The 55350-nt window shown below is 66.8% G+C and carries 58 protein-coding genes and 1 pseudogene (1 of these 59 only partly in view); 37 read left to right on the top strand and 22 right to left on the bottom strand.

Annotation, left to right across the window (positions count from 1 at the left end; translation table 11 throughout):
• The 5 genes from ABN034_RS29140 to ABN034_RS29120 form a co-directional block, all read left to right on the top strand.
• Positions 1-117, top strand: the 3' end of a protein-coding gene (locus ABN034_RS29140) for a nucleotide exchange factor GrpE (protein WP_349694189.1). It extends 447 nt beyond the left edge of the window; only the last 117 of its 564 coding nucleotides appear in the window; its start codon lies off the left edge, out of view; it ends in the stop codon at positions 115-117.
• Positions 118-130: 13 nt separating this feature from the next.
• Positions 131-1168 (top strand): DnaJ C-terminal domain-containing protein, encoded by a 1038-nt coding sequence (locus ABN034_RS29135; protein WP_349694188.1) that lies wholly within the window; start codon positions 131-133, stop codon positions 1166-1168.
• Positions 1165-1533 (top strand): chaperone modulator CbpM, encoded by a 369-nt coding sequence (locus tag ABN034_RS29130; RefSeq protein ID WP_349694187.1) that lies wholly within the window; start codon positions 1165-1167, stop codon positions 1531-1533. Before ABN034_RS29135 ends, ABN034_RS29130 begins: the two co-directional genes overlap by 4 nt.
• The gene (clpB, locus tag ABN034_RS29125; RefSeq protein ID WP_349694186.1) at positions 1515-4154 is read left to right on the top strand and encodes an ATP-dependent chaperone ClpB; all 2640 of its coding nucleotides are present in this window, start codon (positions 1515-1517) and stop codon (positions 4152-4154) included. The genes ABN034_RS29130 and clpB overlap by 19 nt, the downstream gene beginning before the upstream one ends.
• A gap of 271 nt (positions 4155-4425) precedes the next feature.
• Positions 4426-5247 (top strand): class I SAM-dependent methyltransferase, encoded by an 822-nt coding sequence (locus tag ABN034_RS29120; RefSeq protein ID WP_349694185.1) that lies wholly within the window; start codon positions 4426-4428, stop codon positions 5245-5247.
• A 130-nt stretch (positions 5248-5377) separates the two neighbouring features.
• Here the strand turns inward: ABN034_RS29120 and ABN034_RS29115 are convergent, their stop codons facing one another.
• On the bottom strand, positions 5378-6019 hold the full coding sequence (locus ABN034_RS29115) for a M23 family metallopeptidase (RefSeq protein ID WP_349694184.1): 642 nt from the start codon (positions 6017-6019) through the stop codon (positions 5378-5380).
• Between the two features lie 767 nt (positions 6020-6786).
• Between ABN034_RS29115 and ABN034_RS29110 the strand changes: the two genes are divergently transcribed.
• The 3 genes from ABN034_RS29110 (at position 6787) to ABN034_RS29100 (ending at position 9027) form a co-directional block, all read left to right on the top strand.
• Positions 6787-7398, top strand: a complete 612-nt coding sequence (locus ABN034_RS29110; protein WP_349694183.1) for a TetR/AcrR family transcriptional regulator — start codon at positions 6787-6789, stop codon at positions 7396-7398.
• Between the two features lie 12 nt (positions 7399-7410).
• Positions 7411-7986 (top strand): SRPBCC family protein, encoded by a 576-nt coding sequence (locus ABN034_RS29105; RefSeq protein ID WP_349694182.1) that lies wholly within the window; start codon positions 7411-7413, stop codon positions 7984-7986.
• A gap of 156 nt (positions 7987-8142) precedes the next feature.
• Complete coding sequence (locus tag ABN034_RS29100) at positions 8143-9027, top strand: S41 family peptidase (protein ID WP_349694181.1); 885 nt, start codon at positions 8143-8145, stop codon at positions 9025-9027.
• A 15-nt stretch (positions 9028-9042) separates the two neighbouring features.
• Here the strand turns inward: ABN034_RS29100 and ABN034_RS29095 are convergent, their stop codons facing one another.
• The 9 genes from ABN034_RS29095 to ABN034_RS29060 form a co-directional block, all read right to left on the bottom strand.
• Positions 9043-10191, bottom strand: coding sequence for an alpha/beta hydrolase (locus ABN034_RS29095; RefSeq protein ID WP_349694180.1), 1149 nt, complete (start codon positions 10189-10191; stop codon positions 9043-9045).
• Positions 10192-10201: 10 nt separating this feature from the next.
• The gene (gene tsaA, locus ABN034_RS29090) at positions 10202-10612 is read right to left on the bottom strand and encodes a tRNA (N6-threonylcarbamoyladenosine(37)-N6)-methyltransferase TrmO (protein ID WP_349694179.1); all 411 of its coding nucleotides are present in this window, start codon (positions 10610-10612) and stop codon (positions 10202-10204) included.
• Positions 10613-10691: 79 nt separating this feature from the next.
• Positions 10692-12674, bottom strand: coding sequence for an ABC transporter substrate-binding protein (locus ABN034_RS29085; RefSeq protein WP_349694178.1), 1983 nt, complete (start codon positions 12672-12674; stop codon positions 10692-10694).
• Between the two features lie 163 nt (positions 12675-12837).
• Positions 12838-13410 (bottom strand): hypothetical protein, encoded by a 573-nt coding sequence (locus tag ABN034_RS29080; protein WP_349694177.1) that lies wholly within the window; start codon positions 13408-13410, stop codon positions 12838-12840.
• A 1-nt stretch (position 13411) separates the two neighbouring features.
• Positions 13412-13693 (bottom strand): PadR family transcriptional regulator, encoded by a 282-nt coding sequence (locus ABN034_RS34650; RefSeq protein WP_502879115.1) that lies wholly within the window; start codon positions 13691-13693, stop codon positions 13412-13414.
• Positions 13694-13723: 30 nt separating this feature from the next.
• Positions 13724-15514, bottom strand: coding sequence for an ABC transporter ATP-binding protein (locus tag ABN034_RS29075; protein WP_349694176.1), 1791 nt, complete (start codon positions 15512-15514; stop codon positions 13724-13726).
• Positions 15511-17340 (bottom strand): ATP-binding cassette domain-containing protein, encoded by a 1830-nt coding sequence (locus tag ABN034_RS29070; protein WP_349694175.1) that lies wholly within the window; start codon positions 17338-17340, stop codon positions 15511-15513. Before ABN034_RS29070 ends, ABN034_RS29075 begins: the two co-directional genes overlap by 4 nt.
• Positions 17341-17721: 381 nt before the next feature.
• The gene (locus ABN034_RS29065) at positions 17722-17880 is read right to left on the bottom strand and encodes a hypothetical protein (protein ID WP_349694174.1); all 159 of its coding nucleotides are present in this window, start codon (positions 17878-17880) and stop codon (positions 17722-17724) included.
• Between the two features lie 43 nt (positions 17881-17923).
• On the bottom strand, positions 17924-18304 hold the full coding sequence (locus ABN034_RS29060; protein ID WP_349694173.1) for a DoxX family protein: 381 nt from the start codon (positions 18302-18304) through the stop codon (positions 17924-17926).
• 194 nt (positions 18305-18498) lie between these two features.
• On the opposite strand from ABN034_RS29060, the gene sigJ reads away from it, so the two are divergent.
• Positions 18499-19434: an RNA polymerase sigma factor SigJ gene (gene sigJ / locus ABN034_RS29055; protein WP_349694172.1), complete on the top strand. Its 936-nt coding sequence runs from the start codon at positions 18499-18501 to the stop codon at positions 19432-19434.
• A gap of 11 nt (positions 19435-19445) precedes the next feature.
• Here the strand turns inward: sigJ and ABN034_RS34645 are convergent, their stop codons facing one another.
• Positions 19446-19709 (bottom strand): hypothetical protein, encoded by a 264-nt coding sequence (locus ABN034_RS34645; RefSeq protein WP_502879110.1) that lies wholly within the window; start codon positions 19707-19709, stop codon positions 19446-19448.
• A 4-nt stretch (positions 19710-19713) separates the two neighbouring features.
• A complete protein-coding gene (locus ABN034_RS29050) occupies positions 19714-19989 on the bottom strand; it encodes a hypothetical protein (protein ID WP_349694171.1) in 276 nt (91 codons plus the stop codon).
• Between the two features lie 274 nt (positions 19990-20263).
• Between ABN034_RS29050 and ABN034_RS29045 the strand changes: the two genes are divergently transcribed.
• The 7 genes from ABN034_RS29045 to ABN034_RS29015 all read left to right on the top strand — a co-directional run bounded on the left by ABN034_RS29045 (position 20264) and on the right by ABN034_RS29015 (position 26381).
• Positions 20264-21232 carry a hypothetical protein gene (locus ABN034_RS29045; RefSeq protein ID WP_349694170.1) on the top strand — a complete coding sequence of 323 codons (969 nt, stop codon included), beginning with the start codon at positions 20264-20266 and terminating at the stop codon, positions 21230-21232.
• Positions 21233-21315: 83 nt separating this feature from the next.
• The gene (locus ABN034_RS34640) at positions 21316-21753 is read left to right on the top strand and encodes a pyrophosphohydrolase domain-containing protein (RefSeq protein WP_502879114.1); all 438 of its coding nucleotides are present in this window, start codon (positions 21316-21318) and stop codon (positions 21751-21753) included.
• Between the two features lie 145 nt (positions 21754-21898).
• Positions 21899-22468: a GNAT family N-acetyltransferase gene (locus ABN034_RS29035; RefSeq protein ID WP_349694168.1), complete on the top strand. Its 570-nt coding sequence runs from the start codon at positions 21899-21901 to the stop codon at positions 22466-22468.
• A gap of 185 nt (positions 22469-22653) precedes the next feature.
• On the top strand, positions 22654-23496 hold the full coding sequence (locus ABN034_RS29030) for a DUF6597 domain-containing transcriptional factor (protein WP_349694167.1): 843 nt from the start codon (positions 22654-22656) through the stop codon (positions 23494-23496).
• A 74-nt stretch (positions 23497-23570) separates the two neighbouring features.
• A complete protein-coding gene (locus ABN034_RS29025; protein WP_349694166.1) occupies positions 23571-24182 on the top strand; it encodes a dihydrofolate reductase family protein in 612 nt (203 codons plus the stop codon).
• A gap of 916 nt (positions 24183-25098) precedes the next feature.
• A complete protein-coding gene (locus tag ABN034_RS29020) occupies positions 25099-25857 on the top strand; it encodes a DinB family protein (protein WP_349694165.1) in 759 nt (252 codons plus the stop codon).
• A gap of 53 nt (positions 25858-25910) precedes the next feature.
• Positions 25911-26381 (top strand): DinB family protein, encoded by a 471-nt coding sequence (locus ABN034_RS29015; protein WP_349694164.1) that lies wholly within the window; start codon positions 25911-25913, stop codon positions 26379-26381.
• Positions 26382-26536: 155 nt separating this feature from the next.
• Here the strand turns inward: ABN034_RS29015 and ABN034_RS29010 are convergent, their stop codons facing one another.
• The gene (locus tag ABN034_RS29010) at positions 26537-27073 is read right to left on the bottom strand and encodes a hypothetical protein (RefSeq protein ID WP_349694163.1); all 537 of its coding nucleotides are present in this window, start codon (positions 27071-27073) and stop codon (positions 26537-26539) included.
• Between the two features lie 127 nt (positions 27074-27200).
• Here ABN034_RS29010 and ABN034_RS29005 point away from each other — a divergent pair, with 127 nt between their 5' ends.
• From ABN034_RS29005 to ABN034_RS28960, 10 genes are all read left to right on the top strand, one after another.
• Entirely contained in the window at positions 27201-28757 is a 1557-nt protein-coding gene (locus ABN034_RS29005; protein ID WP_349694162.1) for an amidase family protein, read from the top strand.
• A 162-nt stretch (positions 28758-28919) separates the two neighbouring features.
• A complete protein-coding gene (locus tag ABN034_RS29000) occupies positions 28920-29765 on the top strand; it encodes a GntR family transcriptional regulator (protein WP_349694161.1) in 846 nt (281 codons plus the stop codon).
• 103 nt (positions 29766-29868) lie between these two features.
• The gene (locus ABN034_RS28995) at positions 29869-30900 is read left to right on the top strand and encodes an ABC transporter ATP-binding protein (protein ID WP_349694160.1); all 1032 of its coding nucleotides are present in this window, start codon (positions 29869-29871) and stop codon (positions 30898-30900) included.
• A 125-nt stretch (positions 30901-31025) separates the two neighbouring features.
• A complete protein-coding gene (locus ABN034_RS28990; protein ID WP_349694159.1) occupies positions 31026-32627 on the top strand; it encodes an ABC transporter substrate-binding protein in 1602 nt (533 codons plus the stop codon).
• A 2-nt stretch (positions 32628-32629) separates the two neighbouring features.
• Positions 32630-33574 carry an ABC transporter permease gene (locus ABN034_RS28985; protein ID WP_349694158.1) on the top strand — a complete coding sequence of 315 codons (945 nt, stop codon included), beginning with the start codon at positions 32630-32632 and terminating at the stop codon, positions 33572-33574.
• Positions 33575-33669: 95 nt separating this feature from the next.
• The gene (locus ABN034_RS28980; RefSeq protein ID WP_349694157.1) at positions 33670-34590 is read left to right on the top strand and encodes an ABC transporter permease; all 921 of its coding nucleotides are present in this window, start codon (positions 33670-33672) and stop codon (positions 34588-34590) included.
• Positions 34591-34600: 10 nt separating this feature from the next.
• Positions 34601-35599 carry an ABC transporter ATP-binding protein gene (locus tag ABN034_RS28975; RefSeq protein ID WP_349694156.1) on the top strand — a complete coding sequence of 333 codons (999 nt, stop codon included), beginning with the start codon at positions 34601-34603 and terminating at the stop codon, positions 35597-35599.
• A complete protein-coding gene (locus ABN034_RS28970; RefSeq protein WP_349694155.1) occupies positions 35600-35794 on the top strand; it encodes a hypothetical protein in 195 nt (64 codons plus the stop codon).
• Positions 35795-35870: 76 nt separating this feature from the next.
• Positions 35871-37283, top strand: coding sequence for an amidase (locus tag ABN034_RS28965; protein WP_349694154.1), 1413 nt, complete (start codon positions 35871-35873; stop codon positions 37281-37283).
• An 83-nt stretch (positions 37284-37366) separates the two neighbouring features.
• On the top strand, positions 37367-38632 hold the full coding sequence (locus tag ABN034_RS28960; RefSeq protein ID WP_349694153.1) for an MFS transporter: 1266 nt from the start codon (positions 37367-37369) through the stop codon (positions 38630-38632).
• A gap of 91 nt (positions 38633-38723) precedes the next feature.
• On the opposite strand, the gene ABN034_RS28955 is transcribed toward ABN034_RS28960, so the two are convergent.
• The 4 genes from ABN034_RS28955 to ABN034_RS28940 form a co-directional block, all read right to left on the bottom strand.
• Positions 38724-39095 carry a CBS domain-containing protein gene (locus tag ABN034_RS28955; RefSeq protein WP_349694152.1) on the bottom strand — a complete coding sequence of 124 codons (372 nt, stop codon included), beginning with the start codon at positions 39093-39095 and terminating at the stop codon, positions 38724-38726.
• Between the two features lie 154 nt (positions 39096-39249).
• Positions 39250-39489 carry a hypothetical protein gene (locus ABN034_RS28950; protein WP_349694151.1) on the bottom strand — a complete coding sequence of 80 codons (240 nt, stop codon included), beginning with the start codon at positions 39487-39489 and terminating at the stop codon, positions 39250-39252.
• A gap of 103 nt (positions 39490-39592) precedes the next feature.
• A complete protein-coding gene (locus tag ABN034_RS28945) occupies positions 39593-39730 on the bottom strand; it encodes a hypothetical protein (RefSeq protein WP_349694150.1) in 138 nt (45 codons plus the stop codon).
• 30 nt (positions 39731-39760) lie between these two features.
• The gene (locus ABN034_RS28940; protein ID WP_349694149.1) at positions 39761-40696 is read right to left on the bottom strand and encodes a ribose-phosphate diphosphokinase; all 936 of its coding nucleotides are present in this window, start codon (positions 40694-40696) and stop codon (positions 39761-39763) included.
• Positions 40697-40977: 281 nt separating this feature from the next.
• Between ABN034_RS28940 and ABN034_RS28935 the strand changes: the two genes are divergently transcribed.
• From ABN034_RS28935 to ABN034_RS28905, 8 genes and pseudogenes are all read left to right on the top strand, one after another.
• Entirely contained in the window at positions 40978-42336 is a 1359-nt protein-coding gene (locus ABN034_RS28935; RefSeq protein ID WP_349694148.1) for a phosphoribosyltransferase family protein, read from the top strand.
• Between the two features lie 723 nt (positions 42337-43059).
• Complete coding sequence (locus ABN034_RS28930) at positions 43060-43644, top strand: sigma 54 modulation/S30EA ribosomal C-terminal domain-containing protein (RefSeq protein WP_349694147.1); 585 nt, start codon at positions 43060-43062, stop codon at positions 43642-43644.
• Positions 43645-43678: 34 nt separating this feature from the next.
• Positions 43679-44248, top strand: coding sequence for a thiamine pyrophosphate-dependent enzyme (locus tag ABN034_RS28925; protein WP_349694146.1), 570 nt, complete (start codon positions 43679-43681; stop codon positions 44246-44248).
• Positions 44245-44613 (top strand): hypothetical protein, encoded by a 369-nt coding sequence (locus tag ABN034_RS28920; RefSeq protein ID WP_349694145.1) that lies wholly within the window; start codon positions 44245-44247, stop codon positions 44611-44613. The genes ABN034_RS28925 and ABN034_RS28920 overlap by 4 nt, the downstream gene beginning before the upstream one ends.
• Positions 44508-44795 (top strand): transketolase C-terminal domain-containing protein, encoded by a 288-nt coding sequence (locus ABN034_RS34635; RefSeq protein WP_502879113.1) that lies wholly within the window; start codon positions 44508-44510, stop codon positions 44793-44795. Before ABN034_RS28920 ends, ABN034_RS34635 begins: the two co-directional genes overlap by 106 nt.
• Positions 44796-45049: 254 nt before the next feature.
• Positions 45050-45280 carry a hypothetical protein gene (locus ABN034_RS28915; protein WP_349694144.1) on the top strand — a complete coding sequence of 77 codons (231 nt, stop codon included), beginning with the start codon at positions 45050-45052 and terminating at the stop codon, positions 45278-45280.
• A pseudogene (locus ABN034_RS28910) lies at positions 45247-45652 on the top strand (2-oxo acid dehydrogenase subunit E2). Before ABN034_RS28915 ends, ABN034_RS28910 begins: the two are co-directional and overlap by 34 nt.
• Before the next feature lie 92 nt (positions 45653-45744).
• Positions 45745-47064 carry a universal stress protein gene (locus ABN034_RS28905; RefSeq protein WP_349694142.1) on the top strand — a complete coding sequence of 440 codons (1320 nt, stop codon included), beginning with the start codon at positions 45745-45747 and terminating at the stop codon, positions 47062-47064.
• Here ABN034_RS28905 and ABN034_RS28900 read toward each other — a convergent pair.
• On the bottom strand, positions 47055-47693 hold the full coding sequence (locus tag ABN034_RS28900; protein WP_349694141.1) for a protein-L-isoaspartate O-methyltransferase family protein: 639 nt from the start codon (positions 47691-47693) through the stop codon (positions 47055-47057). The genes ABN034_RS28905 and ABN034_RS28900 overlap by 10 nt on opposite strands.
• Positions 47694-47779: 86 nt before the next feature.
• On the opposite strand from ABN034_RS28900, the gene ABN034_RS28895 reads away from it, so the two are divergent.
• Positions 47780-48745 carry a sigma-70 family RNA polymerase sigma factor gene (locus tag ABN034_RS28895; RefSeq protein WP_349694140.1) on the top strand — a complete coding sequence of 322 codons (966 nt, stop codon included), beginning with the start codon at positions 47780-47782 and terminating at the stop codon, positions 48743-48745.
• Here the strand turns inward: ABN034_RS28895 and ABN034_RS28890 are convergent.
• Entirely contained in the window at positions 48722-49723 is a 1002-nt protein-coding gene (locus ABN034_RS28890; RefSeq protein ID WP_349694139.1) for an Acg family FMN-binding oxidoreductase, read from the bottom strand. The genes ABN034_RS28895 and ABN034_RS28890 overlap by 24 nt on opposite strands.
• A gap of 757 nt (positions 49724-50480) precedes the next feature.
• On the opposite strand from ABN034_RS28890, the gene ABN034_RS28885 reads away from it, so the two are divergent.
• Positions 50481-51224 carry a DinB family protein gene (locus ABN034_RS28885; protein WP_349694273.1) on the top strand — a complete coding sequence of 248 codons (744 nt, stop codon included), beginning with the start codon at positions 50481-50483 and terminating at the stop codon, positions 51222-51224.
• A gap of 702 nt (positions 51225-51926) precedes the next feature.
• On the opposite strand, the gene ABN034_RS28880 is transcribed toward ABN034_RS28885, so the two are convergent.
• From ABN034_RS28880 to ABN034_RS28870, 3 genes are all read right to left on the bottom strand, one after another.
• Entirely contained in the window at positions 51927-52694 is a 768-nt protein-coding gene (locus ABN034_RS28880) for a hypothetical protein (protein WP_349694138.1), read from the bottom strand.
• 90 nt (positions 52695-52784) lie between these two features.
• Positions 52785-53057 carry a tyrosine-protein phosphatase gene (locus ABN034_RS28875; protein ID WP_349694137.1) on the bottom strand — a complete coding sequence of 91 codons (273 nt, stop codon included), beginning with the start codon at positions 53055-53057 and terminating at the stop codon, positions 52785-52787.
• Complete coding sequence (locus ABN034_RS28870; protein WP_349694136.1) at positions 53054-53485, bottom strand: tyrosine-protein phosphatase; 432 nt, start codon at positions 53483-53485, stop codon at positions 53054-53056. Before ABN034_RS28870 ends, ABN034_RS28875 begins: the two co-directional genes overlap by 4 nt.
• An 848-nt stretch (positions 53486-54333) precedes the next feature.
• Here ABN034_RS28870 and ABN034_RS28865 point away from each other — a divergent pair.
• Positions 54334-55212, top strand: a complete 879-nt coding sequence (locus ABN034_RS28865) for a nucleotidyltransferase domain-containing protein (protein ID WP_349694135.1) — start codon at positions 54334-54336, stop codon at positions 55210-55212.
• Positions 55213-55350: the final 138 nt, after the last annotated feature.

The raw sequence follows: 55350 nt of genomic DNA, 5'->3' as shown, positions 1-55350 counted from the left end.
GTCGCCACCGACGACCTGCCCGACCGCGCCGTCGTCGATGTCGTACGACCGGGTTACGGCGAACCTGAGCGCCAGCTGCGTCCCAGCGCGGTCGTCGTGGCCGCGAAGTCCGAGTAGGTGACGGGGGACGATGGCGGACCGGGACTTCTACGAGATTCTCGGAGTACCCAGGACGGCGAGCCTGGAGGAGGTCCAGCGCGCCTATCGCAAGCTCGCCCGTGCGCACCACCCGGACATCAACAAGGACCCGGCGGCCGAGGAGCGCTTCAAGGACATCTCGGAGGCGTATGACGTCCTGTCCGATCCTGACACCCGGCGGCGTTACGACGCCTTCGGACCCGACTTCCGCCAGGTGCCGGAGGGCATCGACCCGGAAACCTGGTCCAGGGCCCGTGCGGCCGGACGCGCGCGGGCGGGCGCGGGTGCGGGGGCCGGCGCAGGCGCCCGGCGCGGCGGCCGACGTCGCGGCATGGGCCCGGAGGTCGGCCGCGACTTCGGCGGTGGCGTCGGTGGCGGTGTCGGTGAGGACATCGACCTGGAGGAGTTGTTCGGCGGTCTCTTCACCGGTGCGGCCGGGCGCGGGTGGGGCCCGGTTCCTGGCGCGGACCAGGAGGCCGAACTCGAGGTGAGCGTGGCCGAGGCTTATCACGGCGGGCGGCGTTCGATCTCTCTGGCCGGACCGCACGGGACCAGGACGTTCGAGGTGTGGATCCCGGCAGGCGTCACGGATGGCCAACGGATCCGGTTGGCGGGCCAGGGCGGCCGCGGCAGTGCGGGCGCGGACGCCGGCGACCTGTATCTCGTCGTCCGCGTGGCACCTGACCGGCGCTACCGGGTGGACGGGCGTGACCTGTACGTCGACCTGCCGCTGGCGCCATGGGAGGCGGCCCTGGGTGCGACGGTCACCCTCGACACACCCGGTGGTGTCGCGAAGGTGACGGTCCCGCCGGGAACGTCGGGTGGACGCAAGCTCCGGTTGCGCGGCCGTGGTCTACCCCGCCAGCATGGCCGCCCGGGAGACCTGTTCGCCGAAGCCCGGGTCGTGGTGCCGGAGCGGCTCAGCGCCGAGGAGCGCCGGCTGTGGGAGGAACTGGCGGAGGTGTCGCCCTTCGACGCGCGAGAAGGAGCCCGGTCGCGGGACGGTGCCGGCCGGAGGACGACATCATGACGTTCGCAGTCGTTCGCGTACAAAGCCGCCGGGGTTCTGACCTGATGGACCTCGAGACGTTCGCCCGGCGGGCCGGAGTCCATCCCGAACTCGTCCGCCGGCTGGTCCGGCTCGGACTCCTCGAACCGACGCGGGACACCCGCGGCCAGCTCGTCTTCGCACCGAACCAACTCGTCGCGCTCGCCCGGATCGAGCGGCTCCGCGCGGGCGCCTGCCTCAACTATGCCGCGATCGGCCTGGTGGTCGACCTGCTCGACCGCATCGCCGAGCTCGAAGCGACCCTACGGCGGTCGCACCAGGAGATGCCTGCCCGACCGAGCGAAACCAGACCGACCGGAGGCCGACCATGGACCCGAACCGGCTGACCCAGAAGTCGTCGGAAGCCCTGCACGACGCCCAGACCGCGGCCGTACGCCTGGGCCACACCGAGGTCGACGGCGAACACCTGCTGGCAGCCTTGTTGGACCAGGCGGACGGCCTTGTGCCGCGTCTGCTCGCCCAGGCGGGCGCCGACTCCGACCAGCTCAGGGCCGAACTCGAAGCTGAGCTTGCCCGGCGTCCCCGAACGTCGGGACCGGGCGCATCTCCTGGCCAGGTCTTCCTCACCCAACGGTTGAGCCGGCTACTCGACGCGGCCGACCGGGAGGCGCGCCGGCTGGGGGACGAGTACGTGTCGGTGGAGCATCTCGTGATCGCCCTTCTCGACGAGGGTACGGAGACGGCGGCCGGCCGGCTCCTGCGCGGCCAGGGCCTCACCCGGGAACGCTTCCTGCACGCCCTGGCGACGGTCCGCGGAAGCCAGCGGGTGACCTCGGCCAGCCCGGAAGGTGCGTACGAAGCGCTGAAGAAGTACGGCCGCGACCTCGTGGCCGACGCCGCCGCGGCGCGGCTCGACCCAGTGATCGGGCGCGACACCGAGATCCGTCGGGTCGTCCAGATCCTGTCCCGCAAGACCAAGAACAACCCTGTGCTGGTAGGGGATCCGGGCGTCGGCAAGACCGCGATCGTCGAAGGGCTGGCACAACGGATCAACCACGGCGACGTTCCGGAGGGTCTGCGTGGCAAGACGATCTTCGCCCTCGACATGGGTGCGCTGGTGGCCGGCGCGAAGTACCGCGGAGAGTTCGAGGAGCGGCTGAAGGCGGTGCTCGGCGAGGTCAGGGCAGCCGAGGGCCGGATCCTGCTGTTCATCGACGAGCTGCACACGGTCGTGGGCGCCGGTGCCGCCGAGGGCGCGATGGACGCCGGCAACATGTTGAAGCCGATGCTCGCCCGCGGTGAGCTGCACATGATCGGCGCCACGACGATGGACGAGTACCGCAAGCGGATCGAGAAGGACGCCGCGCTGGAGCGTCGCTTCCAGCCGGTGCTGGTCGACGAGCCGTCGGTGGAGGACACCATCTCGATCCTGCGCGGGCTGCGCGAACGACTCGAGGTCTTCCACGGCGTCAAGATCCAGGACAACGCGGTCGTCGCCGCGGCGGTGCTGAGCCACCGCTACATCTCCGACCGGTTCCTGCCGGACAAAGCGATCGACCTCGTAGACGAGGCCTGCGCGATGCTGCGTACGGAGATCGACTCGATGCCGGCCGAACTCGACGAGCTCACCCGTCGGGTAACCAGGCTGGAGATCGAGGAGGCGGCACTGTCGAAGGAGAGCGACGCGGCGAGTCAGGAGCGCCTCGAGGAGCTGCGACGGGAGCTCGCGGACCTGCACGCCGAGGCCGACGCGATGCGCGCTCAGTGGGAGGCCGAACGCCATACCCTGCATCGCGTCCAGGCGTTGCGCGAGGAGATCGAGCAGGTGCGTGTCGAGGCGGACCAGGCCGAGCGTGACTACGACCTGAACCGGGCGGCGGAGCTACGGCACGGAAAGCTTCCCGAACTCCAGCGCAGGCTCGGGGCCGAGGAGGCACAACTCTCCGCCCGGCAGAACGGGCACCGGTTGCTGCGCGAGGTCGTCACCGAGGACGAGATCGCGACCATCGTGGCACGGTGGACCGGCATCCCGGTGAGCCGGTTGCAGGAAGGCGAACGGGAGAAGCTCCTACGGCTGGACGAGATCCTGCACGAGCGAGTGGTCGGCCAGAACGAAGCGGTCGACCTGGTGGCCGATGCGGTGATCCGGGCGCGTTCGGGCATCAAGGACCCGCGGCGGCCGATCGGTTCGTTCATCTTCCTCGGCCCGACGGGCGTCGGAAAGACCGAGCTGGCGAAGACGCTGGCGGCGGCGTTGTTCGACACCGAGGACAACATGGTCCGGATCGACATGAGTGAATACCAGGAACGCCACACCGTCAGCCGGCTGGTGGGTGCGCCCCCTGGTTACGTGGGATACGAAGAGGGCGGCCAGCTGACTGAGGCGGTCCGGCGCAAACCGTACTCCGTCGTGCTCTTCGACGAGATCGAGAAGGCGCACGCCGATGTCTTCAACCTCCTGCTGCAGGTGTTGGACGACGGGCGGCTCACGGACGCGCAGGGCCGCACGGTCGACTTCCGCAACACGGTGGTCATCATGACGTCGAACGTCGGCTCGGAGTTCCTCAGCGAAGGAGCTGCGGCCGGCGGCGAGATCGAGCCGGACGCCCGCGACCGGGTGATGGGGGCACTGCGGGCACACTTCCGGCCCGAGTTCCTCAACCGGGTCGACGAGATCGTGCTCTTCAAGCCGCTGACGCAGGAGGAGATCGAGCAGATCGTCGACCTGATGTTCGACCAGCTGCGCGATCGGCTGGCCGACCGCCGGATCACGCTCGACGTCACCGCGGAGGCTCAGCGGCTGATCGCGGTGCGCGGCTATGACCCGGTCTACGGTGCACGTCCGCTGCGGCGGTTCATCGCGCGCGAGGTCGAGACCCGCATCGGCCGGGCGCTGCTCACCGGCGACATCGCCGACGGCGCCTTGATCCGGGTGGGCGTGGCGGCCGACGACCTGGCGGTGAGTTACGAGAACCCGCCGCCCGACACCCACGCCGCAGCGGCCTGACCCGGCGCGTGGCGGCAGCCGTACGTCGCCCACGGGTGAAGGCTGGCCGTGGGGGGATGCAATCGCGCTGCAATGGCCTGGGCCAACCTCGCGCCAAGACAATGACCACGCTAGGTATGCCTGTGGACGTTGCCGAGGCGTCCATGCCTGTTCGGGGTACCACAGGCATGCTCAGCGTGGTCATTCCACCGCGCCCCCCGCCGGGGAGGACTTTGGGCTGGTTCTTCCACGGGACGGGCCTAGGGTCGAGAATGCGAAACGGAGAGTGGACATGGCCGACGGACAGCAGGCGTGGCAGCTGGCGGGACGCGGGCCGGAGGCGTACGAACGCTATCTGGTGCCCGCCTTCTTCGCCCCCTGCGCTGAGCGCCTCCTCGACGCGGCCGAGGTCGCCCCGGGTGAACGCGTACTCGACGCGGCCTGTGGCACCGGCGCCGTGGCCCGTGGTGCGGCTGCCCGGGTCGGTTCGCTCGGCGGCGTGACCGGGGTCGACCTCAACCCCGGAATGGTCGAGGTCGCCCGATCCGCCACCGCCGGCATCACGCAACCCGCCATCGACTGGCACACCGGTGACATGACGGCGTTGCCGTTCCCCGACGAGACTTTCGACGTCGTCTGTTGCCAGCAGGGCTTCCAGTTCGTCGGGGACCAGCCCGGCGCGCTGCGTGAGATGCGGCGGGTCCTGGTGCCTGACGGTCGGGCCGCGGTCGCGGTCTGGCGACCTATCGAGCACAACCCCGCCTTCGTCGCCCTGGTGAACGAACTGGAACGCCACTCCGGCGCCGCCGCTGCGGCCACGATGCGCTCACCCTTCGGCGGTCCCGGTCCCGACCGGCTGCGTTGGCTCCTCACCGACGCGGGACTGCGCGACGCGTGGATCGGCATCACCATTCTCACGGTGCGCTTCGGTTCGGCCGAGGAGTTCCTGACCCAGGAGTCGGTGAGCTCGCCGCTGGCGGAGCCGCTGAGTGCGCTGGACGCGGGCGGTTGGCATGCGTTGCTCGAAGGCCTGGACGCGGCACTCCAGCCGTACGCCGACGATGATGGCCTCACCTTTCCCATGCAGAGTTGGCTCATGACCGCTCGCCGCTGACGGCGTACATTCTCAAAGAGTTTGTCGAGAGGGCGAATTCCCGTACGAAGGGACAGCGGCCGCGGGATCATCGCGTTACCACGCTGGTCGAGGGAATCGCATGGTGTGCGTTTGGGGTCGGCGGATCGTGTCAGGGCCTGAGCCCTTTCGTGGCCAGCCATCGCGAGGGATCGATTGCTGAATCGAGTTTGCCGCCATGGGGTCGTACCTCGAGGTGGAGATGTGGGCCCGTCACATTGCCGGTGGTCCCGACATAGCCGATCACGGTGCCGGTCGCGACCTTGCCAGCCTTTCGTTCGAAGCCGGACAGGTGGGCGTACAACGTCACCGTGCCGTCGCGGTGCCTGACCTTGATCCGGTTGCCGTACGCGCTGCCGTTCCATCCCGCCTCGATGATCGTCCCGGCCCCGACCGCCCTGATGGGCGTGCCCGCGGGGGCGGCGAAGTCGAGACCGTGGTGGGAGGAGGACCAGTTGTTTCCTTGCTGGCCGAACCGTCCGGTCAGGTGGTATTTCTGTACGGGTAATACCCAAGGCCTTGGTTTCGGGCGGTTCCTGGCCGCTCGGATGGCGGCCCGCCGGCGTTCGGCGTCCTGCCGGAGTTCGGCGTCCTGCCGGAGTTCGGCGTCCTGCCGGCGTTCGGCGTCCTGCCGGAGTTCGGCGTCCTGCCGGAGTTCGGCGTCCTGCCGGCGTTCGGCGTCCTGCCGGCGTTCGGCGTCCTGCCGGCGTTCGGCGTCCTGCCGGAGTCGTGTTCGGGTCGTGGCGGCGGCCATTCGAGGCGTTGGCCGCCCCGCATTCCGGGCCGGCCACGACGTGGAGGCTCGCGTCACACCACCATTTTCTCGGTTTGCGTACATCGTCGATGAGGTTCGGCGAGGTGGGCTACGGTGTCGCGGTGCCGCATTATTGCTGGGCCGCGGTTCGGTGCCAGTCGTGACGCCAGTCGGCGCTGGTAGTTCGCCCACCGCCACGGCGGTCGCGGGAACGGCAATGCCAATCAAGAATGTTGCGGCAAGGGTCCACGACACATAACTATGGCCACGCGACCTTTCGGCAGGAGGTTGTGCTTGCCGCCGATTTCGCAGACAATCCACGATGGTTACCCTCGAGTTCAGCGAATGCGCCACGCCTTCCAGGCAGCCGGTGGCGAGTATTTCGACTTCACACCCTCAAGAATTCACCAGTCGATGTAGGTAAAAACGCTTTGCTGGGTGAGTGTTCTCTCTTTGCATTCGGCGGTGGCGGTGAGGCCAAATTGCACTCGGCAATGGCGAGTTCAGTACAGTCACTTTGTTTTTGTTCAACTGCTTACCCCGACGTTCGACCGTTCCTGAATTGAGAATCGGGCGCGTCCTTGCGATTCACGGCGTGCGGGAAGGGGGCCTTCCCGCGGCGTCGTCGCGAGCGGCCGGCGTTGGGTCCGTCGCTGGAGTGGCACGCCCGTGCCGGCAGATTTCCGATACGACCGTTGCGTAAATCCCTCGGCTGGTGTACCGTCCCGATTACGAAACGACCGTATCGAAAAGGAGGTGGTCCGACAGTGAACGCTCGGCGGGGCCGGCCGCGGGATCCCGACACCGACGCGCGGATCCTGCGGGTCGCGGGGGAGCAGCTCCTGGAGCGCGGCTACACGGCGTTCACGGTCGATCACGTGGCCGAGATCGCGGGTGTCGCCAAGACGACGCTGTACCGACGTTGGCCTACCAGAGACCATCTCGCCATCGCCGTGATCGGCCGAGGGCAGGAGGAGATCGAGATCGCCGACACCGGTGACCTGCGGGCCGATCTCATCGACTTCATGGCCCAGATCGCGGCGGGATTGAACCGCACCCGGCGTGCCGGCCGTGGGGCGAACGACCAGGACGACCAGTCAGCTGGCCTGGTCGCGGAACTCGTCGCCGCCGCGGCGCGACACGCCGACATCGGCACGCTCGTCCGCGATCTCTTCGACAAACGGATCGCTCTGGCGGTCGCGCGGATCGAGGCTGCGCGGCGGAGGGGCGAGGTGCGTTCGGACTCCGACCCGCACCTGCTCGTGGATCAGCTGGCCGGCGCGCTGTACTACCGGATCCTGATCACCGGCAAGCCCATCGATCGTCGCTATGCCACCCACCTCGTCGACGCCGCGTTCGCCGGTGTCCTTCCTCGTTGAGGAGATCTGAGCATGACCACGACCGCGAGTGCACCGACATTGGAAGGTGGAGCCCCGAGGCGGCGGCGGTCTCCTCGCCGCCGGTTGATGGTGGCCGGTGCGCTGGTCGCTGTCCTGGCGGGCTACAGCGCGTGGGCCAATCTGCGTCCGTTCACATTGAGCGCGACGATCGAGGTCGACGCCACGTCGGAGCAGGTGTGGAGCGTGTTGGCCGACCTCGACGCGTACGCCGAATGGAATCCGTTCATCGTCTCCTCCTCCGGCGAGCTCGAGGTCGGCTCCACCGTGCGCCACGTCATCCGTTCCGGCGACGGCACGACGACGTTCACGCCTACCGTCCTCGCCGTCGAACCCGGCCGTGAGCTGCGTTGGGTCGGCAGGGTGCCCCCCGGGGGAGTCTTCGACGGCGAACACAGTTTCACCATCGAGCCGCTCGGTCCGAACCGGGTGCGGCTCAAGCAGACCGAACGATTCGCCGGCGTGGCGGTGCCGATCGCCAGTGGCTTTTTGAAGCGCGACATCCTGCCGCGGTTCGAGGCGATGAACCGCGCCCTCGCAGAGCGGGCCGCCCGACATGGCCGCGGGTGACCAGCTTGTGCCGAGGGCGTCGCGGGGACCTACCTACAGAGGTGGCGCTCTCTAGTCTTCCTGGGGGAGCACCTCGATGAGGTTGCCGGTTCATGTTCGCTCAGAGCGTCCGGAACGCGCCGCTGGAAGGGGCCCAGGGGGCCGTACCGTGTGCGCATGACGGAACCCAGCGGGACGACGGTCAGTGAGTTGGCCGCACGGCTGAGCGGCTGGCTACGCCGCCTTCCGCCAGCGGAGGACCGGATCGTGGCGTTGATCAAGGAGCTCGACGCCAGGTATGGCGACCGGTCGGACCCGGTGACCGCGACGACGTGTCGGGAGGTCGAACGTACCGCGTGGGCGTACTCGCGTCATCTCGAGTTGCAGTTCGAGCCTGCGGGCACTGGAACGCCTGACGAGGAGAGCCCGGGTTGGGACGATCCTGACCCGGCCGGCGTCCTGCGTGGTGCCGCCGCGGTGACCCGGGTGCAGCGGTTGCGGGAGGGCATCAGCCTCATCCAGATCGACAGCCTGGAACCGGTGAGCCTGGCGCAGTCGTACGTCAGGGCGGCGTTCCAGCTCGCACGGCACGCGTCCGGGATCATCATCGACCTTCGGGGCAACGGCGGCGGCGACCCCGCGACCGTCGCGCTCATCGCCGGCCTGGTGCTCGGAGACGTGTCGCGCCCGTTGTCCGAGGTCACCTATCGCGAGCGTAGGCGGCAGTGGTGGACGCCTGACTTCGAGGCCGGGACAGCTGTGCCGGCTCACGTCCCGGTGGCGGTGCTGTCGAGCACTCGTACGTTCTCCTCCGGCGAGGCGCTTGCCTACCATCTCCAGGCGCGCGGCAGGGTCACGGTTGTCGGCGAGGCGACACCTGGTGCGGCGGATCACGTCACACCCATCCGCCTGACACCGACGGTCCTCGGGATCCTGCCGGAGGCGTACGTCACCGACGCGGTGACCGGTACCAACTGGGAGGGCCGCGGCGTGCTGCCCGACGTCGCATGCACCGCAGAGGAGGCGGCTACGGCGGCGGTCGACCACCTGCTGCGGGCGTGACGCGGATCGGTGTGGTCATCGTGGTGCTGCGAGGTGCCGGGAGAAGAAGTCCACCGACTTCGCACCACTCCAGCCGTGCCCGCCGGGGAACAGGTCGAGCTCGAGCCGATCAGCCGCGCCCGCGGCCCGATAGATGTCCGCCACGCGAGAGTGACACGCCATCGCGGACTCGAGACGGAAACACTGGTCGAACGCGCCGATGTCGACCAGGAGCGGTCGTGGTGCCAGCAGGCCTTGCAGGTCTGGCAGATCGACGAGTTCGTACAGACCGGGCGTGATCTGCGATCCACAGTAGTTGAGGTCCCGGAACGCGAAGTGTTCGAACAGGTCGCTGTAACAGATGATCTCGGCGGCCGCGAGCCGCTCGTCAGTCAGGGCACTCCACAGCGTCATGGTGCCGCCGCCGGACAGACCCATCACCCCCAGCCTGCCCGCGTCGACGTACGGAAGTGCCGAGGCGAAGTCGACCAGGCTCCGCCCGTGCGCGAGGTTGATGCCGAGTGGCGTCATCCCGAGCATCGTGGCCTGCAGGTAGTAGAGGTTGCACCAGTCCCGGCCGCCGGCGAGGTCGTGATGGTGGGGCTTGCCGCTGTCGTCCTGGTCGCCGTACCCCATCCAGTCGATGCCGAACGTCACGAAGCCCGCCTCGGCCATCCGCCGACCGTAGGACGTGTGGGTGTCCCGGTCGGCCTCACGCAATGCCGGCGACGAGTCGTTTCCCATGACGACCTCCTTGCCACCATGGCTGTGTCCGTGCCAGCAAAGGAGCGCGGGACGGGTCTCACTCGCGCCCAGCCCGGCCGGACGGTTGACATAGGCGTACGCCGCAAGGTGTGCGCTCACGTCAAGCAGCCATCGCTGGGTGAGGACGTCGCCACGCTGCCATTCGGCGATGAGCTCTGCCTGCGGCGGGACGGCGGCGGGAGCCGTGCCGAGCGTGGCGAGGACGTCGGGGAGTGCCTTCGCCTGCCACTCCGCTACATCACGGCCAGGGGTGTAGCGGTGAGTGGGTGGTCGGGTGGCGGCGAGTGTGCGGAACATCTCGTACGGGCTCGTGTTGCGGACGGTGCCAGCCATGACAGCCCTTCCTTCCCCACCTGCCGAGGATCGGCAGCTCGTCAACCGCGCGGCGATGACACCGGCGGTGATGAGCTGCCGGTCCATGGCGGCAGGATCATCGTTCACCCTGATCGCTCAGTACCGGCTTGACGTCGACGAGGGGAGTTCCATCGACCGCTTCGAGATCCCGTACGAGGATCCGGAGCCCGTCGATGGCGGTGATGCGTACCCGATGCAGGCCGATCGGATTCGGTCGGTCCGCGGACCGGGTGCTGAACACCCCGGTCACGGGGTTCCGGGGATCATCACGCGGATGCACGGCGAGTACGTCTCTCTCGGCGCGGTGAAGCCACGTCAGGACGAGAACCTCCGCACCCACCACGAGGTCGCGGAGGCCCTCCGCCACGTCAGTGTTGAATACCAGCCACGCCTCCGGCGCACCTTCGGACCCCTGCTTCGGGGCGACCGCAGGATCGACGAGCGTGGACTCGACGTATCCAACGGGCCTTACTTCGTACGACGTCATGGCATCACCCCAGAGCGCGGCTCACCCGGTCACCTTAGACCTGGCCCATGACGCCTGCCCCTCCGTCTGTCCGTTCGGTTCAGGCGTCCGTGTAGTACTGCTCGGGGTTGGTCGGCCCCGGTGTGGGATAGACATACGCGTTGGGCATCGTCTTCGGAACGTTGTGAAAGGTCGTCTTGACGATCCCGTAACCCTGCGCGGGCAGGATCGTGCCGATCGCGTAGAACTCGTCCGTGGCGATCTGCAGGATCTGCATGAAGAGCTCCCGACGTTCGGCCGGGTCCGGACTTGCCTTGAGCTGGTCGTACAGCTCCATCTGCCGGCGTGTCGTGGCAGGCGGCTTCATGGCGGGGGAGTCGCCGTTGTACCAGTTCGCCCAGGCGATCGCGTAGTTGGACTCCTGGCTGAAAGGGAAATACCAGCGGGGGTCCAGGATCGCGTCGTTCAGTCCACCGTCGCCGCCCCAGATGGCGACGTCGTGCTTGTTGGCTTCCTTGCGGGTGTAGAACAGCGCGCGGTCCTCCGCCTTGATCCGCATGGTGATGCCGACCTCGGTCCAGTACCCCCGGATGAGCTCCAACGCGTCGACCTGCGTGGGGCTGAGGCCGGTTGCGGTCTCGACGTCGAACTGGATCGGTTCTCCGTCCGGCCCCAGCCGCCGGTTCTCGCCGTCCCGTTCGGAGTAGCCCGCCTTGTCGAGATGCTGGTTGGCCAGATCGACGTCGTAGTCGACGTACTGCGTGGCGAGTTCTTCGACGTAGAACTCCGACCGCTCACTTGGCGCCGCCTGCCAGGGCTTGCCCTGACCCTGGAACACCGCGGTGATGAGTTCCTCGCGGTTGATGGCGTACGACAGGCCGATGCGGAAGTCCTTGTTCTGGAAGATCTCCCGCTTCATCCGGTCCGGGTGGGTGAGGTTGAACGCGATCATCAGGTTGTTCATGCTCGCGGGCACGGTGTCGAAGAAGTCGTAGCCGCCGGACTCGCGGTTGCGGGCGAGGACCGGCTTGTTCCTCGGCTCGTTGATGTGGCGCGCGTGCATGTCGAAGTCGCCGTTGCTGGCCCGCAGCAGCATCACCTCGGGGTCGGTGATGACCTGGAAGCGCACCTCGTCGATGTAGGGAAGCTGGCTGCCGTCCGGGTCGGTCTTCCAGTAGTACGGATTGCGGCTGGCGACCAGGCGGGAGCCGTCACCGAGGGCGTTGTCGACGTGCCACGGGCACAGTGTGGGAAGGTCCGGGTTCATCCAGCGCGCGTTGTAGGGCGTGCCCTCGATCAGGGCACCCTTGCGGTTGAACAGCTCCACCCAGTCGGCGACGCCCTCCTCCTCGACGAGCGCGTCGATGTCAGGGTTGTACTTCTCGTGGAACTGCTTGAGGTAGTGGAACGGCCTGGACACCAGGTCGGAGCCGCCCGCCTGGGCCTGTTCCTCCGGGAAGAGTCCGTTGGGACGCTCGAACGTCACGCGCACCGTGACGTCGTCGATCTTCTCGAAGGTCGCGGGATTGTCCGGCGGCACGGGCGTCAGCTTCTCGTTCCTCTCCACCTCCTCGTTGGCGAACACGAGATCGTCGGCGGTGAACGGCTCGCCGTCCGACCAGCGCATCCCCGCGCGCAGGGTGATGGTGTACTCCCTGCCGTCGGCGTTGGGTTCCACCGACTTCGCGACGTTGGGGATCACCTTGGAGAACTCGGGGTCCCAGCGCGTGAGGTTGTCGTAGCCGATGGTGCGGTCGAGCCAGGCGGCATCGGCGGGGCCGAGCAACGCGGTGTTCCAGGTGCCGCCGTACGCACCGATCTGATCGGCGGGTCGGACGACGAGCGGTTCCTTCGGCAACCGCTTGGCGACCGGCGGCAGGTCTCCCGCCTTGACCAGCTTCGCCAGGCTCGGTGCTTCGCGACCCTTCTTGCCGGCCCGGCCGCCGCCACCGCCGCCGGAGTTGGGATCGGTGGACAGCAGGTCGCAGCCGGTAGTGAAACCAGCCGCCACCAGTCCCGCGGTGCCCATGCGGAGCAGCTCACGTCGCGTCTGGCCGCGGCCGCGATTGTTCTCGACGCCCATCTCACACGCCCCTGTCCTCGGCTTCGGTGCCTCGATCGTGGAGCCCCCGTGGACAACGCTTTCCGAAGACTAGGGACTACGCAGGACGGAGACAAGAAAAGGCATTCGGCAGGTGCCGTTGTGGGACACCGCGCGGCTCGGGATCGGTGGCCAGTGCGTGTCCTTACGTGGGCCCAACCCGATGGGTGAGGGAGGCGACACTGGTGCGGATACGGTTCGGCAGGAGCCGCCAGCACCGACCGCCGAGTGCGAAGGCGACCACGAGATAGAGCACCATCCACAGGTTGAACGTCAGCGAGAACCCGCGCAGTTCGCCATCTGCGTAGGTCACTGCACCGCCGATGCCGAGTGCTTGCAGCCCAGTCCAGTCGAACACGCCATCCGGACGTGGGCTCGCAGCCTCGACACCATCGATGAATGCTTGGTGGCCGAGAAACCCGGCGCCCGAGAGAACGATCTCGACAGCAAGCAGCCAGAAGACCGCCTTCAGCAGGTTGGGGCGCCCCCTCCCGGCATACGCGGCGTCGAGGTATCCGTGTGCGAGACGGCGCAGACCGCCAAGTCGGCGGATGGCCTCGCCCGCGCCCACCTTGGCGGCAGAGGCATGCAGGTTCAACCGCAAGTCGCGACGGATGCTCCGACGGGTCCGGCCTGGGAGGCTTCCCAGATGGATGTCGAGCGTCCACAAGACCCGTTCGATACGCAGTCGGCTTGTCCAGCCGAGTGGTGCGGGCATGCTACCTCTCCTCATTCGGCGGAGCCGGTTCCGCTGGAACCGGTTGACACAGGACCGGGCTCACGGCGTCGGTGAGGGCCTGCCACATCGCCGCCGACTCCGCGAGTGCGCGATAGCCTGCGGCTGTAGGTCGGTAGTACTTGCGTGCCGGGCCGGACCTCGACGCGGCCAACCTCGCGGTGACCTTGCCTTCGCGTTCGAGTCGGGCCATCGCCGGATAGACGGTTCCATCGGCGATACCGGTGAGCCCGAGATACCTGGCGAGCGGTAGTTGCGGGCAGATTTCTGTACGGCGCTAGGGTTCCGAACGGCGTCAGTGCCGGTATGCGCGTGCCTGCAGATCGAAAAGCCTGGCGTAGTGGCCGCCGGCGTGCATCAGTTCGTCGTGGGAGCCGACCTCAGTGATCCGGCCGTTCTCGACGACGACGATCAGGTCGGCCATTCGCACGGTGGAGAACCGGTGCGAGACGAGCACGGTGACCGCTCCGGTCGTAGCAGCGAGATCGCGCGCGGTGGCGGCGTACTGCTCGTAGAGGGACTGCTCGGCCGCGGGATCGAGTGCGGCCGTGGGCTCGTCGAGCAACATCAGCAACGGCCGATCGCGCATGAACGCCCGAGCGAGGGCAAGTCGCTGCCACTGGCCACCGGAGAGGCCGACCCCACCCTCGAAGGTCGCGCCGAGTTGCGTATCCAGGCCGGCTGGCAGGCTCGCAACCACCGGCTGTGCCTGACCGTCGACGGCCGCCGACGCGACTCGTGCGCGATCCGTGCGGTGCGCGAGGTTACCGACGCCGATACTGTCGACCGCCAGAAACTCAAAGGTCGCGTAGTCCTGGAATCCGGCCGAGATTCGGGCCCGCCACCTGGTCGGGTCGAACTCGGTGAGCGGAACCCCGTCTACGAGGACATTGCCCTCAGTGGGGTCGTAGAGTCGGGCGAGCAGTTTCACCAAGGTCGACTTCCCGGCACCGTTGGCGCCCACGAAGGCGACCGTTGCTCCGGCCGGTAGATGGAGATCAATGCTGTGCAACGCTGGTCGGCGAGACGTGTCGGAAAGACCCACAGGGTAGGTGAACGAGACATCGCGCAGGTGGATGCCGTCGCGGAGAACCGCTGGCGGCGTCCGGGTGCCATCCCGCCAGCGGCGCTGTGCGGAGTACTCGCGCAGCCAGTGGTATCGGCTGAAGACCTGCATCTGGTCGACGACCATCCGAGCGTTGGCAGTGACTGCTTTGCCCGCAGAGATGACCTGCGCCCCGATGAGTAAGAGCAATGACACATCACCGACGCTCGATGAACCGCTTTGCAGCCCGTCAACTACCCACCACACCGCCAACGCGTACGCCGCGCCGAAGACTACCCAGCACGCGGCAGCGTAGCCGGCGAAGTGTCTGGTGACGGCGATCTGCGGACGACTGCGCTGTCTCATCGCGGCTCTACAGACTGCGAGCAGTGGACCGCCGAGGCCGAAACACCGTACTTCCAAGCCCTGGCGCGGATCGGTGAGCACGTCGACGGACTGCTGCGTCAGGCGGCGGTAGCGCTCGTTGTCGAGGAGAACCTCGTTGTGCTTGTTCGCGCCGCGCACCTCGACCGCTGCGGGAAGCAACGCGACCAGAAGCAGCACGCACAGTTCCGGCCGCACCGAGGCGAGCAGACCAACGACGGTGACGGTGCTCGCGACCGAGCCAAGCGTCTCCAGCAGGCGCGGACCGCCTACGAGGGCATTGACGTCAGCCTCGATCATGGCGATGCGGTCCGCCAGCGCCGGATCCTCGTGATGCGCGATCGACGGGATCTCCGCGGTGAGTCGTAGCAGGTCGTCGTGCACATGTCGCGACACCAGGTCTTCTACCGTGTCGCCCAACGGCCAGGTCACTTCGTCTGCCACGGCACCCAGGAGCAGCGCAGCCGCGGCGAGCGCGATGCCGGGCAAGATCGAATGCCGTGTCGAGTACGCCAGGATCGCGTGGCTGATGCCGAGCAGGCTCACCGCCGGCAGGGTGGAGCTCAGAACTACGCACGTGCACATCCCAGCGGTCATCCACGGTGCTGCGCGCCAGGCGGTCGACAGCCACAGCCCGACGATGCGCAGGGCGTTCACAAGCCCTCCTCGACCTCGACGTACCGACTCGCCTGCATCATGAACATGTCGTGGTAGCGCCCACGTGCGCTCATCAGCTCCTCGTGCGACCCCTTCTCGACGATCCGCCCGCCCTCGAGGACACAGATCGTGGGCACGGGCCGCACCACGGAGAAGCGGTGCGAGATGACCAGCGACGTCACCTCCCGAGCAAGCTCGAGATATCCGTTGACCAGCCGCGCCTCCGATTCGACGTCGAGTGCGGCAGCGGGCTCGTCAAGCACGAGTACGCCGGCGCGGGCATCGACCGCACGTAGGGCCCGTGCCAGCGCCACCCGCTGCAACTCGCCGCCGGACAGGTCCGCGCCGCCCGGGATCGTCTTGTCCAGCGGAGTCGCCCAACGCCGCGGTAGCCCGTCGACCAGGTCGACGATCCCGGCACGCGCCGCCACCGCCTTCATCGCGTCACTGGGCGGCTGCTGCTCGCCGTCGATCCGGCCGGACCAGAGGCGGCCCGCACCGAGCTCGATGTTGTCGCCGACCGACAGCGGCAGTCGCACGAAGTCCTGGGTGATCGGCGCAATCCGCAGCTGCCACGACCGCAGCTCCTCCTCGTCGAACTCGGCAAGGTCGACGCCATCGACAAGGATGCGCCCGGACGTCGGCTGATGGGTGCCGGCAAGCAACTTCACGAGCGTCGACTTGCCAGTGCCGTTGACACCCACCAGGGCTACCGCAGCACCCGCGTCCAACGTCATCGACAAACCGCGCAAGGTATCGCTGCTCGCCCGTGGGTAGCGGAAATCCACCTCGTCGAAGACGACCATGGGTGCGGCGCCGTGTCCTGGCTTCCGCCCATCCTCGAGCACGGTCGCCGACGGCTCCGGCTCGGGAGTCCCGCCGGAGTTCAGCTGCTCCATCCACCGGTACACCGTCGCCCCACGCTGGACCTCGGCGTAGCCAGACAGGTTGGTCGATGCGATCGAGAAGACGAGGGGCAACGTCGTCGCCAAGCCACTCAGCGTGAGCCGCCCGTGCTCGGCCTGCCATCCGGCGTATCCGAGCGTCCCTACGACGATCGCAATGTGGGCCAGCCCGAACAGCGACGCCTCCACTGCCTGCTGTCGGCGGATGAGCCAGTAGGGCCGAAGCGCCTCGGTCGTGTGCGTCCAGAAGCGGTCACGCAGGAAGCCGGCGAGGCCGAAGACGCGTACCTCCTTGGCTGTCTTTCCCATTCCTTGGGTGAAGGCGTAGCGGGCATGTTTCTGTCCCTCGGTCTGGGCGGTCCACACGTCCATCTGCCTGCTGATGTTGCGTGCGCCATAGAGCGAGCGGGCAATGGTGGCAGCAGCCAGGACAAGTGCTCCCCACCAGGAGAAGACGATGCCCAGCGCAACTGACCTTCCCACCAGGCTCAGCGTCAAGGCGGCCAGCGGCCCGCACGCCAGTTGGACCCCCGAGGTGATCCACCACCGGTTGACACTGATCTGCTGGAGCCGTCCAACGATCCGTGGATTGTCCAGGCTCGCCAGGTCGGGGCGGGCCGCCCCGACCGCCCCGACCCGCAGGAGCACGTCTTCCTCCGCATTCGCCTGCAGCCGCTCCAGCGGGATGGCTGCGAGCGCCTCGACGACATTGCCGAGGGGTAACGCGGCCAGCAACAGCCCCAGTAGGAGGACGAACGCGATGTCCACACCGTCGGCGACCACGCTCGGCAGCCGGCCCACCACCGCCCCCACAAGCAGGGGCGTCGCCACCTGCAGACCCGCGCTCAGCACGCGCAGTGCAACGCTGCTGACCGCGGCCGCCGGACACAACAGATAGGCGTACCGCCACAACACGAACACGTCGCCGCACCTCCGACGCCTGTTGACCGTCACCGCAACCGGCGTCGCGACCCGCAACCAGCGTGGTGCCGGCGCTCGTAGCCGGGCAGGCGCCGTCTACCGGTGCCACCCGTGCTGGGGCCTCGCGAGGGTGAAGGTCTCAGGGCAAGCCGCTTGGGTTCGATCGGTCAGGAAGTTCTCACGCTATGCCCGGCCACCGACAACGGTTCAGCGATGACGTTGGTTGTGCTGGACGGCGTGATCTCATGCCTGCACGGGTGCGCCCCCTTCGGGGGGCGTCGAGCCCGTCAGCGGTGTGGTGTCGAGCCCGTCAGCGGTGTGATGTCGAGATGTCTGACCTCGTAGACCCGCTCCGTGAACTTCCAGCCCGTCGGGGTGCGCTCACTCGAACTCCTCGTTGATGTGGGGCATCCGCCACGCGCCGTCCGGTGTGAACGGTGACGCGAAACGGTCCCAGTCGCGCATCATCGACGCGTCGGCGAACTCGCCGCGCAGCGCCTCGATCTCGAAGCGATCAGCGATGGTCTGAACGCTGCTCATCAGTTCCGTCCTCGTCACATCGAACGGCTCACGGCTGCATGGCTCAGCCGGTGAAGGACTGGGGGCCGAAGCGGCCCCACGCCACGAGGACCGCCAGGGCGAACAGGGCAAGGGTCATCACGATTCCCTGGACCTCGCGACGGCGTGCGTGCGCGATGAACGCGCCGACCATCAGCAACGCCAGACCGACGGCGGCAAGCGGTACCAGAACCGGCGCGATGCTGAGCGCGGCGGGCACTGTCAAACCCACCGCACCCAGGACCTCGAGGGCGCCGATGGCCTTGATGGTGCCGGCGCTGAAATGCTCGAGGACTCCCATGCCGGAGGCGACAAGCTTCTCCTTGGGCTGGGCCAGCTTCACGGCGCCGCTGGCCAGGAAGGTCACGGCCAGCAGTGCCGCAATTATCCACAAAGCGATGTTCATGAGGGCTCTCCTTGCAGGGGTATCGACGACGCCCGCCCTGATGTGCTGAGGTTTCCTGTCCGCGGGACATGTTGGTCTCGGCAGTACGACGACACAACCCCCCGGAATGTGAGGCGACGCGCCAACCTCACAGTTCGATGCGGTGTCTCGTCGAACTGGTAGGGGCGGGAGCGACCAAGGGAGTGAGCGACACCGTGACCACCTCATCGGGGCCAGAAGACCGCTGGCTCGATCCGAGCCTGAGCGCCGTCATGAGTGAGCGGCGTCAGCTGATCAACCTCGCGTACCGGCTCCTCGGCTCCCTGTCCGATGCTGAGGATGTCGTGCAGGAGACGTACGTCCGCTGGTACGCCATGTCCGCGCAGCAGCGGGACGCCATCGAATCGCCCGCAGCCTGGCTGACGAAGGTCGCCAGTCGCATCTGCCTCGACCTGCTCGGCTCGGCACGGGCGCGGCGAGAGAGGTACGTGGGCGAATGGATCCCGGAGCCGCTGCCCGATCGTACGGAGTGGATCAGCGGGCGGTCGGGCGATCCCACGGAGGATCCGGCCGACCGGATAACCCTTGACGAGTCGGTCAGCATGGCCTTCCTCGTCGTGCTCGAATCGATGACCCCGGCCGAGCGCGTGGCGTTCATGCTTCACGACGTCTTTCGCTACCCCTTCGCCGAGGTCGCCGAGATCGTCGGCCGTACGCCGGCGGCATGTCGCCAGCTGGCCTCGTCGGCCCGCCGTCGCATTCGCGCGGCACAGGCTCCCGCAACCCCGACAGCCCAGCGCGCCGCCATCGTCCGGGACTTCAAACAGGCATGGGAAGCCAGGGACATCGAGGCCCTCATCGGCCTTCTCGACACCGACGCCACGGCGATCGGCGACGGCGGCGGTCTCGTCAGCGCCGAACTCCGTCCGATCGAGGGCGGCGAACAGGTCGCGCGCTACTTCGCCGAGCTCGCTGGTTGGAGACCCGACATCACGCTCCTGGAACGCACCGTCAACGGCCAACCAGGCCTGGTTGTTCTGCAAGGCGGCGCCACTGTGACGGTGATGGCGTTCGACGTCGTCGGCGGCAGGATCAAGCACATCTGGGCGGTACGCAACCCCGAGAAGCTCCGGCCCTGGACGACGGACTGACGTCCGTCTCCCTACCATCGCCTCGCGGCCGCGCCGCCTAGCGACCGCCGTAGAGGATCGCGATGCCGCGGCGAGCGCGTCCCACCAGAACATGATGTCGAGGTCGATCGGCGGCGGCATGTCTGGCTGCGCGTCACGATCGCGTGCACGAGCGTCGCCTCGGCGGTGCGCGCGGAGGCGCCGAGCCGGTCGATGTAGGCCTGGGTGATCATCACGTGGTTCGTCGCGTCCAGCGGGACGATCCGCACCCGACCGGAGGGCATCGTCTCAAACACCGAGTCAGCCGCGTTCGGGTCGATCCACAGGTTGACCTCCTGAGTGTTGTCGAAGCCCCCGGTGGTCGAGCCGGCTGAGCGGGCCGGTGGCCAGCACCGTCACAGGCCCGCGCGAACTCAGAACGGACTTGGCGATCAGCTGTGGCGCGGTCAGCGCCAGCGTCGAGGGGTCATCGAAGTCCAGGTCGCTGTCGTAGACGACCGGAACGCGATCGTGGCCCGTCGAGTCGACGTGCGGGTCCACGTCCGCCCTGCTCGCGTCGTCGTCACCCCGACACATGCAAGGCTCATCACTGCGGCGGCCGCCATAGCGACGGCACCCTTCAGGTACCACTTCGACGTCTTCGCCATCTCCGTCCTCCCCAGAAAAGTGACACGACGTGCCGCTCGCGTCGCACCGGGAACACAGGGGACGGCAGCTTCATATCGGGTTGATGGACGAGCGCCGGTCGACGCGTTCGAGGCGTTGCCGGTGTACGGACTGAGATCGTTCGGTCGGCCCGCGAGGGTCCACGGGCGAGGAAGCTTGCCAACCACTGTGCTCTACTTCGGGGATGGTTGAGTACCTTCCGGGTCCCACGCGGGCGGCGAGTTGGCGGCGTGCCGCTGTGCGGCCCGTTCTCGACGCGTATGCCGGCTCCGCAGGTGTCGACGCCGTGATGCTGAGCGGATCAACCGCCCGCGGTGACGCCGACCGCTGGTCCGACACGGAGGTCGGTGTGTTCTGGTGCCGGCCGCCGACGGCAAGAGAACGCGCAGCCGTCGCGCGGGCGGCGCGCGCGGCCGACATGCGGATGGTGACCGCCGAGGACGCGAACCCACCCTGGTATGACCACATCTACCTCGGTGCCGGGCGGCCGGACGGGCTGATGGTCGAAGTCGTCCACACGCTGACGGCAGTGGTCCAGGACACCCTCGACACCGTGCTGGGCAGTGACGTTCCGGACCCTACGAGCTTCGCTCGCGAGGCCCACCCCCGCCACTGCGAACCCGACCCGCCGGGGCTCGACGTCATCAAAGGGATTGTCGACGGCCGCGAGGTCAGCGGGGCACGGACGGACATCGTTTCCCGGTGGAAGGCACGCGCTGCCTCCTATCCGCGCGGCCTCGCGATCGCAGTCGTCGAACGTGATGGTGCGATCGAACAGTTCTGGCGGTGGCGCATGCTCGTCGAACGCGACAATCCGCTCTTGCTCGCGCGCGAGTTCAGCCGGATCGCGAGCCAGCTGCTGGGCGTCCTGCATGCGCTGAACGGTCGCTACTGCGGACACCCGTCGGCGTTCAAACGCCTCGACTCGCTGGAGCACGACCTGACGCTTGCACCGCGCGGGCTCGCAGCTCGACTGCGTGCGTCATTCACACTGCCCGCACCCGAGGGCGCGGCGGTGCTGCGCGGTCTGGTCGAGGAGACATACGACCTTGTCGAGGTCCACCTGCCCGAAGTGGACGTCGGGCGGCTGCGCTCGCTGTTCCGGTCCGACCGCAGGCCGCTCGAAACCCTGCCCAGGACCCGTGAGCCGTGAATATCGTGGCGCTCGCGCCCGGAACGGACTCTGCGACACTTGATGCGAGAGGAACTGGTGAAGTGGAAAGGTCGCCGATCGCGATGCTGCGAGAATTCCACAACGCGTTTGATCTTCATTGCGCTGAAGTACCCGCATTGCCACACCCAGACGTCGCTGATCTACGCCAGCATCTCTTGGAGGAAGAGGTCGCAGAACTCGCTGCGGCCGTTCAGGCGGGAGGGCTCGCTGACATTGCTCATGAGCTGGCTGACGTCATCTACGTAGCGCTTGGCACGGCAGTGACCTACGGTATCGACGTGGATCCGATCCTTGCCGAGATTCACGCGGCGAACATGACGAAGCTAGGACCCGACGGTCGGCCGGTTCGTCGGGCTGACGGAAAGGTCCTGAAAGGCGACAACTACCGCGCTCCAGACGTCCGTACTGCACTGCGCAGGCAGGGTTGGCGTGATGAGGCTTCTAGGGGTCTGGACGCTCGCCCCGCCCCGGCCGAGGACGGCCCACAAGGTTGCCCGTAGAACGAGGGCGGGCATGCAGGACCCACTTACTGACAGATCCCACCCGGCGCGCCCCACGGACCGGACGGACCCCGACGTCACGGCCTAGCAAAGGCGAGTTCGGTCTGCGCGCTCGCGGCAAGTCGGCCTGCTAATGTCCGGCCGCATGGACTCGATCTGGGTTGGGGAACGGGTGCGCCTGCGAGGCGTCGAGCCAGAGGAATGGCATCTCGCGGTGGAGTTCGACCAGGACAGCACGGTCACGCGCAACGCGGACAGGCTGCACCCGCCTCGCTCCAAGGCGGGATACCGCCAGTGGGCCGAGGCCAATGCGGGCACACCAGACGACGACACGTTCAGCGTCGGGATCGAATCGCTCGCCGAACGTCGACTCGTCGGCGGGATGAGCACGAACGGCGTCGACAAGAACGCCGGAGTCTTCTCCTACGGCATCACAATCGGCGCGGACTTCCAGCGATGCGGCTATGCAAGTGAGGCGATCATCTTGCTGCTGCGCTACATGTTCGCAGAGCGCCGACTCCAAAAGTGCGACGTCGGCATCTACGCCTACAACACGGCTTCCCTCAAGCTTCATGAAAGGCTCGGCTTTGTCGAGGAGGGACGCCGCCGCCGGCACCAGTTCTTCGCTGGGGAGTATCACGACCTGGTACTGATGGGCATGACCATCGAGGAGTACGCCACGGATTACTCGCTCGGCTCCGTCGCGTCCTGCTGATCGCTCCGGAGCGTTCCTGAGCGTGACACGCGGTTGAGGAACCCTTGTCAATCGTGACATGCACGGGGCGCCAGGCCGCCCGTTACGTGCGTAGCGGAGCCGAAGACGGTCGACCGAGGAGGATGGGACCGGAGGCCGGCTCGACCTCCCTCGCCCACTGGTCCCTCGTCGGCCACACTGAGTCCATGGAATACGTCGGCCGGGTGCCCGCCCCGCCGCTCGACCGGTTCATCGACGACGTCTACTGCCTCACCGGGGTGCCGCGCCACCGCCGAATGAACGTTCCGCCGATGCCTTCGGCACACCTGTTCATCAACCTGGGAGGACCCGCCCGCGTGCGGGATTCCGACCCTTCGGTGCCGCCGGCAGTGTTCACCGGTGGCTGGTTCATGGGTGTGTGGACGAGGCGTTTCCTCCTCGAGTACGAAACGCCGGTGCGGCTCGTCGGAGTGCACTTCAAGCCGTGGGGGATTTCGCCGTTCGTCGACATGCCGGCGAGCGAGCTGCGGGACCGATGGGTGCCAGTCGACGCGGTTTGGGGCCGGACCCTGGACCGGATGCGCGATCGGATCGCCGGTGCCGGGTCGACCGGTGAGGTCCTGCAGGCTCTCGAGGGTGAGTTGCGATCTCGGCTTGTATCTGCACCGTCGCGCGGCTTGAAGTTGGTCAGCCATACGGCCGGGCGTCTGGAGGCCTCGTGGGGCGTGGTCTCGGTCGGGGCGCTTACCGCAGCCGCCGGGGTGAGCGGCAACCACCTGGCCACGCTGTTCAAGTCCCACGTCGGAGTCACCCCGAAGCGGGTGGCGCGGATCTACCGCTTCGCGCGGCTGATCCTGTCCGTCGATGCCCTGCGTCCGGTCGACTGGTCGGAGCTCGCTCAAACGGCTGGCTATTTCGACCGGGCTCACTTCAGCAGGGAGTTCAAGGACTTCACCGGCCACACCCCGACGGAATACCTGGCGCTGCGGCGCCGGTTCCCTGCCGAGCCTGGCTTTCCGCCAGACCACGGCCCGATGCCCGCTGATTGATTTTTTACATGCCCGGTCGCCCTTGAGGACGACATCATCGGCGGTGGATGCGCGAGGAGACTGGAGGAGGCCCGGTGGGCACGGTAATCATGCACAGCGTGGTGTCGGTCGATGGTTTCATCGCCGACGAGAACGACGACGTCGGGCCACTCCACGAGTGGTACTTCAACGGGGACGCTCCGATCACCGAAAGCGGCGACCAGCAGTACGACCATTCCGGAGCTGGAGCCGGCTTCAAGGCCTCACGTGCATCGGCGGAGTACGTCCGGCCGATGTGGAAGGCGATCGGCGCGATCGTGATGGGCCGTCACCTGTTCGACCTGGTGAACGGTTGGGAGGGCCACCCGCCCGCAGGCGACCACGTGGTCGTGGTGTCCCACCGGCCCAAGCCCGAAGGCTGGCACCCCGAGGCGTCCTACCATTTCGTCGATGACGTGACAACTGCGATCGACAAGGCCCAGGAGCTTGCCGGGGAGCGGACCGTCAGTGTGAACGCTGGCGAGGTGGGCAGCCAGATCCTCACGGCGGGCCTCGTGGACGAGGTGGCGATGGACGTGGTCCCGGTGATATTCGGGTCGGGCAAGCGCTACTTCGGCAGTATGGAGGGGCAGCATCTACTGGAGGATCCCCACGTGGTCATCCAGGGCGACCGGGTACTACACCTGAGGTTCAAGGTACGCCGCTAGCCCCGGTGGTGTGCAAGGTTTCGCTACCCAGTCGATGTTGGATCCGCGCTGACCGAGCTAAGCCCAGGGCCCGAAACCTTTTCCATGATGGAGAGGGCGGCGGTCACGACGCCGTGCACCGTCGAGACATCGGTCATCCGAGCTACCACCATTCGTCGCTCTGTCGGCAGGTGACTTAGCGAGCTGCCGCCGCGAGTGGTAGACGGTCATCCACAGCGTCGCGCCGTGCGGGACTACCTCACGCGCCTGCGGGACACGCTTGCCGACAAGCGTCCGTGGCCGGATCCCGCCTACCGGGTGCTCGACCCCACCTCGTGGAAGGATCACCGTTCGGGTCGTCCGATAGCGCGGATCGCGTCGTTGAAGATTGACGATCCTGCTGGTCGGTTCGGCCAGGCCGTAGGTGGGACCAGCGACTGGGCTGGGAGGGCCATCAATGCCGGCTCGGGGAACGCCCACGCGGTGGCGGTCAGATGGGGAACCCTGCGTCGGCGAAGAATGGATCCCCACGCATGGGTGATCACGCAGTGGCGCCGGCTAGTCGCCGACTGTGACAGGCAACCATGCTTTGCGACACGCCGTCGCGCCTGGACAAACCGCGGTGGGCGAGAGGACGCTCTGCGGATGGCTGACATCGCTGGCGGGAAGCTGACCGGATCCCGGTTCAAAGACGTGGACCTGGCTGACACCGAGGCCCGCTCCATTGACGTCCCCAACGGGCGCTCGGCTGGGTTGATGTCGTCGGGGGCAGGTTCCGTGGCGTGGCCCTGGTCGACGTGAATGTCAGCGGCGAGATCAGCGACCGAATGGTCCTGGGGTCCCGACAGCTGTGCTGCTCGTTGAGGACAATTCCATCTTCCGCCGCCTCGGCGGCTGACTTTCGCCTACGGAAGCAGGCGCTTGAGAAGGAGAAGTCATGACAAAGTTCACCCAGTCCGACGACCTGCAGGGAGCAGAGTTCGTCCGGGCAGGCCTGCATGGCGCCCGGTTCCTCGCGTCCGACCTGTCCAGTGTCGTGATGCGGGGCGTCGACGTGTCGGGGGCGGAGATCGACGCACCGTGGCTCTGCGAGGGCGGGAACTCCTTGCTCGTCAACGACGTCGACGTGGTCCCGTTCGTCGACGCCGAGCTCAACCGTCGCTTTCCCGGCCGCTCCGACCGGCGCGCCAAAGATCCGGACGGCCTGCGCTCCGCCTGGGCCGCGCTCGAGCGCACCTGGGCGGCCACGCTCGAGCGCGCAGCGGCGATGCCGGCTGGCACGGTCGACGTGTCGGTGGCCGGCGAGTGGTCGTTCGCGCAGACGCTGCGGCACCTGGTTCTGGCGACGGACATGTGGCTGGGTAGGGCGGTCCTGGAGATCGAACAGCCGTTCCACCCCATCGGGCTCCTGAACGCCGGCTCCGCAAATGGCGGCTTCGACATGTCGATCTTCACGACGGTCACACCGTCGTACGCCGAGATTCTCGAGGTCCGGTCGGGTCGCTTCGCGATGGTGCGCGAATTCCTCGCCACCGTCACCGCCGACGAGCTGGCCGCGACCCGCAAGAACCCGCACGCTTCCGACTACGAGGAGACCACCCTTTCCTGCCTACACACGATCTTCGAGGAGGAGTGGGAGCACCACCGCTATGCCGTACGCGACCTCGACGCGATCGAGGCGAAGTCCGACGCATGAGCCGATGATTCGGTAAGTCTCCAGATCCGCCACAGTGACGAAGGGGATAGACGATGAACAGCCTGTTTGAAGAGGAAATTCGCGGACACCACAGTATGCGGGACCACCTGCTGACCGTGGTGTCTGATGCCGATCTCGCCTATAAGCTGCCAGGCCAGAACCCGACGCTGGGCGAATTGCTGGTAGAGATGGGGGACCTCCAGGGCGTGTATACCCATTCTTTCGAGACGTTCACCCTCGATTGGGCGCACCGCCAGCTGCCGCCCCCGTCGCCCATCACGATTGCCAGCCTGCGCGCCTGGTTCGAAGCGCAGGACGACGCCATGAAGACCGCACTGAGCCGCTTCACCGAGGAGGAGTTGCGCGTCGACCGGATCGACCGCGGGGGCGGCTTCGTTGCGTCGCCGTTTGTCCAGCATCAGGTCTACCGTGAGGCGGTGTACATCTTCTACGGCAAGCTGAGCGTCTACCTGAGGGCGCTGGAACGCGACGCCGGCGAGGTGTGGGCAGGCTGGGTGGGGTAACCGCAGCAGCCCATCGAATGACGCTCGTACACGGTCGACAACATCCGCCGAGTGCAACCATGCACCAGTGCCGAGGTCGCGGCGGGCGATGACGGTTCGAGGCCGGATCAACTCGGCACGCGGATGATCTGGGTGAGTACCCGCGGGCATCCGGGTCAGACGGTCTTCGACCATGGCAAAACCGCCTTGTTGAGTTCCGCGGCCACCTCCACCAACTCACCTCCGGGCTTGTCGTCAGCGACCCTGGCGCGGTAACGCCACAGCTGCTCGGTGTCGTTCGATGTCCACCCGCCCTCGACATGCAGCCCGTCCAGGTCGAACAAGGCCGTCATGTGTAACCGCCGAGCGACCCACACGCTCGCGCCGGTCCGTTGCCACGTCGCCGGGTTGGAGCTCGGCGCGGACGGCCACGCCCGACCATAGCCACCCAGCCTACGTCCAGTGTCCACGTGCCCAGCGCGCGAACAGGCACAGCAGCAGGGTGGCGGAGTGGCGTGCGCCGCGACATCCTCGCGGGAGACCAGCGAGGTGAAGTCGTCGGTGAAGGCGGCAAGGAAGTCGGCGTACTTGAGAACGTCGAGCAACTCCAGGGTGCCCCACCGGCGAACGTCCTCGTCCTTGACGGCCTGGAGGTGCTCGGGTCGGCCCTGGCGGCCAGCCTCGGTGCGGCGGATCAGCCTGTACAAACGCATGAATCCGCAGGTCAGGCCCGGTTTGACAGCTCACGTCGTCGGCGTAACCAAACCAACACTGAGGCGACACGGCGCGGCAACCTCGCGGTCTCACCTTTCTAGCCAACGGGCTGTGAGAGGAGCAGGCATGTTCGCGGTACCGGATCTGGATGAGGTCGTGGCGGCAGCGAAGACGCTGGGAATCCACCTTGGACCCGACGAGGCAGTTCTCTATCGGAAATACCTTCTGGAACACCTGAAGTCGCTGGACGAATTCGTGCAGTCGCGCATGGAAGAAACACCTCCACCGGTCACTTATGCGGCGCGTGGACCGGGGCATCGTCCGTCGACCGAGGACGACCCACTCAGCGCGTGGATGTGGAGGTGCGAGATATCCGGCGCCGAGGAGGGGCCGCTCGCCGGCAAGACGGTGAGCTACAAGGACCATATCGCCGTTGCCGGAATTCCGATGACCTTCGGGGCCGCGGCGATGGAGGGATTCATTCCCGACGTCGACGCGACGGTAGTGACCCGCGTGCTCGAGGCCGGCGGCACGATCGTCGGCAAGAACACGATGAACGGACTCACCGGCGGCTTCGGTTTCGGCGGCGCCATCGGCGACTACGAGCGGCCGAAGAATCCGCACAATCCCGAGCACGTGCCGGGTGGCTCTTCCTCAGGCTCGGCGGCAGCGGTCGCGGCGGGAGAGGTGGACATCTCCTTCGGCGGCGACCAGGGCGGGTCCATCCGGATCCCGGCCGCCTGGTCGGGCAACGTCGGGCTCAAGCCGACGTTCGGCCTGGTCTCCCACTTCGGCATCGGATTCGGCTCTGACCAGAGCATCGACTACACCGGTCCGATGACTCGGACCGTCGAGGACGCGGCCGCGTCGTTGGAGGTGGTCGCGGGATACGACGGGTTGGATCCGCGCCAGAGTCGCGAGGTCCCCGAACGCATGGACGTCATGAGCAGCCTGGCTGAGGGCGTCGACGGCATCCGGATCGGGATCGTCGAGGAGGGATTCGACTCCGCGGAGGACGACGTCACCGAACTCGTCATGGCGGCGGCCGACAGCCTCGCCGATGCCGGCGCGAAGGTGTCGACGGTCTCGGTGCCCGCCCACCTGCAGGTCAGCAAGGCGGCCATGGCACTCGGCCCCGAAGGCTCCCGGGCTGCCTTCGACACCGGCTTCCTCGGCGTCTATGCCAGGACCTACTACCCCGCGTCGATCATCGCGGCGGTCCACAGGATGCGGACGATGCACGCCGACCTGCTCAACCCCCGCACCAAGCTCAACTACCTGGTGGCGGAGTTCAGCCGACGCAACTTCCATGGCCAGGTCTACGCCAAGGCTCAGAACGTTCGGTCGTCGTTCATCAAGGCCTACGACACCGCGCTGGCCGACGTGGACGTCCTGCTCATGCCAACCTGCATCCTGAAGGCTCCAAAGTATGACCCGCCGACTGGTGAGCTGGAGATTCTCGAGGACGGCCTGAACATGGCGGCCTTCAAGGCGGCACGCAACACCCAGCCGTTCAACTACACGGGCCATCCGGCGCTCGCGGTGCCGTGCGGCAAGTCGGCCGGCCTACCGGTGAGCATGCAGCTGATCGGCCGGATGTTCGAGGATCCACTGTTGCTGAGGGTGGCGTACGCCTTCCAGCAGTCGGTGGCATACGACGACATCATCGCCGTGACTGCCTGAGCGCGCGACGTAGAGCGGAGCCACACCGATGTCATCGGCGGGTGCGAGATGATCAACCAACCGTACGTCCACGCGGCGGGCACAGGATCAAGATCAACGCAGGTCTCTCATGCCTTACCTCGGCGTTTCAACCAGGAAATGCCGGTCGGGGAGACTCGGACGGTGTCCACGAGGAAGGACGCTCTCAGTCGAAACCTGTGGCAGAACAGGCATCGGCAGAGTGTGGTGCGCCGGGTCCGTGATGTGTTGCGGGCCGAGATCCTCGCGGCGCCGAGCGGTGGGGTCCTTCCGAGCGAGGGCGAACTCGTCGTCGGGCACGGCGTGAGTCGGGGCGTCATCCGCGAGGCGCTCGACCTCCTTCGTTCGGAAGGGTTGATCGAGCGCCTGCAGGGCGCCGGCACGTTCGTGGTGGCTCCGCAACGCTCCAACCTTGGTATTGACGTGGCACAAGGCCTCTCTGACGGGCTCGAGTCCGGCCGATCTCGAGTCTCCTGGGACGTCCTCGACCTCGACCGGATACCAGCGCCGTCGCTGGTCGCCGAGCAGTTGCAGCTCGGGAAACTCGGCACCGAGGTCGTCTTTCTCGAACACCTCACCTATCTCGACGGACGTCCACTGGCCGTTCGGTCCCTGTGGTTCCCGATCGACATCGCAGAACCCCTTTTGCGACCGGGTGCCACGCTCACCGTATCGGTCTACGACCTGCTGGAAACGGTGCTGGGCTGTGACGTGGAGCTGTCCGAACTCAAGCTGCAGGCGATCACGGCCGATCCGGCGACGGCGCCGGTCCTCGGCGTTCCGATCGGAGCACCGCTGCTGCTGATGGAGCGTCTGGTGCGCGGAACGAACGGCAGGCCCATCCAATACGGCTTCGGCCGGGTGAGGGGTGACCGGTTCGTCGTCGCCAACCGCATGGTCCGCCGACGGTCTCCCGATGCGCAGTCGGGCAACCGAGCGGTGCCAGGCGACGACGCGGTGCCAGCCGACGAAGCCGGTCGGAGCGCCTGACGCACCAACCTTCACAGGAACATGACGGACCGGCGGATTGCCGGCCCGAGTGTCGACCCTACCCACAAGAAGTCCACAGCCATCGCGAGAAAGGTACGAGCACGTGAGCGTAACTCTCTTGAACAAGGAGTCCGGCGCCGACCACGCGATGTCGGACGTCGCGCTCGAGGTCCGCGATTTGTCGACGGAGTTCCGTACCAACGGCGGATCTCTGCGGGCGGTGAACGACGTCTCGTTTCGTCTGGAGAAGGGCAAGGTTCTCGGGGTCATCGGCGAGTCCGGGAGCGGCAAGAGCGCGATGCTGCGCTCCATTCTCGGCATCCAACCGGACAGCGCTCTGATCACCGGCGAGGTTCTCCTGCACGGTCGGGAGTTGCTGGGCCTGGGCAAGAGCGAGCGGGCCGCCACCCGTGGCCGCGACGTGTCGATGGTGTTCCAGGATCCCCTGACCGCTCTCGATCCCGTCTACACGGTCGAGAAGCAGTTGGTGGAGACGCTGCGTCGGCACCTCAAGCTGAGCAAGGCCCAAGCACGTCAACGGGCGCTCGAACTGTTGGAGCTGGTGCAGATCCCCTCTCCGGCAGAAAGGCTCAAGACCTATCCGTTCGAGCTGAGCGGTGGGATGCGCCAGCGGGTGGTCATCGCCATGGCACTCGCCTGTGAACCCAAGGTCCTGCTGGCCGATGAGCCGACGACCGCGCTGGACGTCACTGTGCAGGCGCGGATTCTGCAGCTTCTGCGTGATCTTCAACGGAGCAGGCAGATGGGCGTCGTCATCGTGACGCACGACCTCGCCGTGGCCGCCGAGGTCGCCGACGACCTCGCCGTGATGTACGCCGGCCGGATCGTCGAGATGGGGCCGGTCGACCAGGTGCTCCTCGAGCCCGCCCATCCCTACACCCGTGGCCTGGTGGAGGCCAACGTGCAGCCCAGCCAGGTCGTGCGGCCGCGTGCGATACCCGGCGCGCCTCCGAGCCTTTCGAGGCTGCCGAACGGGTGCTCCTTCGCCCCTCGGTGTGACGTCGCCACGGTCGCGTGCTGGGAGCAGCGACCGGAGCCGATCCCGCTCGCTAACGAACGCTGGAGCCGCTGCCTGCTGACCACCGAGCACTCGACCGTCCGCAGGGCCAGCTGACAACCGAAAGCAGGAACGACATGGTGGAAGATTCCGACACGGGGAGTCGACTGCGGGGGATGGCCCCGCGTCGCCGCTTGACTCGCCGACGTGCGACAGTCCGAGGCCCTCGACGATCTGCGGCCATGGTCGCCGGAGCGGCCCTGATCGTCATGTCCCTTCTCGCCGCCTGTGGCGGCGGAGGCGACAAGACGAGCGAGGCCAAGGCCAACGGCACGGGCGGCACCCTGCGCATCGCGATGTCCGCCGGCAACATCCCGTTCCCGGCAACGCCGCCGAACGAGGGCTACGAGGGTTACCGATTCGTTGGCAACAACGTCTATGACGGACTGACCCACCTCAATGTCGAGCAAGCGGAGAAGATCCCGACTCCGCACCCCGGCCTGGCGACGTCATGGGAGATCTCCGATGACAAGACCCGGTGGACGTTCAAGCTCCGCAAGGGCGTGAAGTTCCACGACGGCTCGCCGTTCAATGCCGACGCGGTGATCTTCCAGATCAACCGGATGAAGGATCCGGAGTTCGAGTACTACTCCGAGGCCGACGCGCCACGTGCCGGGAACTTCTTCCGGTTCTTCAAGAGCTGGAAGAAGATCGACGACACGACGGTCGAGATCACGACCACCCAGCCCTACGCCTGGCTGTTGTGGGACCTCGCGCACACCTACATCCCGAGCCCGACGGCGGTGAAGAAGTACGGCAATGAGGACTACAACGCGCACGCCAGCGGCACGGGCCCGTTCAAGATCGCGAAGTACGTCGACGGCGAGGTCATGGAACTCGTCGCCAACAAGGACTACTGGCGTGGTAGGCCGAAGCTGGACAAGATCGTGCTGCTTCCACAGCCGGAGCCGGCGGCCCGGATGGCGGCGGTGCAGGCCGGGGAGGTCGACTGGTCGGAGGTTCCTTCGCCCGACGCGTTGGAGCAGCTGAAGGCCGAGGGTTTCCAGGTCCTTCTCGGCAAGTATCCCCACGGCATCATGCCGCGGTTCAACATGTTCCGTCCGCCGTTCAAGGACAACCTCAAGCTGCGCCAGGCGCTCAACTACGCCCTTGACCGCAAGGGCACGGCGGCTCTGATCAACGACGTCGGATATCCGGCAAGTCAGTACGTCTACGACGGTCATCCCGACTTCACCAGGGACCGGCCGGGCTACAGCTACGACCCGGCGAAGGCGAAGAAGCTGCTGGCGGAGGCGGGATACAAGCCGGGCGAGCTCAAGCTCAAGTTCGGCTACACCACCGGAGGTTCCGGCAACATGTTCCCGGAGCCGATGATGCAGAAGCTCCAGTCCGACTTCAAGGCGATCGGTGTCGACGTCGAACTCGCGCCGATGGAGTGGAACACGCTGCTGACTGTCGGCATCGAAGGTCTGAACACCAAACAGTGGTCCGATCTGGACATCCTCTGGTCGTCGCCAGCGGCCGGAATGACGCCGACGGGCTATGCCTTCTCCTTCCTCTGCGAACGCCCGGGCGGCCTGCCCAACGCGGCCGGAACCTGTGATCCGGACATCGACAAGAACTACCTCGCGGCGGCGGCCACCTTCGACGAGGACGAGCAACACCGCTACCTGCAGAAGATGATGGACGTCACGCTGGACGACGCGTTCTTCCTCTTCTGGATGCACGACCTCAACCTGCGCGTCATGTCGCCGAATGTGCACGGCTACGTGCACCCGCAGTCCTGGTGGGTGGACTTCACCCGGATCTGGGTGGAGGAGTAGCCATGCTGGCGATCGCGTTACGGCGTACGGCCATGGCGATCCCGATCCTGCTGGGGGTCACCGCCATCATCTTCCTGCTGATGACGGTGCTCCCCGGCGACCCGGCCGCCGCCTTCATCGGGGACGACAGCTCGAAGGAGGAGATCGCCAGGATCCGGAGTGACCTCGGCCTCGACGACCCGCTGCCGGTGCGCTACGCGCACTGGTTGGGCGATGCGGTGTCGGGCGACCTCGGCTACTCGCCCTACCGCCGGCGTGAGGTCACCGACCTGCTCGGCCAGGCATGGGTCAACACCGCTGTCCTCGCCGGGTGTTCGGCGGTGTTCGGCCTCACGCTCGGCGTCGTGCTGGGGTTCGCCGCCGGTGTGCGCCGCGGCAGCCTCACCGACCGGTTGATCTCCAGCTTCAGCCTCACCGGGCTCAGCATTCCGTCGTTCTTCCTGGCGGTCCTGATGCTGATCCTGTTCTCCGCCACGTTGAACGTTCTCCCCTCAGGCGGGGCGGTGCTGGACGAGGGGCCGGTGGAGTTCCTCCGCCATCTCCTCATGCCGATGATCGCGGGATCTCTTGCCACGGTGGCGATCACGGCACGGGTGACGCGCGCGAGCATCGTGGAGACCTACGGAGCGGACTTCGTCCAGACCCTCCGGGCAAAGGGCCTGGGGGCGGTCGACACCATCCGGCACGTTCTGAAGAACGCGATCTCGCCCGTGCTCACAACCTCGGGCCTCCAGATCGGTTACCTGCTTGGCGGTTCGGTCCTGGTCGAGACGATTTTCCGGTGGCCCGGCATGGGCCTGCTGGTGTTCAACGCCATCAGTGCGCGCGACCTGCTGGTCGTGCAGGGCGCGACGCTCGTCATCGCGCTCACCTTCGTCCTGGTGAACCTGGTCGTCGACCTCATGCAGGCGACCATCGATCCGCGCCTCCGGCGGGCAGTCGGATGAGGTCGGCCAGGCGTATGAGGTCGGCCAGCCGTATGAGGGCAGTCGTATGAGGGCAGTCGTATGAGGTCGGGCAGTCGCCGATGGGAGGAGGAACCATGGCGGTAACGGAAGCGTCGGCTCGCACCGTCGAGGAACTACGGGACGCGTGGTATCAGCAGGAGGTCGGCGTCGAGGTCCGGACCTTCTGGTCCGAGACCGCTCGGCGGTTCCTGCGGAGCAAGGCCGGCGTGGGGGCGCTGATCGTCGTGATGCTGCTCGTGGGCTCGGCCATCCTAGCGCCGCTCCTGACGTCGTACGACCCGCTGCTTGGCAATCCGACCGAGCGTCTGCAGGGACTGTTCAGCAAGGGTCACATCCTCGGCACCGACGAGCAGGGCCGCGACATGCTGGCCCGGTTGCTCTATGGCGGGAGACTGTCGCTGGCGGCGGGCTTCATCCCACCGCTGGCGGCGACGATCGTCGGCACGCTGATCGGCACCTGGGCGGGCTTCGTCGGTGGCGTGGTCGGCACGGTGCTGATGCGCACGATGGACATGCTGTACGCCTTTCCGGCGATCCTGCTGGCCATCGCGGTCGGCGCTTCTCTCGGACCCGGTCTGATGAACTCGATCATCGCGGTCACGATCGTGTTCGTCCCGCCGCTGGCCAGAGTGGCGGAGTCGGCCACGCGTGAGGTGGCCATCCAGGAATACATGGAGGCCGCGCGACTCAGTGGCGCCGGTAGGTTCACGTTGGTCCGCAGCCAGCTGCTGCCCAACGTCCTGAACCCGATCATCGTCTACGCATCAGGGCTTGTTGGTGTCTCGATGATCATCGCGGCCAGCCTCAGCTTCCTCGGCCTGGGATCACAGCCACCCGCGCCCGAGTGGGGCTACATGTTGAACAGCCTCCGTGGATCGATCTACGTCGCCCCCGTGGTGGTGGCTCTGCCGGGGCTCTTCATCTTCCTCACGTCCGTCGCGTTCAACACCGCCAGCGATGCGCTGCGCGAAGCGATGGACTCCCGGCTCGACTAGGGGAGCTGACATGCCAACGACGACAGCTATCGGAACAGATGCAGGCGCCCTGCTCGAGGTGGAGCGGCTCGCCAAGGCGTTCAGCGTCAAGCTCGGCTTGCGCCGGGCGAAGGTCTCGGCGGTAGAAGGCGTGTCCCTGGTGGTGCCGGAAGGCTCGACCCTGGGCATCGTGGGCGAGTCGGGCTGCGGCAAGTCGACCCTGGCGCGGGTCATCCTCGGCCTCTACGCCGCTGACGACGGCCAGATCCGGTTCGACGGCACACCGCTTCCGGCCAGGAAACGGCGCCCCCGCAAGGTCGTCGAGCAGATGCAGATGGTCTTCCAGGATCCGTACTCCGCCCTCAACCCACGCGCCTCGATCGGCGAGTCGATCGCCTTTCCCCTTCGTGTGCAGGGCATCGGCAAGGACGAGATCCGGACGCGTGTCTCGAAGGTTCTGGAAGACGTCGGCCTGCACGCCAACTACGCGGGCTACTACCCACACCAGCTCAGTGGTGGCCAGCGCCAGCGGGTCAACATCGCCCGCGCGTTGGCTCTCCAACCCAGGCTGATCGTGCTGGACGAGGCGGTGTCTGCCCTCGACAAGTCGATCCAGGCGCAGATCCTCAACCTTCTCAAGGACCTGCAGGAGACCTACCACCTCACCTACGTCTTCATCAGCCACGATCTCAACGTCGTGGAGTACATGAGTGACCAGGTGGCGGTGATGTACCTCGGCCATGTCGTCGAGAGCTGCAGTGCCGAGGCGTTGTACAGGGAACCGCTACATCCCTACAGTCAGGCACTTCTCGCGTCGATCCCCTCACTCGACCCCACGAAGCGGAAGCTGGAGGAGCCGGTCGTCAGCGGAGAGATGCCGAGTCCGCTGAACCCGCCGAGCGGCTGTCGTTTCCGGACCCGCTGTCCCTTCGTCATGGACATCTGTTCCGAGCAGCCACCGGCACTGGCTGAGGCCGAGCACGCCCACCTGGTGTCGTGCCATCTGCACACATCTACCCAAGGAGGATGAATGGACTCCACCACGAGCACCGAGGCCGTCAAGGGACTCTTGACGGCCGCCCACCTCACCGTGTCGGACGAGGAGTTCGAGCGGATCGTCAGCGTCTACCCCACCATCAGGGCGCAGGCCGACGAGCTGTATCTGCCGGAGCTCGAGATGGAGGATCCGGCGCTCTCGTTCGATCCCGCCGCCCGCTACGCCTGAACGCCCCTGTTCCTGAGGCCTCCGTACGCCCTGAACCCTCCTACGCCTGATCTCCCATACCCAGATCGGAGGATCGATGTCACACGAACTCCCACTGACGATCAAGGATGCCGCCGCAGCGTTGCGTACGGGTACTTTGACCTCGGTCGAGCTGACGACCGGAATCCTGAAGAAGACCAGCAAGCTCAACGAAGCCCTCGGCACCTACGTCACCGTGACGGAGGAGTCGGCGTTGGAGGCCGCGACCGCGGCGGACAAGGCGTTTGCGGACGGCTCCGACGCGGGACCCCTGCAGGGGATTCCCCTGGCGGTCAAGGACATCATCGCCACCAAGGACGCGCCGACGACCGCGAACAGCCGGGTGCTCGACCCGGAGTGGGGGAAGGGCGTCGATGCGCCCGTCGTGGCGCGGCTGCGTGAGGCAGGGGCGGTGTTCGTCGGCAAGAGCACGACGAGCGAGTACGCGTGCGGCATGCCCGATCCCGACAAGGGGTTCCTGATCCCGCGCAACTCGTGGAACCTCGACCACACGCCCGGGGGGTCGAGTGCGGGCACGGGCAACGGTGTCTCCGCCGGCCTGGCCCTGGGTGGGCTCGGCACGGACACGGGTGGATCGGTGCGCTTCCCGGCGGCGATGAACGGCCACACGGGCCTGAAGGTGACGTTCGGTCGAGTGCCGAAGAACGGCGTCGTTCCCCTGGGCTACACCCTCGACTCGGTGGGTCCGATGGCCCGGAGCGCCTACGACTGTGCGCTGCTACTGGAAGTGATGGCGGGCTATGACCCCGGTGACGTCTACGCCGCGAAGGTGGAGGTTCCGGCGTACACCGAAGCACTGACCGGGAGCGTCGAGGGCACGCGCATCGGAGTGCCCATGCCGTACTTCTTCGATGCGGACGGCCTCGACGACGAGGTGCGAGCGGGGGTGCTGGCGGCGGTCGACGTCCTCAAAGAGGCGGGCGCGGCGGTCGCGGAGACCGAGATCCCGTACGCCAATCAGGCCAAGGTCGCCAACAGCGTGACGATGGCGGCGGAGGCGTACTCCTACCATCGGGACAACCTCGTCCACCGGTGGACCGACTACGGCTGCCACACCCGGATCACGATCGGCCGTGGCGCGCTCTTCTCGGCGGCCGACTACTGGCAGGCCCAGCGATTCAGGACGCTCTTCTGCCGCAAGGTCGCCAAGGTGTTCTCGTCGTACGACGTGATCGTGACACCGACGTGGGCCAAGCCGGCCCCGCGCAGTGACGAGATGTCGGCCGAGTCGATGATCCACTCGCCGAGCTTCACCGGCCCTTGGAACCTCACTGGCCTCCCGGCGGTCGCCGTTCCGTGCGGCTTCAGTTCCTCGGGGCTTCCGATCTCTATGCAGATCGTGGGCAAGCCGTTCGCCGAAGCCACGGTCCTCCGCGTGGCAGACGCCTACCAGCGGGCGACCGACTGGCATCTGCGGGTCCCGCCCATCGCGTCGCAGTTGGACGCGTGACGGGAGTGTCTGACCCAGCCTCACCTGGCTCGTCTGCGGCACCGGGCCCATCCGTGGCACCGGGCTCATCTGTCGCACCGGGAATGACCATCCGCGAGGGGGCGGTTATCTGCCCTCCTCGCGGTGGTCCCGCACAAGACCGAAGCCCATCGGAAGGTGCGAAGCGGAAGGGCTTCTCGTCCCGGTGGTTCTACGCCAGCATCGCCTCGGGAAGTCTTGGTATGGCGATGACGGCGCCGATCACGGCACTGTACGCGAAGGCGTTGGGAGCGTCCGACAGTCTCGCCGCGTTGATCGTCTCGTCGATGTTCGCGTCGTTTCTCTGTATGGATCTGCTCTGCAGTCGAGTGGTTCCGCGGGTCAACGTCCGGCACGCGCTCGTGGGCGGCTACCTCCTTTTCGGTGTCGGCTCCTTCGTGACGGCGGTGAGCCCCAATCTCACCCTGATGACCGGAGCGCGCGTCCTGCAGGGACTCGCGGTCGCCTTTATCGTGGGCGCGGGCTTCCACACCGCTCTGCGTCTCGCGTCCGCCGGGCGGGAGGGGCGTGAGATCGCACGGTTCAATTTCTGCTCCTTCTTCGGGATGACGATCGGCCCACTCATCGTGGGCGCGGTGGCGAGCATCGCGGGCGGGCTCACCGGCATGCGATGGGGCTTCGCGGTCTGCGGTGTCGTCAATGTCGCGACCGCTCTCGTGGCGCAGTTCGCCTTACCGTCGATGCCCGTGGCAGCCCGCCCGGAGTTCGGCCTGCCGCGTCTGCAGGTTTTCCAGGGTTGGCGGACCCGGTCCGCCCTGGCGGCGGCCGGACTGGGGTTCGGCCTGCGGAGCGCGGCCGGAATGACGCTGCTCCCCCTGCTCGGCCACAGCCTGGGCGCCAGTGTCCAGGAGGTGGCGGCGGCGACGATGTGCATGTCGGTCTCCGAGATGGGCGGGATCCTGCTGAGCGGCCGGTTGGCCGACCGGCTCGGACGCAGGCCCGTGGTCGTCATCTCCGCCTGCCTCAGTGTCCTTGCCCTGCTCATCGCACTGGTCGACCTGCCTCTGCTTGGCTACTTCCTGTTGAGTACGGCGATGGGCTTCGTGATGTCGGCCGTCCGGGTGGTCCCGGTCGCGATGATCGTCGACGTGGCGGCCACGAAGGAGGCGGCCGCGATCGGTTGGCGCCTCGCCTGCGATGTCAGCTCCCTCTTGACGGCGGCAGTCACCGGAGCGATGCTCGGCCTGGCGGGCTTGGCCGGTGGTTTCGCCTACGCGGCCGTGATCGCCGCCGTCGTCGGCGTTCTGGCCCTCGTCATCGGAGAGACCCGACGGTCCCTGCCCCCACAACCTGCCGCCTCCCAAGGCTGAGTGGCGTTGGTGCGGCAGGGAGTCACCATTCGCCACCTCAGCGGCGGCCGCACTGTCGGCTAACGCCTCACGGCAATGGCCGAGCTGATGGTCATAGCCAGGCTTCGATCGCGAGCAGGTCGCGCATCGCGATCATGCCAACCACGGTGTGGTCTTGTACGACGGGCAGATGGCGTATCCCGGCGTCGAGCATCCTTCGTGCGACGTCTGTGGTGTCTTCGGCGAACCTGGCGGTCTGCACGTCGGTGCTGGCAAACGTACCTGCCCTGGCGTGTGCGGTGTCAACGCCTTCGGCAGCCGCACGCACGATGTCGCGTTCGGAGACGATCCCGATGATGATGTTGCCGTCAAGGACGGCGAGCGCCCCGACGTGCTTCGAGGTCATCTCCCGCGCGACTGCCGAGAGCGGATCGGTTGCGTTGCACATGAGTGCTCCTGGTCGATAGACCTCTTCGACCCGCATGGGCGATCCTTTCCACATGTGACGACTGTTGCTTCTAGCCTCGGGCGACGTCTTGGTGGCACCCTTGGCTTGCCGGAACGACGGGAGTGACGGTTGATCATGGCGGCCGCATTGGTACCGAACCGTGCCGGCGATCGTTCCACGGTAGGGAGAGTCAGCCACGTGCATCGCGGTCGCTGGGTTCTTGGCGACTCTGGCTCGTGTGCTGGTTCGGAGTCTCCTGGCGCACTCTGTGCGGTGCTCCGGCGGTCGTCTGTCCGGGGTGGGTCGTCCGCTCCTGGCGCGCAGCTACGCCCAGATATCGGCTGATCATGTCGACCAGGTCGCGTCCGGCCCGCCTCGTGCGGGCGAGTGCCTCTCGCTGGGCCTTGTGCCGCTCCAGCTCATCGGACATGGTTCGGTCCTTCCGGTGAGGTCCCCTCGTTCGATGTAATGGCCAACGTCACCCAGCCCGACAGTGGCAAAGGTCCCGACCAGGCAAACGCCTGCCCCTCGCGCTAGCTCTGCACGTCTGCCAGTGCCGACAATGATCCGACCCGGTCGGTCGCGGTGAACCTCGACGACGATCCCGCCGACATCACGCGCAGGTCGTCGGCGGCTAGAAGCTTGCTCTGCAGGTCTGTTTCGCTCCTCATCGCCGGGCCGCCACGACTGCCATTGACGGGTCAGGTACGGATGAGCAGTTCGTCGAGTGCTTGGCCGCGGTGAAGTCGACCAATGGCGTCGGCGAGCATGGGAGCGATGGAGTGTACGTCGACTGACGGAGGCTTTTTCTCCCGTTGGTCAATGGTGTCGGTGACCAGGATGCGCCGGATCGGAAGTGCGTCCAGCCGGTCTGTTGCGGGTCTGACCAGAAGGCCATGTGTCGCGGCGACTACCATGTCCGGTGCTGCGCCGTGCTCGAGCAGTGTTCGTACTGCTGCTTCGATCGTCCCGCCGGTGCTGATCATGTCGTCGACGATGACTGCCGGGCGGCCGCGGATGTTGCCGACGACTTCTTCTGCCCGCACCCGCGTGCCAGTTTCCCTGGTCTTGCGTACGACCACCACTCGGGTGCCGAGCTGTGAAGCGTAGTGTTCGGCGAGCTTGACCGCGCCAAGATCCGGCGCGACGACGATGGCGTCGCTGGGAATCGACGCGCGAAGCGCATGTGCCAGGATCGGCACCGCCGTCAGCATCTCTACCGGCATGGCGCACATCGCCTCCAGTGCAGGGGTGTGTGGATCGACGACAACGAGTCGGTCGACCTTGGTCGACGCGATCGCGTTGGCAACGACGCGCGCGCCGACAGCCTGGCCGCCGCGGCTGCGGCGATCCTGTCGGGCATATCCGAAGTACGGCACGACTGCGGTGATCCGGTCGGCGCCGGCGCGTCGGCAGGCGTCGAGAATGAGCAGCAACTCGACCACGTGCGAGCCAGCCGGCGGACCGGTTGGCTGAACCACGTACACATCGCCACCGCTCACGCATGCCACGGTGGGCCGTACCTCCCCGTCGGGGAACCGTTCCACTACGCACGCGGTTGGTTCGATCCCCAACTCTGTCGTGATGGCGGCAGCGAGCGGTCGGCCGGCAGCTCCCGCCACAATGCGAGCTTTCATCGCACGGCCTCGATCCTGATCGCCCAGTTTTACGATCCCGCCCTCAGGTGCGCAGGGGACCGGCAACGGTCCTTGCCGGGCCCGGCGAAGGTCACAGCCTTGTCCGTGGCGGACATATCTGGCTGGAGGATCAGGGGTCGAGGTCGGCTGGCGGTGCGGGGTGGGACCTTCGCCACTGCCTCCTGCGGGTCCGCAGTCCTTGCATCGAAGAAGCAGCCTGCTTCGAAGGAGGAGGCAGCCCTTGCATCGATGGGAAGGACTCGACTCGGTAGGTGGCTGTGATGTTGTTTGTCGATCGTGTCGATGCCGGCCGGCGGCTAGCGGGTGAGGCGCGGCATCTGAGGGGATCCGATGTCGTGGTGCTGGGCCTGCCACGGGGCGGTGTTCCGGTGGCGTTCGAGGTGGCCAGTGCACTCGGCGCCCCGCTGGATGTGTTGGTTGTCCGCAAACTGGGCGTTCCGTTCCAGCCCGAGCTTGCGATGGGTGCGATTGGTGAGGGTGGCGTACGCCTGGTGAACGACGCGATCGTCCGCGCCGCAAACGTCACCGAGGAGGAGATCATCGCGGCGGAGGCACGCGAGCGTACCGAGTTGTCGCGGCGGATCCGGGCTTACCGGGGTGACCGACCGGCCATCTCGCTGCAGGGCCGGACCGCGGTCGTGGTCGACGACGGCATCGCGACCGGGGCGACGATGCGGGCGGCCTGCCAGGTCGCGCGTTCGCTCGGCGCGGCACGGGTCGTCGTCGCGGTCCCAGTGGCATCGCCTCATGCGGTCGTCATGGTGGAGAAGGACGCCGACGAGGTGGTCTGCCTGCACACACCGAGCCAGTTCTACGCCATCGGGCAGTTCTACCGCGACTTCACTCAAACCCCGGACAGGGAAGTTGTGGAACTTCTGCACCGGGCGGCGACCTCCGACTCGACCGATCCGTCGACCAGAGCCTCGGGCGACTCGGTGGGGGACCCACCCTTCAGCGAGGAGGTGCAGGTCCTTGCCGGGGCGGTGCGACTGGCCGGACATCTCACGGTGCCTGACGGCGCCGGCGGGTTGGTCATCTTCGCACACGGCAGCGGAAGTAGCCGGCATAGCCCGCGTAACCGCTATGTGGCCGCCGTCCTGAACCGCGCGGGCCTCGGCACGTTGTTGTTCGACCTGCTGACACCCGCAGAAGAGGTCGACAGGTCCAACGTGTTCGACATCGCGCTGTTGGCCGAGCGCCTTGTCCAGGCCATCCGGTGGCTGCGTTCGCAGCCGCTGGCGTCTCATGGCCAGCTCGGCTATTTCGGCGCGAGTACGGGAGCCGCGGCGGCCCTGTGGGCGGCGGCCGAGCCCGATATTGCTGTGCGGGCCGTTGTGTCGCGAGGCGGGCGGCCTGATCTGGCGATGCAGAAGCTACGTTCGGTGCGGGCGCCGACCCTCCTGATCGTCGGCGGTGCCGACGCCGTCGTGCTCGACCTCAACCGCAAGGCCCATGCCCTGCTGCGGTGTGAGAAGCGGCTCGCCGTCGTTCCCGGCGCAACGCACTTGTTCGAGGAGCCGGGTGCCCTCGACGCGGTCGCCGATGAGGCGTGTGACTGGTTCGTTTCCCACATGATCACTCCGGCCGTCCACCCTGGGCATGCGCAGGGACGGCGGTGATCGGGTGATGACGACGGTGACGATGTGCGCATCGTCCCTCTCGACGATCTGCTGGCCGATGCCATCAGCGCCGTCCAACGCGACCCGGGCCGCGCCTTGCCCTAGATGGTGACACGGGCCAGGCGCGGCTGATGAGCGGTGTTGGCGCGGGGCGTGGCAGTCACTGGTGTCGGCGCGCCCGGGAGCAGAGGCTGCACGATTCCGCGCCGTCGCGATCGAGGATAACTATGTCGGAGTACAACAAAGGACCAGCAATGTACCTGGCATTGGGCCCTACGCGTACGCCGAGCAGACGGAGAAGCATCCTCAGTAGGCCTGCGGAGCAAGCGGGGGAGCCCGATGAGGGCTGAGAGGTCGGAGCGGATCGCAAGATCCGCCCAGACGACTCCCAATCACCTGATCCGGACAATGCCGGCGAAGGGAAATTGTTCTGCAGGTCTGCACTTTGTCCGAGGCTCGACAAATCGAGCGTCGCGGGCGTCTTTATCCGTCGGGTGAGGCCTCAGGGAGTGGTCGTTGATGTCGAAGCCTGCGCCACCGGCCGTGCCGGTCCGATTGACGGTCCGTGGTGATGCGCCTGACAGGGCGTGTGCCTATGCGGTCGCCAAGGTTGAGCACGTGCTTACTCACACGCACGTACGTGTCCTCCACGCGGACGTCGTGGTCGGCGTCGACCGTGATCCTGCTCGGGAGCGTCCCGCTCGCATTGAGGTCGATTTGGACATGAACGGAACCCCCGTGCGGGTCATGGTCGCCGCGCGCGATGTGTGGGAAGCCGCGGACCTGGTGGAGGACCGGCTTCGCCGCCGCTTGATCCACCTTCGTGACCGGAAGCGCACGCAGGCTCGTAGAACGGGCATCCGTCCCGCGCACGAGTGGCGCCACGGCGACCTGCCCAGGCGTCTGGTCCCGCACTATCCGAGACCGGCTGCAGAGCGGGAGGTGGTGCGCCGCAAGACGTTCGCACTCGAGCCGGTGTCAGCGCAGGAGGCAGCCGAGCAGATGGAACTGCTCGATCATGACTTCTATGTGTTCACCGATCGTAGGACCGGAACGGACGCGGTGGTCTACCGTCGCGAGGACGGGAGGATCGGACTCCATGCGCCACCACGTATGCAACGGGCCCATCGTGCCGAAGGTCAGTTTGTCGTAGATGGCCCACCACCAGTTTTGTCGGAGTTGGCGGCTCGGCAGCGGCTGGATGTGGGCGGCGAACCGTTTGTGTTCTACCTCGACGCTGACTCCGGGCGGGGTCGGGTCATGTACTGGCGGTACGACGGCCACTATGGCCTGATCTCGGCCGTGTAGGTAGCAACCGGAGGCGCCGAACGGCGACGGCGCGGTGGCCGGGGGCGAGTTTCACGAGTGCATGAACCCTGCCGCGCTGTGGCGGTTGCCGGCGCTGTTCGCCTGTGAGAACAACCTGTACGCGATGGGCACGGCGATCGACCGGACCCAAGCCGTCACCGACCTGGCCTTGCGTGCAAGTTCGCACGGCATGCCCGCCTGGCCGGTGGACGGTATGGACGTGCTCGCGGTCGAGGAGACAGCCGCGCGGGCGATCGAGGTGATCCGCGCCGGCCATGGTCCGTGTTTGGTGGAGCTGCGCACATACCGGTTCCGGTCGCACTCGATGTACGACCCCGACCGCTACCGAGACAAGGTCGAGATCGCACGCTGGAAGGAACACGACCCATCGACACCCTTGCCGCCCGGATGCGTGCTGACAGCCACCTCGATGAACCAGGCCCTGGACGCGTTCGAACGCGAACTCGCCGACGAACTCAGCCGCGCGATCGAGGCCGCCGAAGTCGGTCCCCTCGAACCGGCGGAGGACTTGACCCGGTTTGTCTATTCAGAACGCCCGCAGCCGCAAGAACATCGAGAGCGCACGGCAAAGGCACGCTCATGAGCCCCGCCAAGGCTATGAACACAGCCAAGATCACGTACCGCGAAGCAATGCGAGCAGCGATCCGCGACGCGCTGCTGCGCGACGATCGGGTGTTCTTGGTGGGTGAGGACATCGGCCGCTACGGCGGCTGCTTCGGCGCGCTGGACGAGGACGCCGGTCCGGTCGACATCGACAACGCGGCGATCAGGCGTCCAGGCATCGACGTCACCAGATCACCTACGGCGGCATGCTGCCCACGTCGCTCACGGCCGCAGACGAACTGGCACACGACGGGATCGATGCTGAGGTCATTGACCTGCGTACGCTCCGACCGCTCGACGACGCCACCATCCTCGACTCCGTACGCCGTGCCCACCGGGTCGTGATCGTCGACGAGGATGGCGGACCGGCAGTCTGTCGCCGGAGATCAGCGCTCGCCTCACAGAGCAGGCGTCCTACGACCTCGACGCGCGTCGAGCGGGTGTGCACCGCCGAGGTCCCCATTCCGTACGCACGACACCTCGAGCAGGCGGCCCTGCCCAACCCGCCGACATCGTGGGGGCAGTGAAGCGGACCATCGGCGGGCCCTCAGCCAAAACCGACGCTGCCGGACCCCGATCGTGAACGCCCACCACACGGAAGACACCAGCACCAGTGGGGTCGCTGAGTTCACCGCGCCGGCACTGGGCGCGGACATGGAGGAAGGCAAACGTACCGAGGCGACCCGACGGGCCATCGCCAGGCTGATGGCGCGGTCGAAGAAACAGATCCCGCACTACTACCTCGGGACTACCCTCGACCTGCACGACGCTCTGGACTGGCTTGGCAGGCGTAACCGCGAACTTCCGGTGGACGTACGGAGTCCCCGCCGCCCTGCTCATGGAGGCGACCGCCGTGGCAGCCACCCGGGTCCGCGAGGTCAATGGCTTCTGGATGGACGACCATTTCGAGCCGGCCACGACCGTGAACCTCGGCATCGCCGTTGCGCTCCGCGGCGGCGGCCAGGTCACCCCGCGATCATGGCGGCGGACACATTGGCCCTTACTGAGCTGATGGCCCGCCTCCGCGACCTGGTGACCCGCGCCCGCGCCCGCACCGCACGGCTGCGCGGCACCGAACTCACCTCCGGGACTCTCACCATCACCAACCTCGGCGACCTCGGCGTCGAAGCCGTCTACGGCGTCATCTACCCACCAGGTCGCCCTCGTTGGCTTCGGCAAGATCGTCGAACGACCGTACGCCCGGGGTGGAATGCTCGGCGTCCACCCTGTTGTCACCGCCACCCTGGCCGCTGACCATCGATCGGGCGACAAAGGCCGGTGCGCGATGTCGGATCTCTCTACTCAGCGTTGGGCCCTTGGCCTCTGCTCCGCCGACGCCCGGTTGAGCGAGGGTCGAAACGAGTCCACGGATTGGTCATCATGATTTCCCTTCTTGGCTTGAGATCTCGGCATCTGACAGGTTCTGCGAAGCCCGGGCCGCCATACCGGCCCGGGCACAACCCCCGGCGGTGACTCATGCAGCGGCCGATCGTGGTGGGTGTCGACGGGTCGCCGGCCAGCGTGCATGCGGTGAGGTGGGCGGCTATGCAGGCCGAGCGTCTGCTCGTCGAGGTCGCTGTGGTGTCGGTCGTCCCTGAATCCACCGCTGGCCGGAAGCCTCAGCTGCGTAGGGAGGAGTACGCCAAGAGCCGTGAGCTCGCGGCGGCACTGCAGGCCGTCGTGGACGAAACGGTGCCGCCAGGCGACCGGAGGCGGCAGCGGGTGTCCCAGGAGGTTGTGCACGGCTTGCTCGTTGACACCCTGACGGCTCGATCGCAGGGCGCCGAACTCCTGGTGCTGGGTCGTGCACCAGGCACCGACCCTGTGCGCTCCACCGCGACCGGGCGGTGTCTGCGTGAGGCGCTGTGCCCGGTCGCCGTCGTACCCGACCTTCTGGTCGCCGAACCTTTCGACGATTCGGCCAGGACCGGGCCTGCCCGGCTTGCCGCCAGAGGTGACCAACCAGTCCGAGAAGTGATGAGCCCGGCAGTGCTGGGCGTGAGCGCCTCGACCGGTGTCGATACGGCGCTGCAGCTCATGATCGGCGCCGGTATCCACCACCTGCCGGTGATGGAACGAGGACGGTGCATCGGCCTCGTGTACGAGACCGACCTGCTGTGGCGGATGCCCGGCTGGCCCCGGCGCGGGCGGATGCCGTCGGTGACCGATGTGGCTCGGATGCCGGCGCCGACGGTGGCGGCCGACCAGCCGGTCAGCCAGGCGGCCGCCGAGTTGTCCCACAGCGTGGGTGACGCCGTCGTCGTCGCCGACGAAGACCAGATCGTCGGCATCGTGACTGGCACCGACCTGCTTGCCTCGCCAGCGGGCGACGGTGAGACAGAGGCGACGCTTGTCGTCGGAGTCGATGGGTCGGCCTTGTCCCAGTACGCCCTCACCTGGGGGGTGAGTTACGCGAGCCGGACGCACTGTGGTGTGCTCGCGGCATCAATCTGCTCACTCACCCCACCTCTTCCGTTCGCCAGCGTCCCGGCTCCACGAGAAGAACTGGACGCTCTTGCCGCCGCACACACCGATGTGCTCGAGGCCGCCGTAGCCCACGCCGAGCCCGCACGATATGACGTGGATCTGCGTACGTCGGTGGTGTACGGGAAGCCGGGACCGGCTTTGTGCGCCCTGGCCGCCAACGCCGCCGGATTGATCATCGGCAGTCATGGTGCGAGCGCGGCTCCGGCGCCAGTTCTCGGCTCCGCCAGTGCCTACTGCCTACGCCACGCACAGGGCCCTGTCATTGTGATCCCGCCCGCCGCCACCGAGCGCCCACAGTCTTACGGGTAGCCATAGCGGCCGTAGAGCCGGACAAACCTGGCTCGAAGGAAGGGTTCCACCCTCACCAGGCCCTCTGCGGTGCGCTGGAAAAGCGTGACCTCATCGGCTCCGCCGGGTCCGATCGGTTGGACGAGCACTCCCCCTGACATCAGTTGGTGGGCCAAGGGCGGAGGAACCGTGGGAAATGCCGCGGACACGAGTACCGCATCGTAGGGTGCGCCGTCTGGTACGCCGCCGGTGCCGTCGCCCACCACGACCCGGACGTTGTCGATTCCAGCGGCGGCAAGGTTGTGCCGTGCCTGGGCGGCCAGATCGGGCCAGCGTTCGATACTCGTGACGAAGCCGGCCAGCTTGGCCAGGAGCGCAGTCTGGTAGCCGTAGCCGGTCCCGACCTCGAGCACATGCTCCGTCCCGGTGAGCGTCAGCGCCTCGATCATGCGGGCGGACAGCGAAGGCTGTGTGGTGACCTGGTGATGCGGAAGAGGGATCGGCCTGTCCTCGTCCGCGAACACGCGAAACTCGGGAGGAACGAAGTCGCAGCGCCGGACGACCCGGACCGCGTCAAGTAGCCGCGGCTCCGTGACGCCCACGCCGCGGGCGGCCTCGACGAGCTCCTCTGCGGGTCGCGGCTCCATCATTACCTCGGGGGACCTTGCGCGCCGTGCCTGTGGCGTTTCGGCCCTACTCCGTACTCCAGGTGTCGGGTGTGCCATCGGAGGTAGCGATGTTGAACCGAACGGGCGTCGATCGGTTGGAGCCGATCGACCAAGACGCCGATCTCAGCCTCCTCCCACGCTACCTGCGGGAGATCAGTGCCACGCCACTACTCACCGCGGAGGAGGAGGTGGATCTGGCCAGCCGTATCGAAGCAGGCGTGTATGCCGCCGAGTTGGTGCGTACGGCTGAGAGGACAGGACGTCAGCCAGCGGCGGCTTCGCTCCACGAGCTTCGCGATGTCGCGCAGGACGGTCAGCTCGCCAAGGACCGGATGATTCGTGCCAACCTCCGTCTGGTGGTGTCGGTCGCCAAGAAGTACGCGGGCCGCGGCAGGTCCTTCCTCGACGTGATCCAGGACGGCAATCTCGGCCTCATCCGGGCTGTGGAGAAGTTTGACTATGCCAAGGGCTTCAAGTTCTCCACCTACGCGACCTGGTGGATTCGGCAGGCGATCCAGCGGGGCCTCACCGATCAGCGTGCGGGGATCCGACTGCCGGTGCACACCATGGAGACTCTCGCCACGCTCCACAACGCCGAACGCAAGCTGACCATGCGGCTCGGCGGCGAACCGTCGGTGGAAGACCTGGTGGCGGAGACTGGCATGACCGTCGAACGGATCGAGGAGCTCCGCCGTGCCGCCGCCCAACCGGTCAGTCTCGATACACCAGTCGGGGATGACGGGATACGGGTGATCGACCTGATCGAGGATCTCAGCGTTGAGCAGGTAGCCGACGTCGTCGGATTTCAAGCTGTTGCGGAGGCACTGCGCGCTGAGGTGGACTCCCTGCCGGTACGTGACGCCCTCATCCTGACGCTTCGTTACGGCCTGGACAACGGCAGCCCGCGAAGCCTGCAACAGATCGGTGATCAGCTCGGCCTGACCAGTGAACGGATCCGGCAGCTTCAGAACGAAGCACTCGCCAAGCTGCGCGACCCTGAACGCCGAGCATCACTGGTCGCCGCGGCCTCGTAACGGTGTCGTCTCTTCGTCGAACAGGAAGTCTGCCGCGGGGCGTCGAGGTGGCGGAAGTACCGTTGGCCCGTATCCAAAACGGAGAATTGCCTGGGGTTCACTCCACCTGGAGTGTGGATCGCGGATTTGCGACCTGAGTTCTGCGTGTTCGAGCGGTTGGTTGAGTAATGACACAGCCAGCTCGTGCGTGGTGGCGACCAGCAGGACCCGCTGGAGTGCCTGGCCCGCGGTCAGCCAGTCCTGCCAGCTGTCCCGCTCCGTCGACAAGACCGCCAGCATGGGTTGTAGCTCGAACTGTTGGGTGGCGCGTCTGCGATCGAAGGGGTCGACCGCGAGATCGCGGACGGGCGCGGACGGCTCGGCCGGACGGGGCCCCAGGGCGGTTGACGGAACGCCGGCGCTGCCGCGTTCGCCACCCACCCATGCCCGGCGTTCGGCGAGCCGATCCGGGTCTTGCGTATCGGCGGCGTCGGCGTCGGACGCGACCTCCAGCAGCCAGCGGCACCGGTCGCGGTCATCTACCCAGTCCAGATAGGCGCCTTCGTGTTCGGCCGCATCGAGCAGTTCCTGTCGCACCTGGAGAGGGATGGGGTGGCTCGCGAATGGGTACCGGCTCGTACGTCGACGGGCAAGGAAACCGAACAGGTGGGCCGGTTCGACCCGCCCCGCGGTGAGTGGTCCTATCCGCACCTCGGCCGCCAGCGTCGGCCGGTCTGGATCGCGGACCAGAACTGTGCTGCTGCGGCGTCCCATCCCTGCCACGGCAACTCGCACGTTGAAGGTCGCGGCGCCGACACCGATCATCGTCATCCGTCCGTCGGGATCCTCGGCGAGGAGCTCTCGGCGCGGATCACGGTAGATCTCGACGGTGTGTTGGAACCGAAATAGCCACGGCTGGGTGTTATGCATCGAAGGTGCAAGGATCGCCGCCTTCACGAGCAGATCCCGCTCTGTCGACGTCAGTTCCTTCGCGCTCATTACCTCACCCCGGCGCGCCCGGGCGCGACCATCTCCTCACCGGGCGCGACTTACATCAGGCAGGACACGCCATCGGCGAGGGCGACTGCCAGGGCGGACAGCCACCGGTCGAAGGTGCCGTTGGTCCCGTACCGCTCCACCTCGGGTGCTCCATGCCACCGTGGGTGTGCGGGGACAGGACCTCTCGCTCCACGCGCGCGTTGGCCCTGCGCCAGGGTGAGATTGCGCAGGACGTGCCGGAGTGATGAGCCTTTGCCGTGAGCAATCCTCGAGGCGCAGCAGATGATCGGGCCACGCTGGCCGCCGGCCGCAGAACCAAGGCACGTAGAGAAGACCGTCCCACCGCACGGGCGGGTGGGACCGTCGTCATGTGCGGCAGCGGTGGCGAAGGCGGCCTTCGGACATCGGCGGTCGCCCGGGCCATCCCACGGCACCCGATTGGCTCGGTGAAAATGGCATAGTGGCAGGGTTCGGTCTGGGCGAGGGTCTTGGCTCGCCGCCGGTTTGCGTGTCGGCGTCGCAGGGCGGTGAAGCCGAGACGATCACCGCGCCACCGGACGATCTCCCCACTGCAGGGATCAGCGAGTTGCGCCGTTGACCTTGGCAGATCTGTTGGAGACATGTCAGTGACGGTGCCCGTCGGCGGCGGTTAGGTGGCTGTGTCCCGGGTGCTCATGAGTCTGGCTATGACGGTCTCATTTGGCCCCGGCTTGACGGCTTGGTGGGGCCAAATCAAGCCGGGGAGGCTGGCTTGTCGGTGCTCGGACCTAGTATGCGGAGCATGACACGGTATGTCGACGAGGATCTGCACGGTGCGGAGTTCCGCGAATGCGATCTGACCGGGGCACGCCTGATCGGCGTCGTCATGCAGGATGCCGTGATCGACGGGCTCATCACCAACCTCGTGGTAAACGGTGTCGAGGTCACCGAGTACGTCGAGGCAGAGCTCGACCGGCGTCATCCGGTGCGGGTGCTGATCCGCTCCGAGGAGCCTGCCGATCTGCGCGAGGCATCGCGTCAGCTCCATGCCGCCTGGGCCGCCACGATCGAGCGAATCCGCCGTACGCCCGGCATCGAGCGCCGCAGCGTGAACGACGAGTGGTCGGCGGTGCAGACGATGCGCCACCTGGTCTTCGTCCACGACTCGTGGTTCCGCCGCTGCTGCCTGGGCTCGACGGAGCTGTTCACGCCGATGGGCATCGGGACGACCGTCGAGCCCTACCATGGGGCGCACGGGCTTGACCTCTCGCTCGATCCGGCCCTCGACGAGATCGTGAACGTGCGTGACGCACAAGCCGCCGAGCTCGAGGCCTGGCTCGACGAGGTCACGGCTGAGCAGCTCGCAGCGCGAGCGCCGGTGCCCGCCGACGACGTCTGGCCCCCGTACGCCCGGGGACGCTCGGTGCGGCAGTGTCTCGGCACGGTGCTCAACGAGACCTTCGAGCACCACGGCTTCTGCATCCGCGACCTCGACCTGATCGAGGCACAGGACGCTGAGTAGGTCCGGCTACGGAGTCAGCATTTGCGGATGACGGCACCGCTGACCGTCTGCGCGGTGCCGAGCTGCTGGGCCAGAGCCGGACGCGGTACTCCTCGAGCATCCGGCCGTCCTGACCGACTCAGTTCAGACTGCCGCGGAGTTGTGCCGGCGCGAAGTTCGCCGTGGAGGTGTGCAATCTGGTCGTGGAGGGCCGTGATCTCGGTGGCGAGTTCGTCGTTGCGGGCGTTGGCGGTTTCCAGGCGGGAGCGCAGGCCGGCGATGGTGGCTCGCTGGGCTGATGGGACCGGGGGTGGTCCGTTGGTACACGGCAACAGCGTTCCCGTCGTAGACATTCGTTGGTTCAGGAACCAAGACTCCGACCAGTTCGGCCGCCGGAGGCTGCGGCCTGCTGGACACGAGTAACAGCTGCCGCATGATAGGACTCACCTACCACGGTTACAGGAACCGGTCCAGGCGACCACAACGGCTGCGGATCGGAAGCGACCGATGGCGAGCCCCGGCGCGACCGTAGCCGAGCAAACCAGCTCACCCTCATCCCCTCCCCAGCCGGATGGGAGTCGCGGTAGCTGTAAGCGCCGCGTCTCATACGGTTATTCGTCTCGAATGTGTGCCCCGATGCTCACGACATCATCGTGAGGCCGCAGCGCTCCAGCAGCCTTGGACATGGCTTTGGGCAGCGGGTGCCCGGGGTGGCCGTGAATTTCAGTGTCCTGTAGCCAGGATTGCTGGGGGATCGCTCATCACTGCAGCTGCCGCGTGGCCGATCGTTAGGTCGACCAGGGCGGCGCAGGTTCTCCTGGCGCACTCGCAATCGAAGGTGCGGACCACCTTGTCCGGTTCGATGGGGGCAAGAGGGCGCGGCGACCGGCTGGCGTACTGGTTCACGAGCGCCTGGTTCGCGTCCCGGAGCAGACTGCGGTTCTCCTCGGACGTTAGGGCTGTAGGGCCTTCGCTGATGCGATGAGCGAAGACACGCTCGACTTCGGCGATCGTCTCCTCGACGGTCAGCGGATCAACGAAGATCGTCGTGATGCTGGTCCCCGCGAGCTGTTCCATTATTGGTTCCAAGCTCTGCAGGTACGACCAGGGCACGTCCCCCCGGTGCCGCACCCGCAGTCTGGCGACTTGGACATCCCTCGACGGGATCAGCCAGACGGCCTGACTTTCCGGCTGCACCATCGCCGGCGTGATCGGTCCTCCCTCTGCCACGATCAGCGGAGCTGCCGGAAGCGAGCGCAGATCGTCGATGATCATCGGCCTGCGGTCGTAGTACTCGGCGCCCGGCCCGCGGGCCGGCAGCTCGACGCCAGCGGCGACTGCGCGATCACGGTGCACCCATGTCTGGGTGTCGGAGCTGTACCGGCGCAGGCCGTGACGCCGCGCCAGATGCCGGGCAGCCGTCGTCTTGCCGGCTCCAGCCGGCCCACCAATCCACAGAACGTTCGACAGTTCCATGCCGCCTGCCTCCACGAAGGTTGGATCACCACAGACACAACAAGGGCGCACCTCGAACGGTCGAGCGCGCGAAGGCACTTTCGTGCCTCGACGTCCAGGTCATCGCTAGGCGACGAGCCGCGCTCTCAGCGCGTTGAGCTGGTTGCCGTGTAGGCCTCCCTGACGGAGGTATTGCTCGGTGCCGCCGTACTTGTCTTCGAGGTGCTTGAGTGCTGCGATCATCGTTTCCGGTCTCGCGGTGAACGACTCGGCAAGCTGGCTCCGTTCAGCTGGGTCGCTGATGAGGGCGAGCTGTTCGTCGAAATGCTCGCGCATCCGGTCGTCCAGCACGGCGTAGTCAGCGGCGACCGCTTCGGCCGGTACTCCCGCGAGGCTCAAGGCCAATGCGACCACGTTCCCGGCCCTGCCTTACCGGCATGGCAGTGGACGACGACTCCGCCGGTCGGCGCGTCCGCGATCGCGCCGACTGCGCCGGCGATGAGGTCGGGGTTGAGGTCGAGCATCGCCACATATTGCCGGTCGAGGGTCTGGGTCGCGTCGTAAGGATCGTCGGCGTGGTAGAGCGGCATGTTGCGGTAGATCGGGTCGTTGGCGAAGGGAGACGGATCGCCTTCGCATTCCGGGGGCGTCCGAACGTCGATGATGCGACCCACGGAGGTCTCCCGCACCGCCTCGACCCCGGCATCTGTCAGTCGTGTGAGATTGTCGGAACGGATCAGCGCCCCTGTCGCGATCTGGCGACCGTCGGTCGTGGGTAGGCCACCGAGATCGCGGACGTTGAGACAGTTTGGCCACTGCAGACGCATGGGTCCTGTCACAGGTACCTGTACCTCTTCCTTTCGACCGCCGGTCGGCCGAGTCGACGAGAGTTACTACGCGGGACACGAGTCTGCGTCATTGAACGCCGAAACATAAGTCTTGAAATTGCGACGCAAACCTGCGAAAAATGGAATGGAAGACACCGGTCGGCCCGTTGGTCCAACCGTCAACAATCGCAGGGGCCGGCGTCTCCCATGGCTTCATGCCGTCCGGTTTTGTTACTGGCGTCCGCACTGCAGATGCAGGCCAGGAGTGGCCTACCTCCTGCGCAACTCGTTCAGTTGCTCGTCGGCGTAGAGGTCGGCGCTGTCGTCTCTTTCAGCCGCACGAGCCAGGGGACCGAACTGCTCCTGGAGGTCACGAACCCTGTTCGCCTGGCGCTGGACAGCGTCAGGTGGGCGTATCTTCCGTAACGAGCGTGGCGGCGTCCTCGGGTCGTCCACGTATTCTCGGGCGTGGGATGAGGTCCGGCGACTAGCGCTCACGCCACGCCTGGTCCTATCGCCACTCGAGGGGCGACCGTATGACCTTCGTCATGCAGCGCTGTCGACATGGCTCAATGGTGGTGTAGACCCCACCGACGTCGCCGAACGAGCCGGCAACAGCGTTGAGGTCCTGCTGAAGCGATACGCCAAGTGCCTCGACGGGCGGCGCGAGCGCAATAACCGCCTCATAGAAATCGCATTCGAGATCAGCGACGAGCCGACCGTGTGAGGCGAGTGCATGGTGAGCCCACATGGAGGTGCAGGCCATCCGGCCATCCGGCCACTCGCGCAAGTCACATGCACGACCAAACTGGCTCGCTGATTCGTCTCGCCATGGCTAGGGTCGGGCGATGGCTGGTGTCGAGCGGGTCGGAGACGACGCGGTGCTGGACGACGTTCTTCGTCTGCGTCATGAGGAGCGCACCCGTCTGTTTCAGCGAGTGCACGTAGCCACTGAGGCGGACGCTCGCGTTGCTGCGGCCTGGCTTCATGGCTCCTGCGCTCGCGGCGATGCCGACGCGCTGAGCGACCTGGACGTGACGGTGGTCGTTGCTGACAGTGCAATTTGCGCGGTCGCTGGCGACCCGTCCCGGCCCGTGGACTACGGCCGGGTGCTCGACTCGCCACGTGGTAGGTGGATTAGACAGATCGCCGAACCTCTCCTGCTGCTGGAGGCCCCTCAGAACGCACCCGCTGGTGGTGCGTTCCTCACGACGTTCTTCGCTGGCAAGACTGGCCCTCAGCAGGTCGATTGGGAGTGGCTTCCACGCTCGACTGCGCGGGTGCCACGTGCGGCGGTGCTGCTGTTCGACCGCGCCGACATCCCCCGTGAGACCGGCCCAACCGAGGACGGTCGGCCCGGAACCACTCCGGACCGCACGCCGTACGAGGTTGCAGCGCACGCAGTTCCTTGGTTCTGGGCGACGCTGCTCTGGAACGCGAAGCATGCGGCTCGCTCCCCAGGTGGAACACAGATGCTGATGGCGGGGTCAACCGTCAGAGCCGTACACGACGTCGAACAGTTCCTTGATCCCGGCTCGGCGCCGCTGGCCTACGAACCAGTCATCGGACGCCTTCAGGACCGCATACGCGTACTGTTCGATCTCATCGATCGGATGGAGCGGTTGACGGCTATCGCGTCGACACTTTGTGCCGACATTCCTTCTGAGGTTGCGCCGCGGGTTCGCCAGTACGTTCACCTTGCGAGAGAGATCATGATGTCGGCGTAGCCGCGACCACGGTCAGCTTGGGAATCGTACATATACCTGCGCGAACGGCCCGATCCTCGCGTGATCGGGGGGCTGAAGTGGCCTGGAATAACCCTGGTTGGCCTGACCTAATGGCCTGCTAATGGCCCGGCTGAGCCG

This window comes from Actinopolymorpha sp. B11F2, assembly GCF_040195635.1.
Taxonomy (GTDB): Bacteria; Actinomycetota; Actinomycetes; order Propionibacteriales; family Actinopolymorphaceae; genus Thermasporomyces.
Note: the sequence above shows the minus strand (reverse complement) of the source record. Positions and strands in the feature narration are given on the sequence as shown.

Excerpts from the sequence above, each read along its gene's own strand:
- ABN034_RS28940 (WP_349694149.1), bottom strand. The coding sequence starts at position 40,696 with ATGAAAGCTCGCATTGTGGCGGGAGCTGCCGGCCGACCGCTCGCTGCC.
- ABN034_RS29135 (WP_349694188.1), top strand. The coding sequence starts at position 131 with ATGGCGGACCGGGACTTCTACGAGATTCTCGGAGTACCCAGGACGGCG.
- ABN034_RS28975 (WP_349694156.1), top strand. The coding sequence starts at position 34,601 with ATGCCAACGACGACAGCTATCGGAACAGATGCAGGCGCCCTGCTCGAG.
- ABN034_RS28945 (WP_349694150.1), bottom strand. The coding sequence starts at position 39,730 with ATGAGGAGCGAAACAGACCTGCAGAGCAAGCTTCTAGCCGCCGACGAC.
- ABN034_RS34640 (WP_502879114.1), top strand. The coding sequence starts at position 21,316 with ATGCTGCGAGAATTCCACAACGCGTTTGATCTTCATTGCGCTGAAGTA.
- ABN034_RS29020 (WP_349694165.1), top strand. The coding sequence starts at position 25,099 with ATGACAAAGTTCACCCAGTCCGACGACCTGCAGGGAGCAGAGTTCGTC.
- ABN034_RS29050 (WP_349694171.1), bottom strand. The coding sequence starts at position 19,989 with ATGTGTCGGGGTGACGACGACGCGAGCAGGGCGGACGTGGACCCGCAC.
- ABN034_RS29085 (WP_349694178.1), bottom strand. The coding sequence starts at position 12,674 with ATGGGCGTCGAGAACAATCGCGGCCGCGGCCAGACGCGACGTGAGCTG.
- ABN034_RS29060 (WP_349694173.1), bottom strand. The coding sequence starts at position 18,304 with ATGAACATCGCTTTGTGGATAATTGCGGCACTGCTGGCCGTGACCTTC.
- ABN034_RS29130 (WP_349694187.1), top strand. The coding sequence starts at position 1,165 with ATGACGTTCGCAGTCGTTCGCGTACAAAGCCGCCGGGGTTCTGACCTG.
- ABN034_RS28935 (WP_349694148.1), top strand. The coding sequence starts at position 40,978 with ATGTTGTTTGTCGATCGTGTCGATGCCGGCCGGCGGCTAGCGGGTGAG.
- ABN034_RS28905 (WP_349694142.1), top strand. The coding sequence starts at position 45,745 with ATGCAGCGGCCGATCGTGGTGGGTGTCGACGGGTCGCCGGCCAGCGTG.
- ABN034_RS29010 (WP_349694163.1), bottom strand. The coding sequence starts at position 27,073 with ATGCGTTTGTACAGGCTGATCCGCCGCACCGAGGCTGGCCGCCAGGGC.
- clpB (WP_349694186.1), top strand. The coding sequence starts at position 1,515 with ATGGACCCGAACCGGCTGACCCAGAAGTCGTCGGAAGCCCTGCACGAC.
- ABN034_RS29080 (WP_349694177.1), bottom strand. The coding sequence starts at position 13,410 with ATGCCCGCACCACTCGGCTGGACAAGCCGACTGCGTATCGAACGGGTC.
- ABN034_RS28965 (WP_349694154.1), top strand. The coding sequence starts at position 35,871 with ATGTCACACGAACTCCCACTGACGATCAAGGATGCCGCCGCAGCGTTG.
- ABN034_RS28990 (WP_349694159.1), top strand. The coding sequence starts at position 31,026 with ATGGTCGCCGGAGCGGCCCTGATCGTCATGTCCCTTCTCGCCGCCTGT.
- ABN034_RS28950 (WP_349694151.1), bottom strand. The coding sequence starts at position 39,489 with ATGTCCGATGAGCTGGAGCGGCACAAGGCCCAGCGAGAGGCACTCGCC.
- tsaA (WP_349694179.1), bottom strand. The coding sequence starts at position 10,612 with ATGACGTCGTACGAAGTAAGGCCCGTTGGATACGTCGAGTCCACGCTC.
- ABN034_RS28865 (WP_349694135.1), top strand. The coding sequence starts at position 54,334 with ATGGCTGGTGTCGAGCGGGTCGGAGACGACGCGGTGCTGGACGACGTT.
- ABN034_RS29115 (WP_349694184.1), bottom strand. The coding sequence starts at position 6,019 with ATGGCCGCCGCCACGACCCGAACACGACTCCGGCAGGACGCCGAACGC.
- ABN034_RS29005 (WP_349694162.1), top strand. The coding sequence starts at position 27,201 with ATGTTCGCGGTACCGGATCTGGATGAGGTCGTGGCGGCAGCGAAGACG.
- ABN034_RS29105 (WP_349694182.1), top strand. The coding sequence starts at position 7,411 with ATGACCACGACCGCGAGTGCACCGACATTGGAAGGTGGAGCCCCGAGG.
- ABN034_RS28895 (WP_349694140.1), top strand. The coding sequence starts at position 47,780 with ATGTTGAACCGAACGGGCGTCGATCGGTTGGAGCCGATCGACCAAGAC.
- ABN034_RS28985 (WP_349694158.1), top strand. The coding sequence starts at position 32,630 with ATGCTGGCGATCGCGTTACGGCGTACGGCCATGGCGATCCCGATCCTG.
- ABN034_RS28890 (WP_349694139.1), bottom strand. The coding sequence starts at position 49,723 with ATGAGCGCGAAGGAACTGACGTCGACAGAGCGGGATCTGCTCGTGAAG.
- ABN034_RS28960 (WP_349694153.1), top strand. The coding sequence starts at position 37,367 with ATGACCATCCGCGAGGGGGCGGTTATCTGCCCTCCTCGCGGTGGTCCC.
- ABN034_RS28920 (WP_349694145.1), top strand. The coding sequence starts at position 44,245 with ATGAGCCCCGCCAAGGCTATGAACACAGCCAAGATCACGTACCGCGAA.
- ABN034_RS29065 (WP_349694174.1), bottom strand. The coding sequence starts at position 17,880 with ATGAGCAGCGTTCAGACCATCGCTGATCGCTTCGAGATCGAGGCGCTG.
- ABN034_RS29035 (WP_349694168.1), top strand. The coding sequence starts at position 21,899 with ATGGACTCGATCTGGGTTGGGGAACGGGTGCGCCTGCGAGGCGTCGAG.
- ABN034_RS28955 (WP_349694152.1), bottom strand. The coding sequence starts at position 39,095 with ATGCGGGTCGAAGAGGTCTATCGACCAGGAGCACTCATGTGCAACGCA.
- ABN034_RS29015 (WP_349694164.1), top strand. The coding sequence starts at position 25,911 with ATGAACAGCCTGTTTGAAGAGGAAATTCGCGGACACCACAGTATGCGG.
- ABN034_RS28870 (WP_349694136.1), bottom strand. The coding sequence starts at position 53,485 with ATGCGTCTGCAGTGGCCAAACTGTCTCAACGTCCGCGATCTCGGTGGC.
- ABN034_RS29100 (WP_349694181.1), top strand. The coding sequence starts at position 8,143 with ATGACGGAACCCAGCGGGACGACGGTCAGTGAGTTGGCCGCACGGCTG.
- ABN034_RS28900 (WP_349694141.1), bottom strand. The coding sequence starts at position 47,693 with ATGATGGAGCCGCGACCCGCAGAGGAGCTCGTCGAGGCCGCCCGCGGC.
- ABN034_RS29030 (WP_349694167.1), top strand. The coding sequence starts at position 22,654 with ATGGAATACGTCGGCCGGGTGCCCGCCCCGCCGCTCGACCGGTTCATC.
- ABN034_RS28980 (WP_349694157.1), top strand. The coding sequence starts at position 33,670 with ATGGCGGTAACGGAAGCGTCGGCTCGCACCGTCGAGGAACTACGGGAC.
- ABN034_RS29095 (WP_349694180.1), bottom strand. The coding sequence starts at position 10,191 with ATGGACCGGCAGCTCATCACCGCCGGTGTCATCGCCGCGCGGTTGACG.
- ABN034_RS28930 (WP_349694147.1), top strand. The coding sequence starts at position 43,060 with ATGAACGGAACCCCCGTGCGGGTCATGGTCGCCGCGCGCGATGTGTGG.
- ABN034_RS29045 (WP_349694170.1), top strand. The coding sequence starts at position 20,264 with ATGGTTGAGTACCTTCCGGGTCCCACGCGGGCGGCGAGTTGGCGGCGT.
- ABN034_RS29120 (WP_349694185.1), top strand. The coding sequence starts at position 4,426 with ATGGCCGACGGACAGCAGGCGTGGCAGCTGGCGGGACGCGGGCCGGAG.
- ABN034_RS28970 (WP_349694155.1), top strand. The coding sequence starts at position 35,600 with ATGGACTCCACCACGAGCACCGAGGCCGTCAAGGGACTCTTGACGGCC.